This is a genomic window from Zobellia uliginosa (assembly GCF_018860745.1).
Taxonomy (GTDB): Bacteria; Bacteroidota; Bacteroidia; order Flavobacteriales; family Flavobacteriaceae; genus Zobellia; species Zobellia uliginosa_B.
This window is the reverse complement of the sequence record NZ_JAHKPY010000008.1, coordinates 57,672-115,342: the sequence shown is the minus strand read 5'-3', so window position 1 is coordinate 115,342 and position 57,671 is coordinate 57,672. Positions and strand designations below refer to the sequence as shown.

46 protein-coding genes and 5 tRNA genes (2 of these 51 cut by a window edge) are annotated in these 57,671 nt (G+C 37.1%); 16 read left to right on the top strand and 35 right to left on the bottom strand.

All coding sequences use genetic code 11. The features are described 5' to 3' along the window. The 4 genes from KO521_RS11335 to KO521_RS11320 all read right to left on the bottom strand — a co-directional run. Nucleotides 1–3,376, bottom strand: the 5' portion of a protein-coding gene (locus KO521_RS11335) for a beta strand repeat-containing protein (protein ID WP_252730049.1). It extends 1,088 nt beyond the left edge of the window; only the first 3,376 of its 4,464 coding nucleotides appear in the window; it begins with the start codon at nucleotides 3,374–3,376; its stop codon lies off the left edge, out of view. Between the two features lie 319 nt (nucleotides 3,377–3,695). Beyond that, the gene (locus KO521_RS11330) at nucleotides 3,696–5,633 is read right to left on the bottom strand and encodes an OmpA family protein (RefSeq protein WP_215940032.1); all 1,938 of its coding nucleotides are present in this window, start codon (nucleotides 5,631–5,633) and stop codon (nucleotides 3,696–3,698) included. A 10-nt stretch (nucleotides 5,634–5,643) separates the two neighbouring features. Beyond that, nucleotides 5,644–6,603 carry a PorP/SprF family type IX secretion system membrane protein gene (locus KO521_RS11325; protein WP_215940041.1) on the bottom strand — a complete coding sequence of 320 codons (960 nt, stop codon included), beginning with the start codon at nucleotides 6,601–6,603 and terminating at the stop codon, nucleotides 5,644–5,646. Nucleotides 6,604–6,619: 16 nt separating this feature from the next. Next, a complete protein-coding gene (locus KO521_RS11320; RefSeq protein WP_252730046.1) occupies nucleotides 6,620–10,414 on the bottom strand; it encodes a gliding motility-associated C-terminal domain-containing protein in 3,795 nt (1,264 codons plus the stop codon). Nucleotides 10,415–10,813: 399 nt separating this feature from the next. On the opposite strand from KO521_RS11320, the gene KO521_RS11315 reads away from it, so the two are divergent. Next, nucleotides 10,814–12,403 carry a peptide chain release factor 3 gene (locus KO521_RS11315; RefSeq protein WP_215940031.1) on the top strand — a complete coding sequence of 530 codons (1,590 nt, stop codon included), beginning with the start codon at nucleotides 10,814–10,816 and terminating at the stop codon, nucleotides 12,401–12,403. Between the two features lie 59 nt (nucleotides 12,404–12,462). Here KO521_RS11315 and KO521_RS11310 read toward each other — a convergent pair whose 3' ends face one another. From KO521_RS11310 to KO521_RS11195, 25 genes are all read right to left on the bottom strand, one after another. After that, entirely contained in the window at nucleotides 12,463–12,774 is a 312-nt protein-coding gene (locus KO521_RS11310; protein WP_215940030.1) for a DUF3467 domain-containing protein, read from the bottom strand. Between the two features lie 58 nt (nucleotides 12,775–12,832). After that, a complete protein-coding gene (rpoC, locus tag KO521_RS11305) occupies nucleotides 12,833–17,131 on the bottom strand; it encodes a DNA-directed RNA polymerase subunit beta' (protein ID WP_215940029.1) in 4,299 nt (1,432 codons plus the stop codon). 55 nt (nucleotides 17,132–17,186) lie between these two features. Continuing rightward, nucleotides 17,187–20,996: a DNA-directed RNA polymerase subunit beta gene (gene rpoB / locus KO521_RS11300; RefSeq protein ID WP_215940028.1), complete on the bottom strand. Its 3,810-nt coding sequence runs from the start codon at nucleotides 20,994–20,996 to the stop codon at nucleotides 17,187–17,189. A gap of 144 nt (nucleotides 20,997–21,140) precedes the next feature. After that, nucleotides 21,141–21,518: a 50S ribosomal protein L7/L12 gene (rplL, locus tag KO521_RS11295; protein WP_215940027.1), complete on the bottom strand. Its 378-nt coding sequence runs from the start codon at nucleotides 21,516–21,518 to the stop codon at nucleotides 21,141–21,143. A gap of 53 nt (nucleotides 21,519–21,571) precedes the next feature. Then, a complete protein-coding gene (rplJ, locus tag KO521_RS11290) occupies nucleotides 21,572–22,087 on the bottom strand; it encodes a 50S ribosomal protein L10 (protein ID WP_215940026.1) in 516 nt (171 codons plus the stop codon). A 28-nt stretch (nucleotides 22,088–22,115) separates the two neighbouring features. After that, nucleotides 22,116–22,805 (bottom strand): 50S ribosomal protein L1, encoded by a 690-nt coding sequence (gene rplA, locus KO521_RS11285; protein ID WP_215940025.1) that lies wholly within the window; start codon nucleotides 22,803–22,805, stop codon nucleotides 22,116–22,118. A 20-nt stretch (nucleotides 22,806–22,825) separates the two neighbouring features. Continuing rightward, complete coding sequence (gene rplK, locus KO521_RS11280; protein WP_215940024.1) at nucleotides 22,826–23,263, bottom strand: 50S ribosomal protein L11; 438 nt, start codon at nucleotides 23,261–23,263, stop codon at nucleotides 22,826–22,828. A gap of 67 nt (nucleotides 23,264–23,330) precedes the next feature. After that, nucleotides 23,331–23,882 carry a transcription termination/antitermination protein NusG gene (nusG, locus tag KO521_RS11275; RefSeq protein WP_215940023.1) on the bottom strand — a complete coding sequence of 184 codons (552 nt, stop codon included), beginning with the start codon at nucleotides 23,880–23,882 and terminating at the stop codon, nucleotides 23,331–23,333. A gap of 9 nt (nucleotides 23,883–23,891) precedes the next feature. Next, complete coding sequence (gene secE, locus KO521_RS11270; protein ID WP_194526328.1) at nucleotides 23,892–24,080, bottom strand: preprotein translocase subunit SecE; 189 nt, start codon at nucleotides 24,078–24,080, stop codon at nucleotides 23,892–23,894. Between the two features lie 21 nt (nucleotides 24,081–24,101). Further along, a tRNA-Trp gene (locus tag KO521_RS11265) sits at nucleotides 24,102–24,174 on the bottom strand. A 72-nt stretch (nucleotides 24,175–24,246) separates the two neighbouring features. Further along, entirely contained in the window at nucleotides 24,247–25,434 is a 1,188-nt protein-coding gene (tuf, locus tag KO521_RS11260; protein ID WP_215940022.1) for an elongation factor Tu, read from the bottom strand. Nucleotides 25,435–25,489: 55 nt separating this feature from the next. After that, nucleotides 25,490–25,561 (bottom strand) — tRNA-Thr (locus tag KO521_RS11255). A 67-nt stretch (nucleotides 25,562–25,628) separates the two neighbouring features. Further along, nucleotides 25,629–25,701: transfer RNA gene (locus tag KO521_RS11250), tRNA-Gly, on the bottom strand. Between the two features lie 50 nt (nucleotides 25,702–25,751). After that, a tRNA-Tyr gene (locus tag KO521_RS11245) sits at nucleotides 25,752–25,833 on the bottom strand. A gap of 25 nt (nucleotides 25,834–25,858) precedes the next feature. Further along, nucleotides 25,859–25,932 (bottom strand) — tRNA-Thr (locus KO521_RS11240). A gap of 101 nt (nucleotides 25,933–26,033) precedes the next feature. Continuing rightward, nucleotides 26,034–26,336 (bottom strand): ribosome hibernation-promoting factor, HPF/YfiA family, encoded by a 303-nt coding sequence (hpf, locus tag KO521_RS11235; protein ID WP_215940021.1) that lies wholly within the window; start codon nucleotides 26,334–26,336, stop codon nucleotides 26,034–26,036. A gap of 40 nt (nucleotides 26,337–26,376) precedes the next feature. Next, nucleotides 26,377–27,267, bottom strand: a complete 891-nt coding sequence (locus KO521_RS11230) for a tyrosine-type recombinase/integrase (RefSeq protein ID WP_215940020.1) — start codon at nucleotides 27,265–27,267, stop codon at nucleotides 26,377–26,379. 148 nt (nucleotides 27,268–27,415) lie between these two features. Then, the gene (gene rpsU, locus KO521_RS11225) at nucleotides 27,416–27,610 is read right to left on the bottom strand and encodes a 30S ribosomal protein S21 (RefSeq protein WP_215940019.1); all 195 of its coding nucleotides are present in this window, start codon (nucleotides 27,608–27,610) and stop codon (nucleotides 27,416–27,418) included. A 135-nt stretch (nucleotides 27,611–27,745) separates the two neighbouring features. After that, complete coding sequence (locus KO521_RS11220; protein WP_215940018.1) at nucleotides 27,746–28,915, bottom strand: acyl-CoA dehydrogenase family protein; 1,170 nt, start codon at nucleotides 28,913–28,915, stop codon at nucleotides 27,746–27,748. A gap of 11 nt (nucleotides 28,916–28,926) precedes the next feature. Further along, on the bottom strand, nucleotides 28,927–29,823 hold the full coding sequence (locus KO521_RS11215) for a ComEA family DNA-binding protein (RefSeq protein WP_215940017.1): 897 nt from the start codon (nucleotides 29,821–29,823) through the stop codon (nucleotides 28,927–28,929). A 19-nt stretch (nucleotides 29,824–29,842) separates the two neighbouring features. Next, a complete protein-coding gene (locus tag KO521_RS11210) occupies nucleotides 29,843–31,915 on the bottom strand; it encodes an amino acid carrier protein (RefSeq protein ID WP_215940016.1) in 2,073 nt (690 codons plus the stop codon). A gap of 110 nt (nucleotides 31,916–32,025) precedes the next feature. Continuing rightward, nucleotides 32,026–33,039 carry a potassium channel family protein gene (locus tag KO521_RS11205; protein ID WP_215940015.1) on the bottom strand — a complete coding sequence of 338 codons (1,014 nt, stop codon included), beginning with the start codon at nucleotides 33,037–33,039 and terminating at the stop codon, nucleotides 32,026–32,028. Continuing rightward, complete coding sequence (locus KO521_RS20450; protein WP_252730044.1) at nucleotides 33,036–33,263, bottom strand: PspC domain-containing protein; 228 nt, start codon at nucleotides 33,261–33,263, stop codon at nucleotides 33,036–33,038. The genes KO521_RS11205 and KO521_RS20450 overlap by 4 nt, the downstream gene beginning before the upstream one ends. 79 nt (nucleotides 33,264–33,342) lie before the next feature. Further along, the gene (locus tag KO521_RS11200) at nucleotides 33,343–34,617 is read right to left on the bottom strand and encodes a DUF2851 family protein (protein WP_215940014.1); all 1,275 of its coding nucleotides are present in this window, start codon (nucleotides 34,615–34,617) and stop codon (nucleotides 33,343–33,345) included. A gap of 148 nt (nucleotides 34,618–34,765) precedes the next feature. Continuing rightward, complete coding sequence (locus KO521_RS11195; protein WP_252730042.1) at nucleotides 34,766–35,077, bottom strand: rhodanese-like domain-containing protein; 312 nt, start codon at nucleotides 35,075–35,077, stop codon at nucleotides 34,766–34,768. Nucleotides 35,078–35,237: 160 nt separating this feature from the next. On the opposite strand from KO521_RS11195, the gene KO521_RS11190 reads away from it, so the two are divergent. The 11 genes from KO521_RS11190 to KO521_RS11140 all read left to right on the top strand — a co-directional run bounded on the left by KO521_RS11190 (nucleotide 35,238) and on the right by KO521_RS11140 (nucleotide 44,395). Then, a complete protein-coding gene (locus KO521_RS11190; protein WP_215940013.1) occupies nucleotides 35,238–35,687 on the top strand; it encodes a MarR family winged helix-turn-helix transcriptional regulator in 450 nt (149 codons plus the stop codon). Between the two features lie 34 nt (nucleotides 35,688–35,721). Further along, the gene (locus KO521_RS11185) at nucleotides 35,722–36,303 is read left to right on the top strand and encodes a YceI family protein (RefSeq protein WP_215940012.1); all 582 of its coding nucleotides are present in this window, start codon (nucleotides 35,722–35,724) and stop codon (nucleotides 36,301–36,303) included. Nucleotides 36,304–36,544: 241 nt separating this feature from the next. After that, a complete protein-coding gene (locus tag KO521_RS11180; protein ID WP_215940011.1) occupies nucleotides 36,545–37,942 on the top strand; it encodes an anthranilate synthase component I family protein in 1,398 nt (465 codons plus the stop codon). A gap of 2 nt (nucleotides 37,943–37,944) precedes the next feature. Beyond that, entirely contained in the window at nucleotides 37,945–38,508 is a 564-nt protein-coding gene (locus KO521_RS11175; RefSeq protein WP_215940038.1) for an anthranilate synthase component II, read from the top strand. A gap of 57 nt (nucleotides 38,509–38,565) precedes the next feature. Further along, the gene (gene trpD / locus KO521_RS11170) at nucleotides 38,566–39,561 is read left to right on the top strand and encodes an anthranilate phosphoribosyltransferase (RefSeq protein ID WP_215940010.1); all 996 of its coding nucleotides are present in this window, start codon (nucleotides 38,566–38,568) and stop codon (nucleotides 39,559–39,561) included. A gap of 19 nt (nucleotides 39,562–39,580) precedes the next feature. Beyond that, on the top strand, nucleotides 39,581–40,363 hold the full coding sequence (gene trpC, locus KO521_RS11165; RefSeq protein WP_215940009.1) for an indole-3-glycerol phosphate synthase TrpC: 783 nt from the start codon (nucleotides 39,581–39,583) through the stop codon (nucleotides 40,361–40,363). A gap of 103 nt (nucleotides 40,364–40,466) precedes the next feature. Next, complete coding sequence (locus KO521_RS11160) at nucleotides 40,467–41,069, top strand: phosphoribosylanthranilate isomerase (protein WP_252730040.1); 603 nt, start codon at nucleotides 40,467–40,469, stop codon at nucleotides 41,067–41,069. Nucleotides 41,070–41,082: 13 nt separating this feature from the next. Then, nucleotides 41,083–42,267, top strand: a complete 1,185-nt coding sequence (gene trpB, locus KO521_RS11155) for a tryptophan synthase subunit beta (RefSeq protein WP_155597531.1) — start codon at nucleotides 41,083–41,085, stop codon at nucleotides 42,265–42,267. 91 nt (nucleotides 42,268–42,358) lie between these two features. Next, complete coding sequence (gene trpA / locus KO521_RS11150; RefSeq protein ID WP_215940008.1) at nucleotides 42,359–43,123, top strand: tryptophan synthase subunit alpha; 765 nt, start codon at nucleotides 42,359–42,361, stop codon at nucleotides 43,121–43,123. Between the two features lie 25 nt (nucleotides 43,124–43,148). Continuing rightward, nucleotides 43,149–43,376 (top strand): hypothetical protein, encoded by a 228-nt coding sequence (locus KO521_RS11145; protein ID WP_215940007.1) that lies wholly within the window; start codon nucleotides 43,149–43,151, stop codon nucleotides 43,374–43,376. A 47-nt stretch (nucleotides 43,377–43,423) separates the two neighbouring features. After that, nucleotides 43,424–44,395 (top strand): carboxypeptidase-like regulatory domain-containing protein, encoded by a 972-nt coding sequence (locus KO521_RS11140; RefSeq protein ID WP_215940006.1) that lies wholly within the window; start codon nucleotides 43,424–43,426, stop codon nucleotides 44,393–44,395. A gap of 62 nt (nucleotides 44,396–44,457) precedes the next feature. On the opposite strand, the gene KO521_RS11135 is transcribed toward KO521_RS11140, so the two are convergent. From KO521_RS11135 to KO521_RS11125, 3 genes are all read right to left on the bottom strand, one after another. Beyond that, complete coding sequence (locus KO521_RS11135; protein ID WP_215940005.1) at nucleotides 44,458–47,004, bottom strand: phosphoenolpyruvate carboxylase; 2,547 nt, start codon at nucleotides 47,002–47,004, stop codon at nucleotides 44,458–44,460. 406 nt (nucleotides 47,005–47,410) lie between these two features. Beyond that, nucleotides 47,411–48,076, bottom strand: a complete 666-nt coding sequence (locus KO521_RS11130) for a uracil-DNA glycosylase family protein (RefSeq protein ID WP_215940004.1) — start codon at nucleotides 48,074–48,076, stop codon at nucleotides 47,411–47,413. A 14-nt stretch (nucleotides 48,077–48,090) separates the two neighbouring features. Next, nucleotides 48,091–51,543 carry a pyruvate carboxylase gene (locus tag KO521_RS11125; RefSeq protein ID WP_215940003.1) on the bottom strand — a complete coding sequence of 1,151 codons (3,453 nt, stop codon included), beginning with the start codon at nucleotides 51,541–51,543 and terminating at the stop codon, nucleotides 48,091–48,093. Between the two features lie 191 nt (nucleotides 51,544–51,734). Here KO521_RS11125 and KO521_RS11120 point away from each other — a divergent pair, with 191 nt between their 5' ends. After that, the gene (locus KO521_RS11120; protein ID WP_215940002.1) at nucleotides 51,735–51,863 is read left to right on the top strand and encodes a 30S ribosomal protein THX; all 129 of its coding nucleotides are present in this window, start codon (nucleotides 51,735–51,737) and stop codon (nucleotides 51,861–51,863) included. A gap of 4 nt (nucleotides 51,864–51,867) precedes the next feature. On the opposite strand, the gene yaaA is transcribed toward KO521_RS11120, so the two are convergent. From yaaA to KO521_RS11105, 3 genes are all read right to left on the bottom strand, one after another. Continuing rightward, entirely contained in the window at nucleotides 51,868–52,629 is a 762-nt protein-coding gene (gene yaaA / locus KO521_RS11115; protein ID WP_215940001.1) for a peroxide stress protein YaaA, read from the bottom strand. Nucleotides 52,630–52,736: 107 nt separating this feature from the next. Beyond that, nucleotides 52,737–53,762, bottom strand: a complete 1,026-nt coding sequence (locus tag KO521_RS11110; RefSeq protein WP_215940000.1) for an RluA family pseudouridine synthase — start codon at nucleotides 53,760–53,762, stop codon at nucleotides 52,737–52,739. Between the two features lie 3 nt (nucleotides 53,763–53,765). Next, nucleotides 53,766–54,353, bottom strand: coding sequence for a PASTA domain-containing protein (locus tag KO521_RS11105; RefSeq protein ID WP_215939999.1), 588 nt, complete (start codon nucleotides 54,351–54,353; stop codon nucleotides 53,766–53,768). Nucleotides 54,354–54,447: 94 nt separating this feature from the next. Between KO521_RS11105 and KO521_RS11100 the strand changes: the two genes are divergently transcribed. From KO521_RS11100 to KO521_RS11090, 3 genes are all read left to right on the top strand, one after another. Next, on the top strand, nucleotides 54,448–55,431 hold the full coding sequence (locus tag KO521_RS11100; protein ID WP_215939998.1) for a D-alanine--D-alanine ligase: 984 nt from the start codon (nucleotides 54,448–54,450) through the stop codon (nucleotides 55,429–55,431). 35 nt (nucleotides 55,432–55,466) lie between these two features. Further along, on the top strand, nucleotides 55,467–55,919 hold the full coding sequence (gene coaD / locus KO521_RS11095) for a pantetheine-phosphate adenylyltransferase (RefSeq protein WP_215939997.1): 453 nt from the start codon (nucleotides 55,467–55,469) through the stop codon (nucleotides 55,917–55,919). 211 nt (nucleotides 55,920–56,130) lie between these two features. Beyond that, on the top strand, nucleotides 56,131–57,671 hold the 5' portion of the coding sequence (locus KO521_RS11090) for a PAS domain-containing sensor histidine kinase (protein ID WP_215939996.1). It continues 307 nt past the right edge of the window; 1,541 of the gene's 1,848 nt are visible here — the first part of the coding sequence; it begins with the start codon at nucleotides 56,131–56,133; its stop codon lies beyond the right edge, outside the window.

Below are 57,671 nucleotides of genomic sequence, written 5' to 3'. Positions count from 1 at the left end.
CATTATTATTGGCACGAATAGCTATTTCACGAATTATGATGTTGGTACCATTAAGTTTCAAAACATCTCCCGTGGCACTATATAATTCAATTTCAGGGCGATTAAAGGTTGGTAAGCTTGTATTTGAAGTACCAACTCCTATGCCTCCTGAACCTACAGCACCAGAATTTGTATTGCCTGTATAGGCCGTTTGAGTACGACCATCTATAACAGTAGTAGTACCAGTAACTACAGGTAGGTTATTTGGATTTGAGGTCGTGATGTTAAAATAGCCGTTCGTAAAATTCACATCTGCCGTTCTGCCCAATGGGTCCCCAGTAGAGGGTATCATAAATATTGAAGTATCTTCACCTGCAGCAGGATCGAATAAGCTATTCGCTTCTATATCTAAACCTATCTCTCCTATTTCATTTGAGTTTTTGATGAATTGTGCCAATGAACCCTGGCCTGTTTCATTGGTGTTTACAATAGTATTGAAGTTAAATCCAAAATTAATACCTACAACACCGTTACCTGATACCTCAACATTGGATATACTTTGAGCATTGCTAAAAACACCAAGAGATACATCTTGCCCTGCAGTAGGATCGGTACCTCCTACCTCATTTACAACATCTACCAGATTACCCGAACTAATCTCTGTTCTATACGTTTGAACAGGGTAACATGAAGAACAATTAGCTCCGTTATCTCTTGTAGACCTAACGGTTGAGCTTACAACTTTTACAAAATAATCTCCATCTGCCATACCTCCAAAGGAATAATTTCCATTAGCTGCTGTATTTTTTCTTTGAATAAAATTACCTGAGGAGTCAAAAAGCTCAACAATAGCACCAGAAATACCCGCTCCTCCGGAAGTTAACTGATTTCGTCCCGGTCCACCGGGATAATTTATATCCTCAAAAACACGGCCTGCAATTAGATTAGATGGTACTTTAAGAACTACAGCTGCGGAAATGACAAAATCTTGACCCACATCTACATTTGCTGTTACCTCACTATCTGCAGGTTGAATAAATGATGAAATATCATAGGTGTCTAAATCAACACCGTAGGTAGATGCATTATTATAAACTGGAGGACCAACAGTATTATCGTAAATAGTAGAATTATATGAATTATTGCCTGTTTGCCCACCATCTCCTGTAAGTACAAAGTTCTGATTACGTTGGTTTGTAATAGATAATTCTTCAGGGTTTGTTGAACCTGAACTGGAGCCGTCAAGATCAGGATCACCCTCCCATGATAAAAAAGAAGCTTTTGCCCCAGTACCGGAAATTGCATAAAATGAATCCAAAGTAAATGAATTTCCGTCATTACTAAGTCCATCAAAACCTTGATACAAATTAATGTTTACTGCAGGTAGAGAGCGATCCTCATAAAAAACCATTAATGCCCATCCTCCTAGAACCGTATTGGTACTACAATATTCTCCGGTATTATTTATAGTAAGTCCACTAAAATCAAAAACATTACTGGACAGATTAGCCACTCCTTGAACTATTGTAGTTACATCACTTACATATCCAAAAAAGTTTCTGTTTCCCAAAGAGGTTTGGTACAAAAGGTTAGCAGAAACACTTTGACCTTCAAAAGTTACATCTGCATCACGTACGGTACTGGAATGAGACCAATATAAGTAAGCCCTTTCTACCGATGCCGACGCTGGGACCGGCGAAATTAAACTATTGGATGATGATGTAGTAATAGCACACGGATTACCCCCGTTCGGACTTGTCCGAAGTGTACCTCCTGTAGTAGAATAATCATAATACCCATCAAATTCTTGAAACAGGGTTAAAGGATCATTTGCTAAAATCTGTGAGTTAATAGTACCTTTTCCTGAATCGTTATAATTCACAACAGCATATTGAGCAGTTGCTCCTGTAAATTCAATATCAAAATCTTCTGCAAATTCCGGCACCCCATCATTTGCTATGGGTACAGAAATAGTCTGAATATTATTCAGTTCTCCCGTAAAAGTTAAAGTACCGGATGTTGCTGTATAATCACTTCCCGCAAGTGCCAATCCGTCAACGGTCTGAAAGTCTACCGTAAAAGGTGCTTCAACAAAACCGAAGAAAAATATATTTCTGCCATGGGCAGCTCGCGTAGACCTTACCGTAAACACGGCATTCCCTACATCCTCATCAATAGTAATATCTTCAATTACAATAATAGGACCATCGGGAAAACAATTGATTTCTGCCTCCCAACCGGCACCGGTATTACTTCCATTGGAAATAAACCTAAAAGTTAAACAACCGGATGCTGCCGATGAATTTATTGAAGTTGGCACATTAGCACTATCATATTGACCTATTAATGCAGCTCCAGTAGAATTTCCATCATAGACATACAAAAGGTCACCAGAAACAATTTCAAAGCTTGTGAAATTAACATTTAAATAGGTGTCTGCCGTATCAGGACATATTGTATATGTTATATCTTGATTATTACTGTAATTAGAAAGTCCACCTGGATCAAAGAAAGTATCACTGCACGTGGTAGCACTACCCCCATCCGTCATAATCAGAGCGTCATCATCTATAATCGTTCCTGTAGCGGTATCACTAATATCTACTTGGGGATCAGATACCAAAGTAAATTCTAAAGAGAAATTCTCAGGATTCTCTATGGCTCCATCATTTAGAATAGGAATCGTTACGGTTTCCGTATCTCCTGCTACACCACTAAAATTTAGAATACCAGATGTTGAGCTATAATCATTCCCATCTATAGCTGATCCATTTACTGTTTGGTAATTAACCGTGAAGGGAGCAGTAGCATTTGTACCTGTATGCCGAACAGTAAAAACAGCGCTACCTTCATCTTCATCTACTGTTACATCATCTACTTCTATGACAGGAATTGGTGAAGGGAATGTTGCTGTTATTTGAAAATTATCTATAAGCGCATAATCATTGTTATTCCAATTATTTCCGGATTTTGCAAATCTTACAGTTGTGGTTGCTGAAATAAATGCTGAAATATCTTGACTAAATATTCCGGAATTATTGTTACCGCTAATCGTAGCTATCGTTGTGTATGATGCTCCGCCATTATTAGAAACCTGTATACCTAAAGCCCTACCATTGGTAAGACTTATGGCCTGCCAGTTAAAGCTTAGTGCAGCTGTTGATGCACCATTTAAATTAACGGACCTACGTATAGTTTCACCGTAAATCCAGTATAACTCCATTCGGTTGCTACTTATTCTTATATATTGACTGGCTGGACCATTGTCCGTGTCCCCAGTCTCTATCCAATTAGTAGAAAAGTTTGAACTACCATTGTTATTAGAATAAGATACACTACTAAAACTATCAAGATACGTTTCCTGAGCGACCAACTGAAAAGTAAACAGCAGCGTCAAAAAAAAACAAAAAAATTTAACGGGAACATTTAGCATTTATATAGCTATGAATGATTCAAAATATATGTTAACCATATTAACGGGCATATCAACTAAGCTAAGATATTCTCATAAAGGTTATTGTGTAAATTATTGTTGTGTACTGGTCGTTTATTGATATAACCAATGAAATAACCATTGTATACACTCATAATTAAACCATAAATCGCCACACATATTGTATCTCACCTGTTTCTCTTGTCCCTGTTTATATACAGTAATAACAAAAAAAGGCAGCTATTAAAATAGCTGCCTTTTCATGACTTATGTATTATGTATTTTATTCGAGAATTATAAACTCTGAGCGTCTGTTCAACTCATGATCTTTATCAGAACATTTAACGCCATTTGAACAATTGTTTATCAATTTTGTTTCACCAAAACCTTCTCCACTCAAACGTTCTTTGGCTATACCTTTTTTCACCATGTAGTTTACAGTAGATTCCGCTCTCTTTTGAGAAAGCCATAAATTATATGAATCCTTACCTCTACTGTCTGTATGGGAGTTCACTTTAATTTTTAAACTTGGATATTTTTCCATGGCCGCGATTACTTTTTCAACCTCAATTTCAGAATCTTTACGGATATTATACTTGTTAAAATTAAAGTAGATGGTACTTAACTGTAATAACTTAGCTAAATCATCTCCAAATCCAGCTGTTATAGAGCTTCTTTCTAAGTAAAAGTCAATTACTTTAGGCTCACCATCAGATTTTCCTAGATACTCCTCAGAAGGTACATAACCTTCTGTCATGGCTCTGACAAAGTTGCCTTGGTTACAATCTACCAATAAATTGTACTTACCATCGGCATCCGTAATAGCTGACATAATTTCCTCGTTATTCTCATCTATTACTTTTACAGAAGCTCCAATTAAAGGTTCATTAGAAATTTTATCTCTTACAATACCAGAAATAGCTTGCTCGCAGTCTATAAGCAAAGGCTTAGTCTCCAAGACAGCATAAATATCATCCGCTCCTCTTCCTTCCGATCGATTAGATGCAAAGTATCCTTTTCTTGTTTCTTCGTTGAAAATAAAAGTGAAATCATCCATTCTACCATTAACAGGTTCCCCCACGTTCATTACGTTCCCATCTAATCTACTATTATCAACTTTAGTAGCAAAAATATCGAGACCTCCAAGACCAGGATGCCCGTCAGATGAGAAATAAAGAATATCCTTACTAGTAACAAAAGGAAAGGTCTCCCTTGCTTCGGTATTAATCACCGGCCCCAAGTTTTCGGGTGTCCCGTATGTTTCATCATCATTTATGGCAACTCTAAAAATATCGGATTCTCCTAAAGTACCAGGCATATCCGAAGCAAAATATAACATTTTCCCATCTGCACTTAATGTTGGATGTGCTACGGAATAATCATTACTGTTAAAGGGTAGTTCCTGTATTTCGGACCATATACCTTCTACCATTCTTGCTTTGAATATCTTAAGACGAATAACTCCTGATTCATCCTTTACGTACTTACCTTCCTTAAAATTATTTCGAGTAAAATATAGTGTGTTACCATCTTTACTAACGGTAGATGTAGACTCGTGTAATCTTGTATTTACATGATCACCAAACTTAATAACCGTACCTTGTGAAACACTATCTGCATTGACCTTGTACAGATCCAAAAAATCTTTTGAATTCCACGTGTGGCGGTAACGGGCAAAATTACCAGTATCCCTATCTGATGAAAAAATGAGACCTTCCTTATAAAAAGATGGAGCAAATTCTGAATACGGAGAATTATACTGAAACGGTGATACATTGTATCTGCCTGAATTTCTCTTAATATCGTTTAAATAGTCTTCTTCATCTTTATAAGCTGTAGCTCTGGCATCATCAGAAGTGGCTTCTAAAAATTTAGCCATAACTATCTTTGAAGCCTCATAATCCTCTAAAGTCTTTAATGTCTGAGCATATCTAAAATAATATTCAGGACCAATTTCATCTGGATACTCATCTACTAATCTTTTATAGGTATTGGCAGCATCTTCATAATCTGCATTATAATAGTACGAGTTACCTAATTTCTTAAGAAGATCTGCAGAAGCATATCCCCTATCCAACACTTTTTTGTAGATGTCGATAGCCGGACTAAAAGAATATTCGTCATATTTTTCATTGGCTTTGGTAATCAACTTTTCTTGGGCAAAACCACTTACACCCATCAAAAAGACCAAAACAAATAGAATGTGTATTTTTTTTATCATAAGGCAAGGTTTAGAAGAAACGAGGAGAAACTAGTTTTTCGAATGATTTTACCAATTCCCATCTTAGAAAAATTTCAAAAGAACCGCTATTGTATTGTGTACTACCAAAATCGGTTGTCTCTTTATCATAGGCCAATCCTAACATAATCTGGTCACTTATCTGAAACCCGGCTAAACCACTAACGGCAGCATCCCATCGGTAAGCAGCTCCGAAAGAAAACTTATCGGCAAACAAAAAATTAGCTGATACGTCTACTTGAAGCGGCGCTCCGCCAACCACCTTGGTCAAAAGAGCCGGCTTAAACTTGAAATTATCGTTCAAATCAAATACATAACCTGTAATTAAATAAAAATTGACACGATCTTTAGCTAAAAAATCTATTTCATTCGCATCCGAATCTGCAGTATCAAAATGTTCTACTTCCAATAAATTAGGAGCGGAAAGACCTGCATAAAATTTATTCGTATGATAGTACATTCCTAAGCCTACATTTGGTGCAAACCTATTTTCAATATTGTCAGTACCTACAGCTTCTTCAAAACCAGGTCTCTGCCTCAATTGTTCATAATCTAAATTAAGAATATTACCTCCAAGCTTTAATCCAAAAGATAGTTTTCCTTTTAGGGACACATCTATAGAATAAGATATCAATCCATCTATATACGTTTCTTGTATAGTACCCTCACCAATTTTATCATTTACAACAGACAACCCATAACCTACTTTACTATTTCGTATAGGAGAATGCAAGTTGATTGTAAAGGTCTCTGGCGAACCATCCAGGCCTACCCATTGAGATCTATAAAGGCCTGCAATACTTAGCTGTCCCCTAGAACCTGCATAAGCAGGGTTGACGCTCATAGTGTTAAACATATACTGAGTGTATTGGGCATCTTGTTGGGCGGAAGCCGTTTGGCAATAGACTAACACCAAAAATAGGGCCGCTAGAAACTTGTTCTTTATAATCATACCTACTTTATATTGATTATTTGCTAATGTAAATGTAACCACTGTCATTTATATTCTCACCGTTTACTGTAGTGTATTCAAATATATAAAAATACACACCGGCAGGTAAATAGTCTTGACCAGATATAGTAGAACGTCCTTTTGATCTACCGTCAAAAACATTATTCTGATTGTTATAGTCTTTACCTTCATAAACCGATACTCCCCATCTGTTGAATATCTGAAGACTATTATTCAATGCCTTATCTACATTTTCAATCCATAAGAATTCATTCTTGCCATCACCATTTGGTGTTACCATTTGCATTACTACAATCTCTGTTTCTTCTTCTGGATCAAGATATGAAGGAATACCATCATTGTCACGATCATCATCTGTTGGATCACCGTTACCATTACCATCTTCATCAATAGTATTTATTCCATCACCGTCATCATCTACATCACGATAGTTTACATCTTCGGTACCATCCGTATCAGGTAAATCCGTTGCAGGGTCGTTAATTTCATCATGAACATTAAAACCATCACTTACATTAGAACCTTCATACCCATCAAGAAGACCGTCATTATCAGTATCTTCTACCGTAGGCAACTGGTCTGGCTCTCCATCAAAGTTGAAGTCATTTCCTTCATTATTATCAGGTACTAGGTCATTATCACTATCTGAATCTAAATAATCCGGCTCATCTGTTCCATCTGTATTTACAGGTGTAAAACCATCAGGATAAGCAGAGTTAACACCATTATTTTCAATAGTTGTTGCTTCATCATCTTGATTTGGAAGTACAAAACCATCAGTTGTTTGAGCTTCTACGTTATCTGGAATACCATCGTTATCCGCATCAATATCTAAATGATTAGGAAAACCATCGCCATCTGTATCTAATGGGTCTGTTAACGGGTTATTATCTCCATCTGTGTTAGGATCTTCAACCGTATCCAATATACCATCATTATCATCATCTAAATCTACCATATCCGGTACACCGTCACCATCGGTATCAGTTGTAGGAATGTTATCCGTAGGATCTAAGTAGTTAGGAATGCCATTCCCGTTACTATCATCATTGGCAGGATTACCATCTTGATCCACATCTTCATCAAAGGTAGAAATTCCATCACCATCATCATCTAAATCACGATAGTTTACATCTTCCGTTCCATCGGTATCCGGTAAGTCATTTGCAGGGTCATCAATCTCATCATTAACATCAAAACCATCATTTACATCACTACCTTCATAACCATCATCTAATCCATCTCCATCCGTATCCACTCCTGTGTAAACTTGATCTGGAATACCATCAAAATTAAAATCATTCCCTTCATTATTATCTGGAGCATTATCATCATCACTGTCGCCATCAATATAATCAGGATTATCCACAGGGCTATTATCTGTATTAACAGGAGTTAAACCATCAGGATATGCAGAATTCAAACCGTCATTAGCTATACTTGTTGCTTCATCATCTTCATTTGGAGCAATATAGCCATCTGTAGTCTGAGCCTCTACGTTATCTGGAATACCGTCATCATCAGAATCAATATCCAAATGATTAGGAATACCATCCTCATCCGTATCCAAAGGATTAGTCAAAGGATTATCATCACCATCCGTATTAGGATCTTCTACAGCATCTAAAATACCATCGTTATCATCATCTAAGTCAGTTACATCAGGTACTCCGTCTCCGTCAGTATCTTTTGTAGTGTCTTCATCAAAATCAAGATAATCTGGTGTACCATCTTCATCCGTATCATCATTGGTTGGGTCACCATCTTCATCTACATCTTCATTTGGCGTATCAATACCATCACCGTCATCATCTAAATCACGATAATTTACATCTTCTGTACCATCTGTATCCGGTAAATCATTTGCAGGATCATCTATTTCATCATTAACATCAAAACCATCATTGATATCACTTCCTTCATAACCATCATCAAGTCCGTCGCCATCTGCATCCGTTCCTAAGTAAGTTTGATCAGGAGTTCCATCAAAGTTGAAATCATTACCTTCATTATTATCAGGAACGTCATCATTATCACTATCTGCATCAAGATAATCTTCAACATCACTATCATCTGTATTAACAGGAGTTAATCCATCAGGATATGCCGAGTTTAAACCATCATTTGCTATACTAGTTGCCTCATCGTCATCGTTGGGTGCAATATAACCATCCGTTGTCTGCGCTTCAACATTATCCGGGATACCATCATCATCAGAATCAATATCTAAATGATTTGGAATACCATCCTCATCTAAATCATAAGGGTCTGTAAGTGGATCGTTATCACCATCAATATTAGGATCTTCAACCGTATCCAAAATACCATCGTTATCATCATCTAAATCAGTGGCATCCGGCACACCGTCACCATCTGTATCTGGTGTAACATCTAGGGTTGGGTCTAAATAATCTGGAATTCCATCTCCATCCGTATCATCATTAGTTGGATCTCCATCTTCATCTATATCTTCATTTGGCGTATCAATACCATCACCATCATCGTCTAAATCACGATAATTTACATCTTCGGTACCATCTGTATCAGGTAAATCATTTGCCGGATCATCGATCTCATCGTTTACATCAAAACCATCATTAACATCACTTCCTTCGTAACCATCATCAAGTCCGTCACCATCCGTATCTATACCAGTGTAAGTTTGATCAGGAGTACCATCAAAGTTGAAATCATTTCCTTCATTATTGTCTGGTACAGAATCGTTATCACTATCAAGGTCTATATAATCTGGCGTATCCGTACCATCCGTATTAACAGGGGTTAATCCATCTGGGTAAGCCGTATTTAGACCATCGTTAGCTGTACTTGTTGCTTCATCGTCATCATTGGGCGCAATATATCCATCTGTAGTCTGAGCTTCAACATTATCCGGGATACCATCATCATCAGAATCAATATCCAAGTGATTAGGAATACCGTCATTATCTGTATCCAAAGGATTGGTCATAGGGTCATTATCACCATCTGTATTTGGATCTTCAACAGCATCTAATATCCCATCGTTATCATCATCTAAATCTGTAGTATCCGGTACACCATCACCATCCGTATCAGAGTTCATGCATTTGATTGGTGTAATACTTAAATGAATTCCATTAATAGGAGCATCGGAAGTAGTATAAAACTGAACTTCATCCACTATATCCTGAGATTCCCAAGTAAAGCGACTATCAGCATTTATATCTTGATCCGTTGTATTTTCAACAAAATAATCATTGCCTTCGTTCCCAGAAACAACACCTTCTGGCAATGCATTTGGTTGAGTATACGTGATATTATCCAAGGCGATAATACCATCTCTATGATTTGCATCCACTCTAATCGAATGTTCTGCAAGAATTTTCACAGGGACTGTTCCTGAAAAAGAAAAAGTAGTAGGAAGTCTATTATGGACCTCAAAAGAGCCGTCAGAACTTTTTGTATTTGCACCGGTAACAGAAACCAAAACGCTACCTGCTGGAAGACCCCATCTTGAACTTATATCAACATTTTCAGCGGAAAGACTACCATCGGTAACTCCATTTTCAAAACCAAAATCATCACCGAAAATTTCTATAGTAGCCAATTCCATACAGTCATCCGTATTGGTCATGTTGACTTCTAACTCGTTTTCGTTTTCAAACTTTGGGTCATCTTTGCCACTAAGTATATTAATGCTACTTTCATTAGCGTACAGGGAAGAACCAAAACCAACAACCGCTATGGCGAAGGTATAAGTAGCGGCTTTTACCGCTTTGTTCTTAAAATTTAGTAGAGTAATCTTTTCCATACATGTTTAGCTTTTATTAAACTAATCACCATGGCCGTAGGTCTAAAAACGTAAAAGTAAGAAGTTGGGGGCTTCAATTATGGATGCAAGATATATTTAATATTTCGTTAACCAAATTCTTTTGATTCTATAAATTATGATTTCCCCTTTAAAAACAGATATATTCGGCAAAGGGCAGAAACCAAACCATTTCAACGAGTTAACATATCGCCAAAAATAGATAAAAAACTATTAGTGATTTCATTAAATCGAATATATTGGTAGTTTATCGACACGCTACAATCCCATCAAATAAAGATTAATTCAGCAATTAATACACTTATAACGGGACTTTGTTATTAACCTAGTTTCAGATTTAGATAAACTATAATTTAGTGTATTTTTGCACAAATTTTCTTCATGAGTTTTAAAGATGAGATTCAACGGCGTAGGACTTTTGGAATAATTTCCCATCCAGATGCAGGCAAGACCACATTAACAGAAAAACTTCTGTTATTTGGTGGTGCAATCCAGGAAGCAGGCGCGGTAAAAAATAATAAAATAAAGAAAACCGCCACAAGTGACTTTATGGAAATAGAGCGCCAACGTGGTATTTCTGTAGCTACTTCCGTACTTGCCTTTATATATAAGGACAAGAAAATAAATATTCTTGATACGCCAGGACATAAGGATTTTGCAGAGGATACGTTCAGAACTCTTACCGCTGTGGATAGTGTAATTGTAGTGGTAGATGTAGCTAAAGGTGTAGAAGAGCAAACTGAAAAATTGGTTCAGGTGTGCCGAATGCGAAACATACCTATTATTGTATTCATTAATAAATTGGATAGAGAAGGGCGAGATGCTTTTGACCTTTTAGATGATTTGGAACAAAAGCTTGGGCTATCTGTTACGCCATTAAGCTTCCCTATTGGTATGGGGTACGATTTTAAAGGTATCTATAACATTTACGAAAAGAATATCAACCTTTTTAGTGGCGATAGTAAAAAGAATATTGAGGAAACTATAGCTTTTGATTCAATTGAAAGCCCAGAATTAGAGAAAATTATTGGTAATAATGCTGCTGAAGAACTACGTGAGAATTTAGAATTGGTAAGAGGGGTATATCCAGATTTTAATAAGGAGAGCTATTTAAAAGGAACTCAACAACCTGTATTTTTTGGTTCTGCTCTAAATAATTTTGGTGTTCGCGAGTTATTGGATTGCTTTATAGAGATTGCCCCATCACCTAGACCTAAAAATGCCGAAGAGAGACTTGTATCCGCAAATGAAAAGGAAATGTCCGGATTTGTATTTAAAATACATGCCAATATGGACCCAAAGCACCGAGACCGATTAGCTTTTATTAAAATTGTATCGGGTACTTTTGAGCGTAATAAGCCTTACTTACATGTTAGAAATGGCAAAAAACTAAAATTTTCAAGTCCCAATGCATTTTTTGCCGAGAAAAAGGAGATAGTGGATATATCCTACCCGGGTGATATCGTAGGACTTCATGATACAGGTAATTTTAAAATTGGTGACACGTTAACAGAAGGTGAAGAGCTTCATTACAAAGGTATACCCAGCTTCTCTCCCGAACATTTTAGGTACATTAACAATGCCGACCCAATGAAGTCCAAACAGCTTTATAAAGGTATTGATCAATTAATGGATGAAGGCGTTGCCCAGTTGTTCACCCTTGAAATGAATGGAAGAAAGGTCATTGGTACGGTTGGCGCGCTTCAGTTTGAAGTTATTCAATATCGTCTTGAACATGAATATGGAGCCAAATGTACGTATGAAAACTTCCCTGTATTTAAAGCCTGCTGGGTTGAACCATCCGACCCTAAGAACGAAGAATTTAAAGAATTCAAAAGAGTAAAGCAGAAGTTTTTGGCCAAAGACAAGAGAAATCAATTAGTCTTTTTAGCTGATTCGCAATTCTCGTTACAAATGACTCAACAAAAATATCCCAGTGTAAAACTTCATTTTGTTTCTGAGTTTGACTAAATTTTAATGTATTAAATAAAAAAATGCCCTTTGTAGAAACAAAGGGCATTTTTTTATTATTAAGCCTCTCCCGTTGGACCGAAATTCATTGGTATTGGAGGTTGCTCATAATCTTTAATGGTTCCATGTGCCGCCTCAAAACGCTTTACATTATCATTTAGCGCTTTTAAAAATTTCTTGGCGTGCTGTGGCGTTAAAACTATTCTACTCTTAACCTTCGCTTTTGGAGCACCTGGCATCATACTAATGAAATCAACAACGAATTCCGAAACAGAATGGTTGATAATTGCTAAATTAGAATAAATACCTTCAGCCGTCTTTTCATCAAGCTCAATATTAATCTGTTTTTGGTTTTGTTCTTTTTCGCTCATATATAGAAAAAAAAATAAACCCTCAATATAAAATATTGAGGGTTTGAATTATTTGAGATTAAAATTTCAAGGCTTCTTTACGCGCCATGATTTCATCATACTCTTCTTTTGAACCTACAATGATATTTCCATAGTCTCGCATACCTGTTCCTGCTGGAATCTTATGACCAACAATAACATTCTCCTTCAAGCCCTCTAATGTATCTACCTTACCGCTTACCGCTGCTTCGTTCAATACTTTAGTCGTTTCTTGGAAAGATGCCGCAGATATAAACGATTTGGTCTGTAAAGACGCACGTGTAATACCTTGCAATATAGGTGTAGCCGTAGCTGCTACCGCATCCTCTGCAATAACTAGATTCTTATCAGAACGTTTTAAAACAGAGTTCTCATCTCTTAATTCACGAGCCGTAATAATCTGACCAGCTTTAAGATTTTCAGAATCACCTACTTCTACAACAACCTTCTTACCGAAGATTTCATCGTTTTCCGTAATGAAATCGTCCTTATGAATCAATTGATTCTCTAAGAAAATAGTGTTACCTGGATCCTGAATACGAACCTTACGCATCATCTGTCTTACAACTACTTCAAAGTGCTTATCATTAATCTTCACACCCTGCAAACGGTATACTTCTTGAACTTCGTTCACTAAGTACTGCTGTACGGCAGACGGGCCTTTGATTTTAAGAATATCTTCTGGAGTTATAGAACCATCCGACAATGGCATCCCTGCACGAACATAATCATTTTCCTGAACCAAAATCTGATTAGAAAGCTTCACCAAGTATTTCTTGATTTCACCTAATTTAGATTCTATAATTATTTCACGGTTACCTCTTTTTATCTTTCCAAAAGAAACAACACCATCTATCTCAGAAACAACTGCCGGGTTAGAAGGGTTACGTGCTTCAAAAAGTTCAGTTACTCTTGGAAGACCTCCCGTAATATCACCTGCCTTAGCAGATTTACGTGGAATTTTCACAAGGGTCTTTCCTTCTTTAATCTTTTCACCATCATCTACCATGATGTGTGATCCAACAGGAAGGTTGTATGAACGTAATGTTTCACCTTTACTATCTTGTATCAAAAGAGTAGGAATCAACTTTTTATTACGAGATTCTGAAATCACTTTTTCTTGGAAACCGGTTTGCTCATCAATTTCAACCTGATAAGTAACACCTTGTTCTATATTTTCGTAAGCGATTTTCCCTGGAAATTCAGAAACAATTACACCGTTATATGGATCCCACGAACAAATAACATCTTCCTTTGCAATCGTTGCTCCGTTTTCAATGAACAACTGAGAACCGTAAGGTATATTATTAGTACTTAATGTAATACCTGTTTTCTTATCTACAACCTTAACTTCAGATGTTCTTGAAATAACAATAGTTGCAGGGTTACCTTCCTTATCTATGGATTGAACAGTTCTTAAATCTTCAATTTCCGCTACACCACTAAATTTAGCGATTAACTTGTTATCTTCAGAAATGTTACCTGCAATACCACCTACGTGGAAAGTACGCAAAGTAAGCTGTGTACCTGGCTCACCAATTGATTGTGCCGCAACAACACCAACAGCTTCACCTCTTTGTACCATTTTATTTGTAGAAAGGTTTCTACCATAACATTGAGCACAAATTCCTTTAGGAGCTTCACATGTCAACGCTGAACGTACTTCGACTTTCTCAACAGGAGATTCTTCAATTCGTTTAGCATCAATCTCCATTATTTCCTGACCTGCAGAAAGTAATTGCTCTTCAGTCAACGGATCAAATACATCATGTAAAGAAACTCTACCTAATATACGTGCTCCTAGAGACTCAACAACTTCTTCATTCTTTTTCAATGCAGAAACTTCTACACCTCTTAGAGTTTCACAATCTGTAATGTTAATGATAACATCTTGAGAAACATCTACCAAACGACGTGTTAAGTACCCTGCATCTGCCGTTTTAAGGGCAGTATCTGCAAGACCTTTACGAGCACCGTGAGTAGAAATAAAATACTCAAGGATAGAAAGACCTTCTTTAAAGTTCGATAAAATCGGGTTTTCAATAATCTCACCACCACCGGCAGTAGATTTTTTAGGCTTAGCCATCAAACCACGCATACCTGTTAACTGGCGAATCTGTTCTTTAGAACCCCTTGCACCAGAATCAAGCATCATATATACCGAGTTGAATCCTTGCTGATCCTCACGAATACGTTTCATTGCCAATTCTGTCAATTCAGCATTCGTAGAAGTCCAAACATCAATAACCTGATTGTAACGTTCATTATTGGTAATAAGCCCCATGTTATAGTTGCTCATAATACCATCTACCTGACCATTAGCATCAGCAATCATTTCATGCTTCTCTGGCGGTATAATAATATCACCTAAGCTAAAGGATAATCCACCTTTGAAGGCAAAATCATATCCCATAGTCTTAATTCTATCTAGGAAATCAGCCGTAGCCGGAATACTTGTAACCGCTAAAATATCACCAATAATATTTCTTAAAGCTTTCTTATTTAGAACTTGGTTAATATAACCAGCTTCTACAGGTACATTATTATTGAACAATACACGACCCACGGTAGTAGGAATAATTTGGTTTACCAAATCACCTTCTTCGTTAAAGTCTTTTGCGCGTACTTTAATACCCGCATTCAAATCAACCTGTCCTTCATTGAACGCTATCTCAACCTCTTCGGCAGAGTAAAAAGTCAATCCTTCACCTTTAACAGGCACTTCAGGTGTTGACTTACGTTCCTTGGTCATATAATAGAGACCCAGAACCATATCCTGCGATGGTACCGTAATAGGTGAACCATTGGCAGGGTTCAATATGTTTTGTGAAGCCAACATTAATAATTGTGCTTCCAAAATAGCCTCTGGACCTAATGGTAAGTGAACCGCCATCTGATCACCGTCAAAATCCGCGTTAAATGCTGTACACGCTAATGGGTGAAGACGTATTGCTTTACCTTCAATAAGTTTTGGCTGAAACGCTTGGATACCTAAACGGTGTAATGTTGGGGCACGGTTCAACAGAACTGGGTGACCTTTCAATACGTTTTCAAGAATATCCCAAACAACAGGCTCTTTTTTATCTATAATCTTCTTGGCCGACTTCACAGTCTTAACAATCCCTCTTTCAATCAATTTTCTGATAACGAAAGGTTTGTATAGCTCAGCAGCCATATCTTTTGGAAGACCACATTCATACAAATGAAGTTCAGGTCCAACAACGATTACCGAACGTGCAGAGTAATCAACACGCTTACCTAGTAAGTTTTGACGGAAACGACCTTGCTTACCTTTTAAGGAATCTGAAAGTGATTTTAAGGGTCTGTTAGATTCAGTTTTAACAGCTGAAGCTTTTCTAGTGTTATCAAAAAGAGAATCTACCGCTTCTTGAAGCATACGTTTCTCATTTCTAAGAATTACCTCAGGAGCTTTTATTTCTACCAACCTTTTTAAACGGTTGTTACGTATAATTACCCTTCTATACAAATCATTTAAATCTGAAGTAGCGAAACGACCACCATCTAGTGGTACCAATGGACGCAATTCTGGTGGAATAACCGGAATTACTTTCATAATCATCCACTCAGGTCTGTTTTCTCTATTTTCTTGAGATTCACGAAGCGCTTCAACAACTTGAAGTCTTTTTAACGCCTCTGTTTTTCTTTGTTTAGAAGTCTCAGTATTTGCTTTGTGGCGCAACTGGTACGAAAGCTCTTTTAAGTCGATACGAGCTAAAAGGTCTATAAGACACTCAGCTCCCATTTTAGCAATAAACTTATTAGGGTCCGAATCTTCTAAATATTGATTTTCAATTGGAATAGATTCTAAAATAGTCAAGTACTCTTCTTCGGTCAAGAAATCCATTTTATTGATTTCTTCACCTTCGGCTCCTTTAGCAATACCTGGTTGAATTACTACATAACGCTCGTAGTAAATAATCATATCCAATTTCTTGGAAGGTAATCCCAATAGGTATCCTATTTTATTCGGTAACGAACGGAAGTACCAGATATGAGCCACGGGAACCACTAAGTTAATGTGCCCTACTCTATCTCTACGTACTTTCTTCTCCGTAACCTCAACACCACAACGATCACAAACAATACCACGGTAACGTATTCTTTTATACTTACCACAAGCACATTCATAATCCTTTACAGGACCGAATATACGCTCGCAAAAAAGACCGTCACGCTCAGGTTTGTGCGTTCTGTAGTTGATAGTTTCAGGCTTGAGAACCTCTCCTCTTGACTCTGCCAAAATTGCTTCTGGCGAGGCCAATCCGATAGAAATTTTATCAAACCTTTTTATTGGATTATTATCTTTTATTCTAGCCATAATCTAATGGTGATACTAATTAAAATGTGTGTTCTTCAATCGCTACAATCGGATTCTATTCTTCCAAACGGATATCTAAGCCCAAACCTTTAAGTTCGTGCATCAATACGTTGAAAGATTCCGGTAAACCGGGTTCTGGCATGGTCTCGCCCTTAACTATTGACTCATATGTCTTAGCTCTTCCGATAACATCATCCGATTTAACGGTCAATATTTCACGTAAGGTTGCCGAAGCACCATATGCTTCAAGAGCCCAAACTTCCATCTCTCCAAAACGCTGACCACCAAACTGTGCTTTACCACCTAATGGTTGTTGAGTAATTAAAGAGTAAGGTCCTATAGAACGTGCGTGCATTTTATCATCTACCATGTGTCCAAGTTTCAGCATGTAAATCACACCAACTGTTGCTGGTTGATCAAAACGCTTACCTGTTCCACCATCATGAAGATAAGTATGTCCAAATCTTGGAATACCGGCTTCATCCGTATATTCATTGATTTGCTCTAATGTTGCACCATCAAAGATAGGTGTCGCATATTTTTTGCCCAACTTAAGACCAGCCCAACCTAATACGGTTTCGTAAATCTGACCAATGTTCATACGAGATGGTACACCCAATGGATTCAATACGATATCAACTGGTGTTCCGTCTGCCAAGAAAGGCATATCTTCCTGACGAACGATACGGGAAACGATACCTTTGTTACCATGACGACCCGCCATTTTATCACCTACTTTAAGTTTACGTTTTTTAGCTACATAAACTTTAGCCAACTTCATAATACCAGCTGGTAACTCATCACCAACAGAAATCGTAAACTTGTCTCTTCTCAAGTTTCCTTGAAGGTCATTCAGCTTAATCTTATAGTTGTGAAGTAAATCGGCAACAGATTCGTTTGTATCCTTATCCATTGTCCAGCTACCACCTACCAAGTGAGCAAAATCATCAACGGAGTTTAACATTTTAAGTGTGTACTTCTTACCTTTTGGTAATACTTCTTCACCTAAATCGTTCAATACACCTTGAGATGTTTTACCGTTGATCAAAGTAAAAAGTTTCTCGATCAAGACGTCTTTCAACTCTTGAAATTTCACTTCGTACTCTAATTCCAACTTATTAAGCTCTTCCTTGTCTTCAGAACGCTTACGCTTATCTTTTACAGAACGAGAAAACAATTTCTTATCTATAACAACACCACGTAATGATGGAGATGCCTTTAAAGACGCATCTTTTACATCACCAGCTTTGTCACCAAAAATAGCTCTTAGTAATTTTTCTTCAGGAGTTGGATCAGACTCTCCTTTTGGAGTAATCTTACCGATCAAGATATCACCAGGTTTAACTTCAGCACCGATACGAATCATACCGTTTTCATCCAAATCCTTAGTAGCTTCTTCGGAAACGTTGGGAATATCGTGAGTCAATTCTTCAGCTCCCAATTTAGTATCTCTAACTTCCAAAGAATATTCATCTACGTGAATAGATGTAAAAATATCCTCACGAACTACTTTTTCGGAAATAACGATTGCATCCTCAAAATTATATCCTTTCCAAGGCATAAATGCAACGGTAAGATTACGGCCCAATGCCAACTCACCTTTTTCCGTAGCGTATCCTTCACAAAGAACCTGACCTTTTTTAACTTTATCACCTCTTCTTACAATTGGTTTTAAGTTAATACTGGTACCTTGGTTGGTTTTTCTAAACTTAACCAAGTTGTATGATTTAGAATCTTCTTCAAAACTTACCAAACGCTCTGCATCAGTTCGATCATACTTTACAGTAATCATCTTTGCATCTACATACTCAATAGTACCATCACCTTCTGCATTTATCAATACTCTTGAATCAGAAGCTACTTGACGTTCAAGACCTGTCCCAACAATTGGGGATTGAGGTCTCAATAATGGTACCGCTTGGCGCATCATGTTAGAACCCATCAATGCACGGTTAGCATCATCATGCTCCAAGAAAGGAATAAGTGATGCGGAAATAGATGCAATTTGATTAGGTGCAACATCGGTATAGTTAATTTCACTTGGATCTACAACCGGGAAATCTCCTTCTTCACGAGCAATAACTTTTTCAGAAGCAATTTGCCCGTCTTCGTTCAATGGAATGTTCGCTTGTGCAATTTTCATTCCTTCTTCTTCCTCTGCACTCAAGTAAACGAATTCTTTTGTATTTACTTTTGCCTCATCAACCTTACGGTATGGTGTTTCCAAGAAGCCCATTGGGTTGACTTTAGAGAACACTGCCAGTGAAGATATCAAACCAATGTTTGGACCTTCAGGAGTTTCAATAGGACAAAGTCTACCGTAGTGTGTATAGTGAACATCACGAACCTCAAAACCTGCTCGCTCTCTTGACAGACCACCTGGTCCTAATGCCGATAATCTACGTTTGTGCGTAATCTCTGCTAATGGATTCGTTTGATCCATGAACTGAGATAACTGGTTTGTACCAAAGAATGAATTAATAACAGAAGACAAAGTCTTTGCATTAATCAAATCAATAGGCGTAAAAACTTCGTTATCACGAACGTTCATACGTTCACGAATAGTTCTTGCCATACGAGCAAGACCTACACCGAACTGAGATGACAATTGCTCACCAACTGTACGAACACGACGGTTAGATAAGTGATCAATATCATCAATCTCTGCTTTTGAGTTAATTAACTCAATTAAATATTTTATAATAGTTATGATATCCTCCTTGGTCAAGACTTGCTTGTCCATTCCAATATCCAACTGTAACTTTTTGTTCATTCTATAACGACCAACCTCACCTAAGTTGTAACGTTGATCAGAGAAGAATAATTTATCTATGATACCACGTGCTGTTTCCTCATCTGGCGGCTCAGCATTACGTAATTGTCTGTAGATATGCTCAACAGCTTCTTTTTCTGAGTTTGTTGGATCTTTCTGTAACGTATTGTGAATAATAGAATAATCGGATTGTGCAGTACTCTCTTTATGAAGAAGTATCGTCTTTACATCAGCTTCTAATATTTCTGCGATATGGTCTTTTTCTAAAACGGTATCACGATCAATTACGATTTCGTTTCTTTCGATAGAAACAACCTCACCCGTATCTTCATCAACGAAATCCTCATGCCAAGTATTCAAAACCCTAGCAGCTAATTTACGCCCCAATACCTTTTTAAGACCTGCATTTGAAACTTTAACCTCTTCAGAAAGATCAAAAATCTCTAGAATATCTTTATCTCTTTCAAAACCTATGGCTCTGAAAAGAGTGGTTACAGGCAATTTCTTTTTACGGTCAATGTACGCATACATTACACCGTTAATATCTGTTGCAAATTCTATCCAGGAACCTTTAAAAGGTATTACCCTCGCAGAGTATAATTTAGTACCGTTAGCATGAAATGACTGACCAAAGAATACACCTGGAGAACGGTGTAACTGAGAAACTACAACCCTTTCAGCCCCATTGATAACAAAAGTACCACTTGGCGTCATGTAAGGTATAGTACCCAAATACACATCTTGCACGATAGTTTCAAAATCTTCGTGCTCAGGATCGGTACAGTATAATTTTAATCGTGCCTTTAACGGAACACTATAGGTAAGACCTCGCTCTATACATTCTTGTATAGAATATCTTGGCGGATCTATGAAGTAATCTAAAAATTCAAGTACGAACTGGTTTCTGGTGTCCGTAATAGGGAAGTTTTCCATGAAGGTATTGTACAACCCTTCATTGCCTCTTTCATCAGATTTAGTTTCTAACTGGAAAAAGTCTTGAAACGATTTAATCTGAATGTCCAAGAAATCCGGATACTCCGGCGTGTTCTTAGCGGATGCAAAATTTATTCTCTCAGTCTGTTGTGTGAACATCTATGGACAGTATTTTGAACGTGAATACTAAATATGGGTCGTATACTTCATCATATACGTGGGTCTTACTTGTATAAAAAGGCTTAGGTCTAGCTCCGCCTGGGGCGAAGAAAGACCTAAACCAAATTCTTATGGTTGCTGATACTATTTAAGCTCAACTTCTGCTCCTGCTTCTTCCAAAGATTTTTTGATTCCTTCAGCTTCGTCTTTAGAGATACCTTCTTTAACAGCTTTTGGTGCGCTATCAACGATATCCTTTGCATCTTTCAATCCAAGACCAGTTAATTCTTTTACCAATTTAACTACAGCTAGTTTAGAACCACCTGCTGCGGTTAAGACAACATCGAATTCTGATTTTTCTTCAGCGGCTTCACCAGCTTCACCAGCGCCACCAGCGGCAACAGCTACTGCAGCAGCTGCAGGCTCGATACCATACTCATCTTTTAATATATCTGCTAACTCGTTTACCTCTTTTACGGTTAAGTTAACCAATTGTTCTGCGAAATCTTTTAAATCTGCCATTTTTACTATCGTTTAATAAATTTTTAAAATATACTTAGTTTACTAGTGCGTTCTTATCTTTCTGATAATGTCTTAAGGATACCTGCCAGTTTACCACCACCAGATTTAAGTCCAGAAATAACATTTTTAGCAGGAGATTGTAACAATCCAATAACCTCACCAATCATTTCTTCTTTAGACTTAATACTTACCAGTGCATCCAAATTCTCATCACCAATATATACTGACTCCTCTACGAAGGCTCCTTTTAACAAAGGCTTATCAGATTTTTTTCTAAAAGTCTTAATAAGTTTTGCTGGAACGTTACCTACTTCTGAGAACATCAACGAAGTATTGCCCTTAAGCACTCCGGGAAGTTCACCGAATTCCTTATCGGAAGCCTCCATTGCCTTTTCAAGCAATGTGTTCTTAACTACTGCAAGCTTAACATCCGCTTTGAAACAAGCTCTTCTTAAATCTGAAGTTTGCACTGCATTCAAACCTGATATATCTGCTAAATAAATAGTAGAGTTCTCGGCCAACTGTGAAGTCAAATCCTGTATTACGTTTGCTTTTTCTTCTCTTGTCATACTGTAAATTTTGAACTACCCAGTTCGATTAAACTGTCTTTGGATCCAACTGAACACTTGGGCTCATGGTACTTGACATGAAAATACTTTTCATATAAACACCCTTTGCAGCAGCAGGTTTCATTTTCACTAAAGTTTCTAACAATTCTCTAGCGTTTTCTTCCAATTTGTCTGCAGAGAAAGAAGCTTTCCCAACAGCCGCATGAACGATACCTGTTTTATCTACTTTAAAGTCGATTTTACCAGCCTTTACATCAGATACCGCCTTAGCAACATCCATAGTAACTGTTCCTGTTTTTGGATTGGGCATAAGACCTCTTGGACCTAATACTCTACCTAAAGGACCTAATTTACCCATTACGCTTGGCATAGTGATGATTACATCAACATCTGTCCAACCGCCTTTGATTTTAGTCAAATACTCGTCCAATCCAACAAAATCAGCACCGGCTTCTGTAGCCTCCGCTTCTTTATCTGGTGTTACCAAGGCCAAAACTTTAACATCTTTACCTGTACCATGAGGAAGTGTTACTACCCCACGAACCATTTGGTTTGCTTTTCTTGGATCTACACCCAAACGCACTGCCAAATCAACAGATGCATCAAATTTTGTATTGGTAATCTCTTTTACCAAAGCAGCACCTTCCCCAACAGAATAAAGTTTGTCTTTATCTATTTTAGAATGGGCGTCTTTTTGTTTCTTAGTTAATTTTGCCATTTCAAATTGCTTTTAAGATTTTAGAAAGGTCGCTTACCTGCAACTTTAAGACCCATAGACCTAGCTGTTCCAGCTATCATGCTCATCGCAGATTCTACTGTAAATGCATTAAGATCTACCATTTTGTCCTCGGCAATTGTTTTAACTTGGTCCCAAGTAACATTACCAGATTTTACACGATTAGGCTCACCTGATCCTTTTTTAATCTTAGCCGCTTCCAATAGCTGAACTGCCGCCGGTGGTGTTTTAACGACGAAGTCGAAAGACTTGTCCTTATATACGGTGATAACAACAGGCAATACCTTACCTTGTTTGTCCTGCGTACGAGCGTTAAACTGCTTACAGAACTCCATGATGTTAACACCGGCAGCACCTAAGGCGGGTCCAACCGGTGGCGACGGATTCGCTGCACCTCCCCTAACTTGTAGTTTAACTACTTTACCTATTTCTTTTGCCATTGTTTAAAATTAAATTTAAGTCGTATCAATTTGGAAGCAACACAACTTTAAATATGTAACACTTAACTTATACTTTTTCTACTTGCATGTAACTGAGTTCCAATGGTGTTTTTCTTCCGAAAATCTTAACCATAACTTCCAGCTTACGCTTTTCTTCGTTGATTTTCTCAACAGTTCCGTTAAACCCGTTAAACGGACCATCAATAACCTTAACCGTTTCACCATGCGTGAAAGGAATAGCTACTGTATCTGTATTAACAGCCAACTCATCAACCTTACCTAACATTCTATTCACTTCGGTCTTTCTCAATGGAACAGGATCACCTCCTTTTGTCTCCCCTAAGAAACCAATTACATTCGTTATTGAACGAATGATGTGAATCATCTCACCACCAAGGTTGGCTTTTATCATTATATAACCAGGAAAATACACTCTCTCCTTGTTAACTTTTTTTCCGTTTCGAATTTGAATCACCTTTTCTGTTGGAACAAGAACATCTTCCAAGTAATCAGAAAAACCATGGCGCTCTACCTCACTTTCAATATAGCCTTTGATTTTATTCTCTTGTCCACTAACAGCTCTCACTACATACCATTTCTTTTCCAATACCTCTGACATAGCGAACGACTAGTTTAAGATGTTATCGAAATATAAACGAACCAATTTGCTGAATGCACTATCCACACCCCAAGTGGCCAGAGCGAACAAAATAGAGAATACCGCTACCACTACCATTAGGTTAGATGATTCGGCTCTTGAGGGCAAAGTAACATTGTTACGAAGCTCCTCTATAGATTCTTTTATATACGTTAACATAATGATTCTTACTTAAATTCGCACGGGAGGAGAGACTCGAACTCCCGACACCTGGTTTTGGAGACCAGTGCTCTACCAACTGAGCTACACCCGTTTATAATTGCATTTAAAGGTGTCCCACTAAAGCAGAACACCCTTAACTACATTATTCCTATATAATAATAAATTAATCTATAATCTTAGTAACCTGACCGGCACCAACAGTTCTACCACCTTCACGGATTGCAAAACGTAAACCTATGCTTAATGCGATAGGCTGAATAAGCTCAACCGTAATAGTAAGGTTATCACCAGGCATCACCATCTCTACACCAGATGGAAGAGAAATATTACCAGTTACATCTGTAGTTCTTACATAGAACTGAGGACGATAGTTATTATGGAATGGCGTATGACGACCACCTTCTTCTTTCTTAAGAACATATACCTCAGCTTCGAATTTAGAGTGAGGAGTTACAGAACCTGGCTTACAGATTACCATACCTCTGCTGATCTGTGCTTTTTCAATACCTCTTAACAAGATACCTACATTATCTCCAGCTTCACCTCTATCCAAAATCTTACGGAACATTTCAACACCAGTTACGGTAGAAGTCAATTTCTCAGCTCCCATTCCAATGATCTCAACAGGATCACCTGTGTTTGCAACACCAGTTTCAATACGACCAGTTGCAACCGTACCACGACCTGTAATTGTAAATACATCCTCAACCGGCATTAAGAAATCCTTATCAACATCCCTAGCTGGCAATTCGATCCACTCATCAACAGCAGCCATCAATTCCATAACGGTATCTACCCACTTTTGCTCACCGTTAAGTGCACCTAAGGCAGAACCAGAAATTACAGGACCGTTATCACCATCGTACTCATAAAAAGAAAGCAATTCTCTTACTTCCATCTCAACAAGTTCCAACAGCTCCTCATCATCAACCATGTCAACTTTGTTCAAGAAAACAACGATTCTTGGAATACCAACCTGACGACCTAAAAGGATGTGCTCACGAGTTTGTGGCATAGGACCATCAGTAGCAGCAACAACAAGAATAGCACCGTCCATCTGAGCAGCACCAGTAACCATGTTCTTTACGTAATCCGCGTGACCAGGACAGTCAACGTGAGCGTAGTGACGATTAGCCGTTTGGTATTCAACGTGAGAAGTGTTAATAGTAATACCTCTCTCTTTTTCCTCAGGAGCGTTGTCAATTGAGTCAAAGCTTCTAAGCTCAGACAAACCTGCATTTGCCAATACCGTAGTAATAGCAGCAGTCAATGTTGTTTTACCGTGATCTACGTGTCCAATAGTACCTATATTTAAGTGCGGTTTGGAACGATCAAAAGTTTCCTTTGCCATTTTTAATGAATTTTAATCTTAGTTATATATTAGTGTACAAATAATGCCTTCATTGAGCCAACGACGGGAATTGAACCCGTGACCTCTTCCTTACCAAGGAAACGCTCTACCCCTGAGCTACGTCGGCTTATTAGGTTCAAGGTTCAAGGTTTAACGCTGTAGATTAAAAATCCTAACATTACCTTGGCTATTAGAGCGGGAGACCGGGTTCGAACCGGCGACATTCAGCTTGGAAGGCTGACGCTCTACCAACTGAGCTACTCCCGCAATTATAATAAATCAATATTTCAATACCCTAAAAAGGGTTTTTAAAAAAGTGGGGAGAGCAGGATTCGAACCTGCGAAGACGTAGTCAGCAGATTTACAGTCTGCCCTCGTTGGCCGCTTGAGTATCTCCCCAATCCAATTTTTAAAGAACTTTTAGAGCCGATGGAGGGACTCGAACCCACGACCTGCTGATTACAAATCAGCTGCTCTAGCCAGCTGAGCTACATCGGCCTTTCTACCCCGTTTCCGGCATAAAAAAGTCCGCTATTTCTAACGGACTGCAAATGTATACGTTTTTTTGTTTATTCAAAACAAAATTCGAAAAAAATTTATCATGCCTGAACACGAGATTTTTCCTTATGTTTTATTAGCTTCCTTTCCAGTGAGTTACAAGCCGCATCTACTGCTTCCTCAAATTTCTTACACTGCTTTTTTATCATGAATTTATCTCCGGGTATATTCAATTTGATTTCTACAATTTTATTTTCCTTTGAACTGGTGTTTTCAACCTTCATATAGACATCTGCACTAATTACCTTGTCATAGAAGGTTTCTAACTTGTCCAATCTATTCTGTAAAAAGTCGATAAGCGTTCTATCCGCATTAAAATTGACTGACTGCGCATTTACTTTCATAGGTTATAGTTTTTATATTAATCAATGTGAAATGGCTCAACTACTGTTTTCCTCTTGGGTGAGCACTAGCGTGCACCTTTTTTAACTCGGCAATACTATTGTGCGTATACACTTGTGTAGATGCCAAACTTGCATGACCCAATAGCTCTTTTACAGAATTCATATCAGCTCCTTTGTTCAAGAGATGGGTTGCAAAGGTATGCCTTAGGATATGAGGACTCTTTTTAACCTTAGACGACACCTTACTAAAATACTTATTTATTAGTCGATAAACAAGATTTTCATATAATTTATTACCCGACTTCAACAAAAATACGTACTCTTCATCGGTTATATTATCCAGCATTTTCCTTTCCGTCAGGTAAACCTTAAAGGGTCTTGCAACAGAAGGCAATAATGGCACCATGCGTTCTTTATTTCTTTTGCCCAACACCTTCAAAAGTTGTTGTGAAAAATCCACATCTACAATTTTTAAATTAATAAGTTCTGCTCTACGCATTCCGGTTGTATACAGCAACTCTATTATTAGTTTATCTCGAACTCCTTCAAAATCATTATCGAATTCAATCTGAGAAAGCACATTTTCCATTTCTATTTCAGAAAAAGGAACTTCAATTTTTTTAGAAGTTTTTAAGGCTTTATGTTTTGCTAAAGGGTTTATTTCTATTGCGCCTATATTTTGAAGAAATTTATAGTAAGCTTTTAAAGAGGCGATCTTTCTATTAATAGACCTATTAGACATACCTGAGTCCACCAAATAAACCACCCAGCTTCTTACAAGTCCATACGCTATGGCGTCTATACTTTTACAGTCATGGTTCTGGTTGCAAAAGTCACTAAAGGCCTCTAGATCCTTTTTATACGCCGTTACCGTATGAACAGAATACTTCCTTTCTAAAGCCAAATATGATATAAAGGATTCCAAAGACATAATACTAAGTTAGTGAAGTTGGCTATAACGAGCAGATGTAACAACGTGAAGATAAGTTAAGGATTGTAATTTGACTCTTAAATGTACGACCAAAAAAAAATCCCATCATTAGATGGGATTTTTTTATTTGTACACTAAACAAGCTTTACTAGATTTCTTCTTTATCTCTTAAACCTTGAATGTATTCTGCTTTCTGTATCTGCGCTCTGCGCTCAACGGAAGGTTTTGAAAATTGTTGACGCTTACGCAATCTGCGCATCGTACCCGTTTTATCGAATTTACGCTTGAAACGTTTCAAAGCCCGATCGATGTTTTCTCCTTCTTTTACTGGTATAATTAACATTGGCTACAACCTCCTTTCTTAATGATTAAAGCGGCAAAGATATAAACAAATTTACAATTGGGCACTACAATTTTCTAATTATACTATAAAATAGCTAACAAAGAAAAAATATTTGCTCTTAAAAATTTTTATAAACTATCCCTTTGGCATTCTGTACTCTTTTTTATCTATGACAATTTTTGCAATTATTTCCTTCAGAATTTCAGAAGTTCCACCCCCTATAGGCCCCAAACGACTATCCCTAAACATACGAGCCATAGGATAATCTTCTATATAACCGTAACCGCCTAAAAACTGTAGACAGTCATACGCGACCTTATCGGCCATTTCGGTAGACTTTAATTTAGAAATGGTTGCTTCACGAACTACATATTCTCCCCTGCCCATTTTATATGCTACTCCGTAATTATATTGCTTACATATATCCATATCTGCATGCAAGTCAACCAGTTTATGACGTAATGCCTGATATTGATTTATAGATTTACCGAATGTTTCCCTTTCAGACATGTATTGCAACGCATACTCCAAAGCATACTCTGCTCTTGCATGGGCGTTAATACCCATAACCAAACGCTCCAAAGCAAAGGCTTCCATTATAAAAGTGAAACCTTTTCCCTCCTCACCCATTAAATTACCAACAGGAACCTTTACATTATCAAAAGCAAGTTCTGCAGTATCCGATGCTCGCCAACCTAATTTATTCAACTTGTTAGAAGAAACTCCTTCTTTATCCAAATCAACTATAAAGATACTTATACCTTTATTTCCTGCAGACGGATTTGTCTTAGCAGCAAGAATACAGTAATCTCCATACACTCCATTAGTAATAAAAGTCTTAGAGCCGTTAATTATATAATGATCACCTTCTCTTACAGCCGTTGTTCGCATACCCGCAACATCACTACCCCCAAAAGGTTCTGTAACACCAAGGCAACCTATTTTTTTGCCATTTACACTAGGCGTTAAATATGCTTTTTTCTGCTCATCATTCGCATTCTTATTCAAATGGGTCATTGCCAAATACTCATGTGCCCACATAGCAGCGGCAAAACCGCCGGAATTTATTCTTTGAAGTTCTTCCAAAAATATTACGGTATAGAAAAGGTCCAAGCCTAAACCACCATAAGTTTCTGGAGTTGCAAGGCCAAAATACCCCATCTCACCAAACTTTTCCCATATGAACGATTCAATGGTTCCCGAAGCTTCCCATTTTTCTATATGAGGTACAACTTCTTTCTTTAAAAAATCCCGGAGACTCTCTCTAAATAATTGATGTTCTTCCGTAAAGTACATGCTTTGCATTCCAATTAAATTTATAGGATCAAATATAACTTAATTCTATCAATCTTCTCCACTGGAAAATTTTCTATTTTTGATAATTCATCAAAAGAAAGTATGGTTCCGTTGTCACTTCTGTAATTTACTATGCTCTCAGAGACATGTTTTTGAAGATATACTAATTTTGAAAGTTTTTTAGCTGATGCAGTGTTAATGTTAATTTTCTCGATTATTGGCTTTTTAATCACTTGAAACCTCTTTAAAGTGCGTACTACAACCTCTGGTTCTAAACCATACACATCATACAATTGATCATTGACCAAAAACCCTCCTAACCTATCTCTAAATTTTATAATTCTAGCCGATAACTTCTCTCCTATTCCATTAATTTCACGTAGATCTTCTGCCATTGCCAAATTTATATCAGAAATAGCACTACTTGAATCGCTCGTTTGAGCAGATTGCCTTTTTTCTTTACTTGACGTTGCGTAGGATGACGTAGATTTTGTTTTACCCTTTGTCCATTCAGGAAACTTAAAATATGGAGAAATAGCTTGAAGTAATGAATCGGAAATTAGTGTGACTTTTTGAAAGTCTTCAGCAGAATTGGCAAATTTCCCTTCTTTTCTAAAATGATGCAGTCTATCTATTTCCTCTAAAGACATACCTAATGTATACCCTTTATAGTCTGTAATAAAATTAGGATTGAAAGGATAAATCTTAACAGCGTCTTTTTTTTGTGCCCTGGCCTTAAGACTGTCTATTTGAAGTTGAAGTTGTACATCCTCTTGAAAACTATCATTACTGTCTACAGGTTCCGAATAGCGGAAAGCAAAGTATGCTACTTGTAGTCCTACAATTATAAACAACAAATAAAAAACCCCACTTCGTTCCTGTTTATTGAATCTAAAGTGGGATTTAAAATTTTTCATCCGCTATATAAAAGGCAAATTATTCCTTAGCGGTTACTTGTTTTTGAAAAAGCTCATTAGCCTTTAATTTCTTCCAGTACACCCCTAAATCGCGTTTAACTTCACCAGACATTATATAAAGACCTATAATATTCGGGAAGGACATGGCCAGAATCATCATATCTGAAAAATCCAATACCGCACCTAAACTTACAGAAGCGCCTATAACTACAAATACCAAGAAAAGCATTTTATAGATCATCTCTGATTTTTTACTTTTTCCAAAAAGGTAAGTCCATGCACGCATACCGTAATAAGACCATGAAATCATAGTAGAAAAAGCGAAAAGAAATACCGCTAAAGCCAACACGTAAGGGAACCATGAAATCTGGCTACCAAAAGCATCTGACGTTAATTGCGCTCCCGCCATACCCTCTACCTCATGCATACCTGTAAAAATAAGTACAAGTGCAGTAAGTGTACAAACAACTACCGTATCAAGAAAAGGCTCAAGAAGCGCTACAAAACCCTCTGAAGGAGGATGATTAGTTTTTGCGGTACTATGTGCTATGGCAGCAGAACCAACACCTGCTTCATTGGAGAAAGCTGCTCTTTGAAAGCCAATTACCAAAACACCAATTATTCCCCCTTTAAGAGCTGATGGACTAAAAGCTCCATCAAATATTGCCGTAAATGCAGGTCCAATATTTTGTATGTTCATTATAATTACGGCCAAAGCCGCAATAATATAAATTGAGGCCATGATAGGAACAACCCTACCGGTTACCTTTGCAATACTATTTATCCCTCCTATAATCACAACACCTACAAGGATAGCCGTAACTACACCAAACCAAAATCCATGACCTACCAATGCCGGAAACTGACCCGCTAATTGCTCAAAAGATTGGTTGGCCTGAAACATATTACCACCACCAAAGGAAGCTCCAATGGCCAAAACAGCAAATAACCCAGCTAGGACCTTACCGAAACCTTTCATATTACGCTTTTCCAGTCCATATCTTAAATAGTTCATCGGACCTCCAAAAACTCTTCCATCAGGTAATATATCTCTATATTTCACACCCAATGTACATTCTACAAACTTGGAAGACATTCCTAACAAACCACAGACAATCATCCAAAAGGTAGCACCTGCACCACCTAATGATACCGCAACCGCAACACCGGCAATATTCCCCAAACCAACAGTTCCTGAAACTGCTGTAGCCAACGCCTGAAAATGGGTAACCTGACCAGGTGCATCCGGATCATCATATTTACCTTTAGCAAGATCTATGGAATGCCTAAATCCTTTAATATTAATAAAGCCCATTCTAATTGTAAAGAATGTTGCTCCTAACACCAACCAGATTACAATAAATGAAATACCATTGGTTATAGGATCTCCATTAGGATGCGTCATTACTAAAGGCTCATCATACTTAATTTCAGCCAAATAGTGTGCCCCTTGTTCTATAACGTGTTTAGCATTTTCGGAATTGTAAATTACTTTTCCTTCTGCTACCAAGTACTTTAACTCACCCGTAGCGGTTGCAGAAACCGTAAGATCTTCCTCGTCATTGCTAGATATAATTGCAATATTTTCTCCTTTTTTAACTTTAGCACCTTCTGGCTTAAGCCATTTTTTAAGTACAAATCTATTTTGAATATCGTTTGTCCATCCCGGGGTGCCTATCAATTTTACATCCGCATAAACAACAGGATCGTATATTCCTATGGCAGCAAATGGATCCCAGAAAAGTATAGAACCCAGCGCTCCTACCGCAGGCGTCATGGTACCGTTAAAAACCTCAGCTATTGCCCCTGTCTCTACTTCAAATACTTTTGTTTGAGAATTACCTGCTGCATCCGTAACTAAAACAGTATATGGCACACCTTCCACTAGTCCGCTTGCTCTTTTTGAAGATAATGGAGTAGATTGATTGCTCCATTTATAAATATAAGGAGGGGTTCCTCCTGTAACATCTACCTCAACTACACCATCATTAATTTGCGATGATGGATTGTAAACTTTGCCTTTTACAACAAGTTCCTGAGAAAAGGCTACTACACTAAGTAGTAAGAAAAACGATAAGGTAAATTTCTTCATATGTATCTTTGTGGGTTCAGTATTGTATCAAGGGTTTAACACAATTTCGGCAATATCTTAAAAAATAGTAACACAATCAAATAATAATGTTCAATTAACGTAGGTTAGTACTAGCCTATCTGAAACATTTCGTTCAATTTTCTTATCTGTTCTGGTCTACCTAAAACAATTACCTTGCTTTTAGGTTGTAATTGCAAATCTGCTTCAGGGTTGATAATGTAATTTCCATTTGGCTCTATATAACCAATTATAGTACATCCGGTTCTCTTTCTGAGGTCTAGGTCCCTTAGAGAATTACATTCAACCTGATCTTTAAAATCCTCAATTGCAACTTCTTCCAAATTAGTCGTATGTTCACCCTCAACGCCCAACTTATCCATAAAAGTAATAAGGTCTGGCATGACAATTAACGAAGCCATGTGATCTCCTCCAATTTTATCGGGCATGATAACCTTATTTGCTCCGGCCAAAAGCAATTTTTTCTGGGAGTTGACCAATGAAGCTCTAGTAACTATAAATAAATCTTTATTTAGTTGTCTTGCTGAAAGCACCACAAATAAATTTGCTGCATCATCTGGAAGCGCCGTTATCAAATAGCGTGCTCGGTTAAGTCCAGCTTCATGTAAAATCTCATCTTCATTGGCATCGCCCTCTACGAACAAAAAATCCTCGTCGTACTTTTCAATTACCTCTTTATCCCTCTCTATTACTACAAAGGGTTTATCATATGCTTTTAGTCTCTCTACTGCTTGCATACCATTTCTACCAAAACCACAAACAATAACATGATTGGTTAAGTTGTCAATTTTATTTTTCACTTTTTTCTTTTTTAGTTCTTGTAGTGAATTTCTACTCAAAATATATTCGGTAATGACTGAGATTGCAAATGCAAAAATGAAAATACTAAGTATAATCAATACCACTGTGAATAATTTCTCTTGGGTATCCATTGGCCCTACTTCGGAAAAACCAACAGTGGTAACGGTAATTATGGTCATGTAAAGTGCGTCCACCCAGGTAAGATCAGATAAGAAGCGATACCCAAAAACGCCAATTAACAACACACTGAACATTAACGTCAGCGCGATATTCATTCTAGATTGAAAGAATTGTGTTACTCTCATAAATCAAATACAGAAGTACGCTTAGTATACACCAAGTCCTTAATACGCAACCAAAAGGCCAAAAATAAATATAGTGCAAAACCAAAACCTAGAGTTACGAAAGCTAGGTAAATAAACGATGTTCTGACCACCCTAGCCCGTATCCCTAATCTTTCGGCTATTCTACGACATACCTCAAAACCTCGTTTTTGAAAATAATAAAGTAATTTATAGAAGATATTCATAACAAAGTTTTGAAACTAACTAGTGGTAAAGTCTATCAAAGTACTTTTTCCAAAATACTCAAAATCAAATTTAACCATTTCAGCTTAATAAATTAGTGCCAATTGCACATTGTAAACATTTGTTTTGCGTACAGTAAAAATTATACAATTGCAATAATGACTGACTTTCTTGAGCATTTGAAGCAGAAAGACCATGAACTTTAAAATTACGGATGACTGTGTTTTCCTCTCTTTTAATATTTGATATGATATTACTTATGTGCTCATTGCATTCCTTACCTTGATATTTGGCATAACAAAATTGCAGTGGTAGAATTACATTTACGATTAAGAGATCTATAAATTTTGATGTTAGCTTCTTACTACTCTTTTTTGATTCTTTACCAAAGGTATAATGGGTATACCAGTATGTACTAGCCGAAACCTTAAATAGTAGGTACATCTCATCTAGACTTGATGCTGAAATTACTTTTTGAAATAGAGACGAATGCAAAGCGTATAAATTAGCCAATTGCGATAAACGGATAGTTGGAAAATTAGGGGGTCTAAGTTTAAAGAATTGAGGTTTAAGAACACTTTCATTTTTTAAACCGTATTTTTTCTTCTGATACGCAAATTCTTTTTTCAATTGAATATAATGCTCATCTAAAACCTCATTTTCTTCCAGTAAATGTGCCATACCAAACAGCAGACTCTCCATCTGAAATATATTTTCCCGCTGCTTCCTAAAAACAGGGAATTCCATAGCAGCCCCGAGGCTTAAAAAAGACGCTCCGTTTATTTTCAGTCCAAAAGTTTTTAAAAGCATGGTAAATAGTACCTGCTCCCAATCGTTATTTGATTTTTTTAAAAGCTCAAAGATAAAATCCGCTTTGTCCTCTAGTCGTTCAAAGTACAATCGCTCTAACCAGCTGTTAACTAAAAAACCATCAACTTCTTTAAGGTCTTTTTCGCAATTGATAAAACCGACGTCTTTCTTTTCAAACAACTTTTGATAGGATTGCAGTAGCTGCAACGAAATGTACTTACACAGTTCTAGAGTAGGTATAGTACTATTATCGTTTCTAAAAACTTCAACATCATCTTCCCAAACCACATGCAATATTACATTATTATAGTTGTCATCTTCTTCGTGATGATGCGCATACCAATCCGAAGATTTTAAATGCATCTCAACATTACCTGCCCATAATTGACCCTCAATATCTATTTTAGCGTTAAAGAAATCAGGGCCTGCTAAATGGTTATGAGTCCCAAAATCCAAAAGAAGCAAACGTTCTCCTTTAGTAGTTATTAAATCTGTAAGCTTCAATTTTTTATACTTCCAAATAAAATGGAGAAGGTCTTCGCGCATAGCAAATGGTTTATTTTTGGAATGTACAATTTAGACACAAAAAACGCAAAAACTAAAAAAGTCTTTATTGAACACCTATTATAGTACCCATTAAAGACTTCATTGTAATTTTGCTAAGAGATAATCCTAACAGTTGTCAAGGAAACAACTACTCCCCTTCTACGGCACCGTTCCAATTCATGAAACCACCCTCAAGGTTATATGCATTTTCAATACCAACACTGTTCATAATAGCACACGCCTGACCACTTCGGTTACCGCTGCGGCAATACACATAGTAGTTCTTGGTTTTATCAAGTTTTTCTATCTCGTTCAAGAAATCTTGTCCAAGGTAAAAATCTATATTTGTAGAATTAGGAATATACCCTTCTTCTATTTCTTCTGGAGTTCTAACATCTAAGACAAACGCATTGTCATCTTTAGCCAACTGCTCTTCCCACTCTTCTTGTGATAAATTCATAATATTATTTTTTATCGCTACTGCGCATATCAATTAAAATTCAAAATTACGGATTTTGGCTCAAAAGCTTTTCCTAATTATTTAACAAAATTTTACCTTCATAATATTTTACCACACCAAACATTCATTATACATTTGTATATACAATAGTTGTAGCGACATGAATGTTGAGAATATTTTAAAGACCGATAAAAAAATCCCTCTAAAGAGTAAGACGCTAATTCACTTTTTATTGGTAAACAACGCGGTCAACGCGGCCTTGAACGCTGCTTTAAAACCTCATGGGGTATCCTTACAACAGTTCAATGTATTGCGCATACTGAGGGGACAAAATGAAAAACCTGCCAGTCTTGCTACATTAAATGAACGTATGGTAACTAAAATGAGTAATACCACCCGTTTGGTGGACAAACTATTATTAAAAGAATATGTAGAAAGAAAGGTTTGCCCTTCGAACCGTCGAAAGATAGAAATACGTATAACTAAAAAGGGATTATCCATTTTAAAAAAAATGGATGAATCTATGTCCAAAGCTGAAGACCAATTACTTCAGAATCTATCAGATCAAGAAATGGAACAACTAAATATATTGTTCGATAAATTTAAATAGAAACACTAATATCAATTAATTTTAAACACCAATTATGAAAAAAGGAGTATTAAGTTTAGCATTCGCTATGATTTTTGGAGTAGCAACAGTAACTGCAACTGAACCAGTGTCTGAAGAAAAAAAAGAAGTAAAGACAGAAACAAGCACTATCACCTGGAAAGCTTATAAAGTAACAGGGTCACATTACGGTACTGTAGATCTTAAATCAGGTTCTTTGGTTTTTGATGGCGATAAATTAACAGGCGGAGAATTTGAAGCTGATATGACTACTTTGGAAGCAACTGACCTTGAAGGAGAATCCAAAGGAAAATTGGAAGGCCACTTAAAGTCTGATGATTTCTTTGGAACCGAAAAGCACACTGCCGCTAAATTGGTTTTCACCAAAGTTGAGCCTACAGGAAAAAATTCTTACGAAGTAACGGGAGACCTTACTATTAAAGGTGTTTCCAAACCTGTAACTTTTGATGTATCTGTATATGGTAGCAAAGCAACTGCTACCGTAAAAGTAGACAGAACTGCTTATGACATTAAATATGGTTCCGGTAGTTTCTTTGACAACTTAGGCGACAAAGCTATTTATGATGAGTTTGACTTAGTGGTTGACCTAGAATTCTAATTAGGTAAAACTATAAAATTTAAGCCCTGCATTTCACATGATTGCGGGGTTTTGTTTTTTTCAAACAAATGGGTTTGTGGTTTTAAAAATGATTTCTATATTTGAACCAATGAACAGAAATAATACAAATACTTGGTGGTGGAACAACTCTCGACAGATATCGTGAGCTAAGCATCATTGTAGTAAAACTATATAAAGGCTTGTCATCACGACAAGCCTTTTGCATTTGAATACTATCAACATGAAGTACAAATTAAAATCTTTCCACAAAAAAATCCTGGCCGATACCATTACGCCGGTAAGCGTTTATCTAAAAATTAGAGACCGCTTCCCTAACAGTATCTTGCTTGAAAGTAGCGACTACCACGCCAACGACAATAGTTTTTCATATATCTGTTGCAATCCTATTGCTTCGATAAAAATTGAGAACGAAACGATTATTGAGCGGTTTCCTGATCAGACTTCGCTAGAAACAGAAATTAATGAAGGTACGGACGTGGTAAATGTCCTGCACGAGTTCAGCAAAAAGTTTGAAGCCGACGAAAGCGATTTTAAATTCATTAATAACGGTATTTTTGGCTATATGGCCTATGATGCTGTGCGCTACTATGAAGATGTAGAACTCACTAAAAAAGACAATTCCATTTCCATTCCCGATATTTACTATGCGGTCTACCAAAACATTATTGCGATAGACCACCATAAGAACGAGGCTTATATTTTTGCACATTGTTTCAACACTGATGAAAACACCTCTGATATAGCACATATTTTAAACGTTCGTACCTTTGCCTCCTATAATTTTTCTTTGGACGCAGAAACCACTTCAAATCTTGAAGATGAAGAGTATAGAGAACATGTACGCTTAGCTAAAAAACACTGCCAACGTGGCGATGTTTTTCAATTGGTACTTTCTCGCAGGTTTTCTCAAGGTTTTAAAGGAGATGAATTTAACGTATACCGAGCGCTTCGTTCGGTAAACCCTTCTCCATATTTATTTTACTTTGATTATGGTGATTTCAAAATATTCGGAAGTTCACCGGAAGCTCAGCTTATTGTAAAAGATGGCAACGCAGAAATCCACCCCATTGCAGGAACCTTCAAACGTACAGGTAACGATGAGAAAGACGCCGTCCTGGCCAAAGAACTCACGGAAGATAACAAAGAGAACAGCGAACATGTAATGCTTGTTGATTTGGCCCGAAACGATTTAAGCCGGAACGGAAGTATGGTAGAGGTTACCAATTACAGAGAAGTACAGTTCTTTTCCCATGTTATTCATTTGGTTTCAAAGGTAGTTGGCAAAAAGAAAAAAGACATTCCTACCATGAAAGTGGTAGCAGATACTTTTCCTGCAGGCACCTTAAGCGGCGCACCCAAACATATGGCTATGCAACTTATAGAAAAATATGAAAAAACCGGTAGAGGGTATTATGGTGGCGCCATCGGTTTTATGGATTTTGACGGTAATTTCAACCATGCCATTATGATCCGTACATTTTTAAGCAAGAACCACCAGTTACATTACCAGGCTGGTGCAGGTATTGTAGCCGCATCGGACCCTGAAGACGAATTACAAGAAACATATAACAAATTGGGCGCACTGACCAAAGCTTTGAAAATTGCCGAAACTATATAATGATGAAAAAGATTTTAGTAATAGACAACTACGATAGTTTCACTTATAATTTAGTTCATTATTTAGAGGACTTAGATTGTCAGGTTATTGTAAAACGTAACGATCAATTAACTTTGGAAGAGGTTGATGATTTCGATAAAATTGTGCTTTCCCCAGGTCCTGGAATTCCTGATGAAGCTGGCCTTCTAAAAGAAATTATAGCCAAATATGCTCCTACAAAAAGTATTTTTGGGGTTTGTTTAGGGCAACAGGCCATTTGTGAGGTTTTTGGCGGTTCGCTAATCAACCTAGAAGACGTTTATCACGGTATTGCTACTGAAATTACACTAACGAAAGACGATCCGAATTTTAAAGGGTTGAATAAAAATTTACTGGTTGGGCGCTACCACTCTTGGGTTGTGGACCCCAATTTGCCAGAAAGCCTAGTAGCCACTTCGGTTGATGATAACGGCCAGATTATGTCGCTGCGTCATAAGGTCTATGACGTTTCCGCAGTTCAGTTTCATCCAGAATCGGTTTTAACACCGGACGGTAAAAAGATTCTTGCCAACTGGTTAGAAAGCTAAACCTGAAAACTGTAAAGAATATAATAAGTAGTACTTGATAGTAGTAAGAACAGTGTCATGAAAGAAATATTAAACAAGCTCATCAATCACGATATCCTCGAAAAAGAGGAAGCTAAAAAAGTGTTGGTGAATATTGCAAAAGGAGATTATAATACGAGTCAGATTGCGGCTTTCTTAACCGTTTATATGATGCGTAGCATTGCCATAGAGGAACTAGAAGGTTTTCGTGATGCACTATTGGAATTATGTCTTGCCATAGATTTATCCGAATACGACCCTATCGACCTTTGCGGAACAGGTGGTGACGGAAAAGATACATTTAACATCTCTACCCTAGCATCTTTTGTAACCGCTGGCGCGGGAGTACATGTTACTAAACATGGCAACTACGGCGTTTCCTCAAAATGCGGAAGTAGTAACGTAATGGAATTTTTAGGAATTAAGTTCAGTAATGAAGCTGACTTCTTAAAAAAATGCATTGATGAGGCAGGTATTTGTGTTTTACACGCTCCTTTGTTTCACCCTGCCATGAAAAATGTAGGCCCCATTAGAAGAGAACTAGCGGTGAAAACATTTTTCAATATGTTAGGCCCAATGGTAAACCCTGCTTTTCCAAAGAACCAAATGGTGGGTGTTTTTAATTTGGAACTCGCCAGAATGTACGGATATCTGTATCAGAATACGGATAAGAAATTTACCGTTTTACATGCTCTAGATGGTTATGATGAAATATCGTTAACAGGTAATACAAAAACTATTTCCAACAATTCTGAAAGCATGTTGAAGCCAGAAGATTTTGGTGTTCAGAAAATAACCCAGTCACAAATTGTAGGGGGTGATACTATTGAAGATTCCGCGCAAATATTCTTAAACGTATTACAAGGCCGCGGTACCGAAGCACAGAACAATGTAGTTTGTGCCAATGCCGGTATTGCCATTGCAACCGTAAAAAACCTTTCCCCAATACAAGGTTTCGAGCAAGCCAAAGAGTCTTTATTTACCGGTAAAGGTTTAATAGCTTTGAAGAAATTACAAGAATTGAGTAAAAACTAAAAGTGTCATCTAAGAGCGCATGAATATTTTAGATAAAATAGTAGCCGATAAACGCAAAGAAGTGAACTTAAAGAAGTCACTTATTCCCGTTTTACAACTAGAAAACTCGGTTTTGTTCTCACGCAAAACGGTTTCTTTGAGCAACGCACTTCGTAATAGTACTAGTGGCATCATAGCCGAGCATAAACGTCGCTCCCCATCAAAATCTGAAATCAATCAGAGCCTGAACGTACAAGATGTAGCCACAGGATATGAAAATGCGGGAGTTTGCGGAATGTCCGTTTTAACCGATTCAAAATATTTTGGAGGTTCTTTAGATGATTTACTGTTGGCACGCGCAGCAGTACAAATGCCGTTGTTGCGCAAAGAGTTTATTATAGACGAATATCAGCTTCTTGAAGCCAAAGCCCATGGTGCGGATGTAATTCTTTTAATAGCCGCTATTTTATCAAAAGAAGAAATAAAGACGTTTTCAGAACTTGCTAAAAGTCTTGATTTAGATGTATTATTAGAAGTTCACAATGAGGCTGAATTACATAAAAGCATTATGCCCAGCCTAGACATGCTAGGGGTAAACAATAGAAATCTTAAAACTTTTGAGGTTAGCTTAGAGACCAGTAAATCACTTTCTGAACTAATTCCAAATGAATTTGTAAAGGTTTCTGAAAGTGGTATCAGCTCCATAGAGGCAATTAAGGATTTAAAGCCTTACGGCTACCAAGGTTTTTTAATTGGTGAGAATTTTATGAAGACCGACAATCCTGGTAAAAACGCCAAGAAATTTATAAATCAATTGTCGTAATTGCGACGCATTAGCAATGACTAAAATGGACTATCATTACACGACCAAAAAAGAAGGGCCTTCCACTATAAAAAGTGCTCCGATTAAACTGAAGGTGTGTGGTATGAAAAAAAATACGGCAGAAATTGCAGGCCTAAAACCAGATTATTTAGGTTTTATCTTTTGGGATAAATCCAAAAGACACTTTTCAGGTCCAATGAAACCCATTCCACACACTATCAAGAAGGTTGGTGTATTCGTAAATGCCAGTATTGAAACCGTCATTGCGCGTATTCAAGATTATGATTTGTTGCTAGTGCAATTACATGGCTCTGAAAGCCCTGAATATTGTGCTGAGCTTAAGCAAAAGGCAAAACAGGTAGAAATCATCAAAGTTTTCTCAATCAAAAATGATTTTGATTTTGAGGCACTAAAGCCTTACGAATCTGTTTGTGATTATTATCTTTTTGATACCAAAGGAAAACTACCAGGTGGAAATGGTTATTCTTTTGATTGGGGTGTTCTAAAAGATTACCCGTCTGCCAAACCTTATTTCTTAAGTGGAGGTATTGGTTTAGATGAAGTAGATTCATTAAAAGAATTTATGACACGGTCAGAAGCAAAATACTGTCATGCTATTGATGTAAACAGTAAGTTCGAAATAGAACCGGGTTTAAAGAATGTTGAGAAAGTAAAAGAATTTAAGAAAGCACTAAGTATTAAGTAAAATACGAATGACTATGAAAACGTATCAAGCGGACGAAAAAGGATATTACGGAGAGTTCGGAGGGGCATTTATCCCAGAGATGCTGTACCCCAATACCGAGGAACTTAGGCAGAACTATATTCGCATTATGCAAGAACCTTCTTTTAAAGAAGAGTTTGACCAGTTGCTGAAAGACTACGTAGGCCGCCCTACTCCACTCTATTTTGCGGATCGACTTTCTAAAAAATACAATACTAAAATATACCTGAAACGCGAAGACCTTTGCCATACAGGAGCTCACAAAGTAAACAATACCATAGGGCAGATTCTTATGGCCAAAAAATTGGGCAAGAACAGAATCATCGCAGAAACCGGTGCTGGCCAGCATGGTGTTGCTACCGCTACTGTTTGTGCGCTTATGGGTATTGAGTGTATCGTTTACATGGGAGAAATAGATATTGCCAGACAAGCACCCAACGTTGCTCGTATGAAAATGTTAGGTGCAGAAGTTAGACCGGCACTTTCTGGGAGCAGAACATTAAAAGATGCCACTAACGAGGCTATTCGCGATTGGATCAATAACCCTGTAGACACGCATTACATTATTGGTAGCGTTGTTGGGCCACACCCCTATCCTGATATGGTGGCGCGGTTTCAATCTGTTATTTCCGAGGAGATCAAATGGCAGTTAAAAGAAAAAGAAGGTCGCGAAAACCCTGATTATGTAGTGGCTTGCGTTGGTGGAGGAAGTAATGCCGCTGGTGCCTATTATCACTATTTAGATAATCCTGACGTGGGTATTATAGCCGTAGAAGCTGCTGGAAAAGGAATAGATACTGGTGAAAGTGCTGCAACATCAGCTCTAGGAAAAGTGGGTATCATTCATGGTAGTAAAACCTTATTAATGCAGACGGGTGACGGACAAATTACAGAGCCGTATTCTATTTCTGCAGGATTGGATTATCCTGGTGTTGGTCCTATGCATGCCAATTTATTTACTTCTGGAAGGGGTGAATTTATATCTATTACAGATGATGATGCCATGAATGCAGGTTTACTCTTATCTAAAATGGAAGGTATTATTCCTGCTATAGAATCTTCGCATGCACTTGCAATTCTTGAGTGCCGAAAATTCAAGCCTGAGGACATTGTGGTCATCAACCTATCTGGTCGTGGTGATAAAGACCTCAACAATTATATTGAATATTTTAATCTATAAAATATATGGGGGAAGTTTCATGAATATGATAACATATGTTCTTGACTATCTTACTCCATCCTATTAAAAAAGGAAAAACAGATTTGAAACTATGGCAAATAGAATCAACACAAAACTGAAAGAAGATGGAAAATTGCTTTCCATATATTTTACTGCAGGATACCCAAAATTGGCTGATACCGTAGAAATTATTCAACAGTTAGAGAAAAACGGAGTAGATATGATTGAAATTGGCCTTCCGTTCAGTGATCCACTGGCAGATGGCCCAACCATTCAACAAAGTTCTACAGCAGCCCTTAAAAACGGAATGACAACCGAAATTCTTTTCAATCAATTGAAAGATATTAGAAAATCAGTTTCCATTCCACTTATTATCATGGGGTATTTTAATCCTATGTTTCAATACGGGGTTGAAGCGTTTTGCAAAAAGTGCCAAGAAATTGGCATAGACGGACTTATTATACCCGATTTACCTGTAGATGTTTATCATGAAGAATATCAGGAGATGTTCGAAAAATACGGACTCATTAATGTATTCTTGATTACACCGCAGACTTCTGATGAACGTATTCGTTTTATTGATTCAGTCTCAAACGGATTTATCTATATGGTAAGTTCGGCAAGTGTTACAGGAGCACAGTCTGGATTTGGTGATGAGCAGCAAACTTACTTTCACCGAATTGCAGATATGAAGCTAGATAATCCTCAAATAGTCGGTTTTGGAATAAGCAACTCCGAGACTTTTGAGCAAGCCACAAAATCTGCAAAGGGTGCCATTATCGGCTCTGCCTTTATCAAACATTTAAATGGTCATGGTGTAGACGGAATTTCAGCGTTTACAAAAACTATTAGATGATAGGCTTCAATTAAAATACACGTTAATGAAAGACCTTATTAACAACTGGAAGATTGTAATACTGCTCTGCCTCACTATTGGCCTTGCTCCCTTTTTTCCTGAGCCTCATATTTGGGGTAAGGTTAAATGGATAATGGGCGGCGCGATAAATATGCAACTCAAAGATTGGTTTGATGTCCTATTACACGGTTTTCCTTTTATTTTATTACTTCGGCTTTTAATACTGAAAATGAGTAAATCCCGTTCTCAATAAAGTACACGCCTTTAATGGCAATTTCTCCGTACATAATTGTTTACGCCATGAAACGATACATATTTGTTCTTTTCTTTCTCGCCGCCTGCTACGGCAATGCGCAAGAAATCAAAATTATAGATACTAAAGATAGTTCCCCCATTTCTTTTGCCACGATATCATTTGGCGATGGGTTAGGCACTTTTGCTGATGAACAAGGCCTTTTCATTTTTTCTCAAAAGAAATATCCGGATATAGATACACTTTATATTTCCGCACTTGGATATAGAGAAAAAATGGTAACTATAGCTAATGAGATTCATGCAGCAACCAATATTGTTTCTCTAGTCCCTGAAGTTTCACAACTTGGAGAAGTCATAGTTTCAGCTCCTAAACAAGGAAAATTTAAATTCAGAAAACAGAAGGCACAAACCCATAAGGACATTTTTGCATGTTGGTTACCTACTGTAGAGAGTGAAGTAGCCGTACTCTTTAATAGATATGAAAATAACGTATCGCAAATTTCTAAATTGTACCTCCCCGTCAATGCAGAGTCCGAATATAAATCTAAAGGTAAAGGGAAATTCGCTACTATTTTTAGAGCTCAATTCTACGAAAACAATAATGGAACTCCAGGAGCCGGTATTCCCTACGAGAATGTAGTTTTTGCTTTGGATGAAAAAGCCGATAAGGTTTTTGAGCTGGATTTACTATCCAAATCTATTTTCATACCCGAGTCTGGCATTTTTGTTTCTATCCAAGTTTTAGGATATGCCAATACTAACGGAAAACTAGTTGAGACCAAAAAATACCGAGAAATAAAGACTGCCCGAGGTATTCAAAAAATATCTACTTCATTCCGACCATTATTACCATTCGTAAAAGGTGAAGCCAATCAAAGGACATTTGTACGCCGCATATTTTTTAACGATAAAAAATGGCAAGTTTTTGACCGCAACTATAATCCCAACTCAAAATTACTTCAAACCGGACATCGCAATTACGGTATGGGTGCCGAGTTTAAGGTTTATGAGGATTGAAAAGTAAATCCACTTTACCCTAAAACAAAAAAGCCCTTACTTTAAAAGTAAGGGCTTCATTTTTATGCTGAGTTTCTACTGGCATTAATATTACCGTAGAGCGAGCGAGTGACGATTTTTTCATACTCGTCTTTAAACCCTTTGTCTTGTCCTATTTTCTGCAATGCAAACTGCTGAATAACCAATAACGGAAGAACAATATTCTCACGTATTCTGATTGACTCACGAGAAATAGCTTCATTTTCCATCAAAATTTTACTTCCTGAAATCAGAAGTAACATTTTCTTAGACAATAGATATTCTTCATGAAGAATATTCCAAAAAGCACCATACTCTTCATCCTTCTGCATATAGCTCGTAAGCTCAAAATAACATTTAGAAAGAGACATCATACTATTGCTCATTAAAGCTTTAAAGAAAGGAACTTCTTTATACAGTTTTTTAAGCTCTGACAGTCTGCCTTCATCCTTAATAGTTTGAATAGCTGTCCCCAACCCAAAGTAACCAGGAACATTTTGTTTCAACTGACTCCATGAACCTACAAATGATATAGCTCTTAAATCAGAAAGCTCTAACTTTTTCTTATTACCTCTCTTACCCGGTCTACTGCCAATATTTGCTTTTTGATAGTATTTTAAAGTACTTCTGTTTTCTAGGTACGGCATAAACTTATCATGCTGCTTAAGCGCATCATATTTGCTAAAACTCAACTCAGAAAGTTGTTCTATTAGTTTTCTATGCTCTTTAGAAATCACATTCTCTTTACCAAAAAGGTTATTTGAAAGTCCCGCAGTCAATAATTGCTCACTGTTGTGAATAAATTGCTCGCTGGTACCATACGTACTTGTAATGGTTTGTCCTTGGATGGTTAACTGAATTTCATGATTGGCAACAGTCTTAGTCTGTGCAGCATAAAAACGATGTGTTTTACCACCACCACGTGCCGGTGGGCCACCACGTCCGTCAAAGAAAATAGCGTTGAATCCATTTTTATCACAGACTTTTGACAGTGTTTCCTTAGTCTTGAAAATAGCCCAGTTGGCTTTTAAATAACCACCATCCTTGGTTCCATCGGAAAAACCGAGCATAATGGTCTGATTTTTATTTCTTCTTTCTAAATGTGCATTGTATTCAGGTAGATCAAACAGCGTTTGCATAGTTTTCTCTGCACCATCCATTCCGATCATAGTTTCGAATAAAGGCACTATGTCAAAACTGATTTCTTCTTTCTTCCAACCACACCATCTGAACAATCCAAAAACGAATAATACTGAAAATATATCCTCAGAATTACTAATAATATAACGATTACAACCGTCTTCACCATTAGCATCCTGAATACCTTTTAATTGTTTTATATTAGTTATGGTATCCTTAATTATATCCTCAGAATAATCAGCTGCATTAACTGTTATATCTTTATTTATAAGAATATCAATCAGTTCATCCTGCGAAAGCTCATTGATATCTTCCTTAATCAACTTATTCTTTTTCAGAATAGTTTCAACTGCCAACAAATGCTTGCTGTGATCCTGTCTAACATCTAACGTAGCAAAATGGGTCTTGAAAATTTTAACCTTATCAATAAATTTTTCTAAATCCTTTAAATAAAGGCTATGATATTTATTGACCAATAACTCTTTTGTATCCAGTAGTGGTTGTAAAATATCATCATATCCTACTGTTTTCTTAGAATCGAACATAGCAGCATACAAGTTCCTTCTAAGCTTTTGCAAGGGTTCTTGAACATCTTTAAAGGTTAACTTCTCTTGAATGATTTTTAAATCATTGTAGTAGCACTTCATTAAGGTAACACGAAGTTCATCTGAAACATCTTTAGTAATATCTGCAGTTACAAAAGGGTTACCATCACGATCTCCTCCAGGCCAAAAGCCTAATTTCATGATATTATGATTCTCAAAATCTGCTTTGTTGATATTCTCTTTAATATAAGAGTAAAGATCACCCACCGCATTGTAATATACATGGCGCAGAAAATAAATAATATTCTTTGCCTCATCTAATGGTGTAGGTTTTTTAGAGTTAATCAAAGAGGTAAGACCTAATTGCTGTAGTGCAATATCAATATCATCTATCTTATCCTCTAATATAAGAGAACGTAATTTTTCAATTATATCTAATATCGCTGGGGTATAGAACTGGGTAGGATGCGCAGTAAGTACCAAACGTGCGCTAAAAGTGGATAGCTTTTTGGATACCTTGTCCCAACTTTTGTTTTTATCAACTAACTGAAAGTAATCCTTTATAGATAGTGAACTTGTGTGCTCCTGTAGCTTAGGAAAAGCAGCATCCTCAACACTATCATACAAAACCACCTGTCTTTCTACATATTGGATGATTTTGAACATAAAATCGATTTGATCCTTCTCTGATTTTATTTCCACGTAATTCTGAAAAAACCCTTCTAGAATTTCTTGAGGGTTAAGACCAGAACTTAAGCCTTTTTGGCATTGATCCAACAATAATGGAATAAGCATACCCACATTCTCAATATCCCGATAGGGCAAATTTAAGAACAGACTATTGTAAACATTAAACTTATTGTTGACCGATGTTTTAAACTCAACCAATCTTTCTGAATGCGGCATAGGTTATATTAAAATTTAAAGACAATTATATATCGATTTCGATTCGTAAATATCGGTAATAATCCACGACTATTACCACTCCAATACGTCTTATAACAAAAATACAGTGCTACACCACAAAAACAACACCCTTGACAACAATAATTACCCAGAAGTAGAACAAGGCAGTACCTTTACCATGTAATTAATACCGAATCAAAATTTTTCATTTTCATATAGTGTTCTCGTAAAAGAGTCTTGTCGTAACCGATGAGACTCTTTTTAGTTTATGACTATTTCATTGGTGTTTTTTTAATGGGAAATAAGATAGATATCTTAGGAAGTAAACTACCTCAAGGCAAGCCCATTAAGAATTAAAAGAAATACACTTGGATTTCGAGGCAAGCCTTAGATCATTTAATCTTGATTATCGAGTAAAAAAATCGCGGTACTGCATAACCCGAAAATCCAATGTGTTGAAATTGACATCTGCAGCTTTCATCCGTTTATAAGAGTCCAAACTGCCCACCGCCCTATTTGCCGCTCCTGATGGCGCTGTTAGAGAAACGGTTCGTATGATACGTTTTGATTCAGGAAGTTGTAGTTCGTACACACGTGGCACTTGGTCAGAAATCGTTTTCAATTTTATTCCTGTAGATTTCAAAAGTTGCCTAAAAAAATATTCCGGCCCGTTTTTACTAACGCCACCCATAAAAAGTACAGTCTGTATATTCGGATATTGCTCTAAATAAAATAATAAATCTCTTAAGCGTACATTTTTCATTCCCAAATCCGATGCATCTACTTTAATACGTTCGGCACTGTCAACTATATCGCAGACCCCTATTTTATTGGATAATAAAAAAATCTTACGTTGTTCAATGGCCAAATTGGTGTTTTCATACACTAATCCCAGCTCAAATATCCGATCCAGTATGGGCCAGAGCATACCATTTCTACTGCCATAGCAAAAGTCTACATCGTCTTCCTTTAGCTCTCCCGTTGTAAACCTTGGAGGAGGAAGCGTGCCAACAATAAGTTTTTCCGCCTCCTCAAAAACAAACGGTTCATACGGGTGCGTGTGTAAGAACATAAATATAAGTATCCCTATTTTAAGGTAAGAACCAAATCTTCTGAATTTACCAAAGAACCACCTTGCAATTGTATCTTTCCTACTATCCCTTCTGCCGTAGCCGTTACTGTAGTTTCCATTTTCATGGCTTCTATTACGAACAAAGGTTGGTTTCGTTTTACCTCTTGACCGGCTTTTACTAGTACACTAGAGAGTAAACCTTGCAATGGTGCACCTATTTGTTTTGGGTCAGTAGAATCTGCTTTAACATTTTCTTGTTTATCAACTTTTACAGAAGTGTCCTTAATTAAAACATTCCTAAGTTGTCCGTTGATTTTAAAGAATATACTAACGTTTCCTACTTCATCCGGCTCCCCTTTTATCATCAACGAAATAAGAACATTTTTCCCGCCTTCTAGCTCTACCATAATTTCTTCGCCCACATCCATTCCGTAAAAGAAGTTCTTGGTTGGTATGTTCACCACGTTGCCATATTTAACGTGATTGTTATAAGCATCTGTAAATACCTTAGGGTACAGTTTATAGGATAAGAAATCTGTCATTTCAAGATTTCTTCCCATTCCTTTTTTGAACTTTCTTTTGAAGGATTTAAACTCCTTATCAAAATCTATAGATTCTAGATGTGCGTTGGGCCTATTCGTATAAGGCTTTTCATCTTTTAGCACAATCTTTTGTAATTTCTTAGGAAAGCCTCCGACCGGTTGTCCTAAATCTCCCCTAAAAAAGCTTTTTACGGATTCTGGAAAAGAAATATCTTCACCTCTTTCCATTACATCGGCCACTGTCAGATTATTACTTATCATATATTGCGCCATATCACCAACCACCTTCGAGCTTGGCGTAACCTTTACAATATCTCCAAACATTTGGTTGACCTCAGCATACATTTTGGTCACCTCCGTAAACTTGGTTTCAAGTCCTAAGGCAATGGCTTGCCCTTTTAAGTTGGAATATTGACCCCCGGGAATTTCATGGTGATACACATCTCCCGTTCCCGATTTTAGACCGGACTCAAACGTATAATAATAGTTTCTGACCGATTCCCAATAATCTGAATACTCCGCTAACTTGTCCGTATTCATTTGATTTTCCCTTTCATTAAAACGAAGCATCTCTAACGCCGAATTAAAATTAGGTTGTGACGTCAATCCTGAAAGTCCCCCTAAAGCTACATCTACAACATCCACCCCAGCCTCAACTGCTTTTAAATAGGTAGCGGTCTGCACCGAAGAAGTATCATGTGTATGCAAATGGATAGGAATATTTATCTCCGACTTTAATGCTGAAATCAGTTCAAAAGCAGCATTCGGTTTTAAAAGTCCCGCCATGTCTTTTACGCCCAGAATATGGGCTCCGGCATTCTCAATATCTTTCGCTAGTTGAATGTAGTATTTGAGGTCGTATTTGGTTTTAGAAGAGTTTAGGATATCACCTGTATAACAAATTGAACCTTCTGCAAGACCCCCAGTTCGATTACGAACGTGCTCAATACATGGAGCCAGGGATTTCATCCAGTTTAGGGAATCAAAAATCCTAAAAACATCCACACCCGTATTCCAGGATTCTTCTACAAATTTCTCAATCAGGTTGTCGGGATAAGCGGTATATCCAACTCCGTTGGATCCACGGATAAGCATTTGCAACAATACATTGGGCATTGCTTTACGCAACAACGCCAGACGTTCCCATGGGTTTTCGTGTAAAAATCGCAAACAAACATCAAAAGTGGCACCACCCCATACTTCCATAGAAAATATTTCAGGATGGTTCTTGGCATACCCCTCTGCAACCTTCAACATATCTACCGTTCGCATCCGGGTAGCCAGTAAACTTTGATGGGCATCACGCATGGTGGTGTCCGTAAAATGCACTTTTTTCTCTGCTTTTAACCATTGGGCAAATTTCTCGGGGCCCAGTTCGGTCAATATATCCTTAGTTCCTTTAGGGTAACTTTCCATCTTTGAAAAAGATGGCACTTTAGGTTTTGTGAATTTACGGTTGGGATCGTAATTTTTAACGTCAGGATTACCATTAACAATGGTTTCCCCTATAAATGTAATAAGTTTATTGGCTCTGTTCCTAGGTTCTACGAACTCAAAGAGTTTGGGTTCATTTTTAATAAAGTTTACCGTTACCTTGCCTTCGCGAAAAGTATCGTGTTTTAAGATATTATCCAAAAATGCCATATTGGTATTCACCCCACGAATACGGAACTCCGCCAGAGCACGCCTCATTTTTCTGCAACAACCATCCAATGTACGACTATGTGCGGAAACCTTTACCAACATGGAATCAAAAAATGGAGAAATAACCACGCCTTGATAGATACTGCCCGCATCTAAACGAATACCAAAGCCAGAGGCACTCCTATAGGTAGTTACAACACCATAATCTGGTTTAAAATCATTTGAAGGGTCCTCTGTAGTTACGCGACACTGTAGTGCTATCCCGGTCACCTGAACAGACTCTTGATTCTGTATTTTAATTTGGGTATCAGACAATTTGTATCCCCCAGCAATGAACAACTGTGCCTTTATCAAATCAATATTGGTAATCATTTCGGTAACCGTATGTTCTACCTGAACACGAGGGTTTACTTCAATGAAATAAATGCTTCCATCATCGTCTACAAGAAACTCAACAGTACCAATATTATTGTAGTTTACTGCTTTACATATGGCGATAGCATACGCATACAAACTATCTTTAGTCTTTTGAGGAAGTCCAAAAGAAGGCGCAAATTCGATTACCTTCTGATACCTTCTCTGCACCGAACAATCTCGTTCATACAAGTGAACCATATTACCATGGGTATCGGCAACAATCTGTACTTCTATATGTTTTGGATTCTCTACAAACTTTTCCAAGAAAACTGTATCATCCCCAAAAGCATTCAACGATTCCCTTTTTGCTTCAGGAAAGCCTTTTTCAAGTTCTTCTTGGGTTCTGATAACGCGCATTCCACGACCACCCCCGCCAGAAGCGGCTTTTAACATTAACGGATAGCCAATTCTATTCGCTTCGGAAATAGCCGTTTTTACATTATTTAAATCTTTGTCACTACTTTGAATTATAGGAATGTTATTTGCGACCGCCACTTCTTTAGCGGTAATTTTATCGCCCAAGGCTTTCAACACAGAAACCTTAGGTCCTACGAATACAATACCGTTATCCTCACATTTTTGAGCGAACTGGGCATTTTCAGATAAAAATCCGTACCCAGGGTGAATGGCATCTACATTATTCTCCTTTGCCACTTTTATAATAGCATCAATATCCAAGTATGGTTTTAGCGGTTCGTTGTCCTCGCCAATTTGGTACGATTCATCTGCTTTATAACGGTGTAGCGAATAACGATCTTCGTAAGTATAAATACCAACAGTACGCACTCCTATCTCAACACAGGCTCTAAAAATACGTATAGCAATTTCACCTCTATTCGCTACTAAAACCTTTTCTATCTTCATTTATGTGTTGTTTAAATTCGTTTTTTAAACCGATTCAAACAAACTTAACTTTTTTGACTTAGTATAGCAATATGATATCCTTATTAATTAAATGAATTTTGTATTGTTTTTGAAGTAGTACAAGTGATTTTTAAACACTTAATTAGAAATTTTCATTCAAATACCTTATCTTAAAACAAAGAAGCAATGATATGGGAAGAGGAGATAAAAAATCTAGACGGGGTAAAATAGCAAATCGCTCATTTGGGGCAAGGCGTCCAAGAAAAATCAAGAAACGCCCTACCGTAGAAGATAAAATAGGTCTTAAAAAAAAGAAGTAGGTAATTATCTAATGAAAACGGGCTCGTTTTCTTTTACCGTATGTGCCTCACTATATTCATACTCATCGTAATTAAAGGCTTTTAGGTCTTCTAGTGTTTGTACATCCTTATCTATAATATAGCGTACCATAGAACCACGGGCTTTTTTAGCGTAGAAACTGATAATTTTTAATTTATCATTCTTCCAGTCTTTAAAGACAGGTGAAATTATTGGCACCTTTAAATTCTTTTTATCTATTGCGCTAAAATACTCATTGCTAGCAAGATTAATAAAAAGCTCATCATCTTTCATTTCTGAATTTAACTCATCCGTCAAGGTCTTTTTCCAGAACTCATAAAGATTCTTTTTCCTACCCACTTTTAAATGTGTGCCCATTTCCAAACGATAGGGCTGCATTAAATCCAAAGGGCGTAAAATACCATAAAGACCTGAAAGGATACGCAGTGATTCTTGTAACTTTTCTACCTTACGAGAAGGCATGGTGTAAGCATCCAACCCTTGGTACACATCTCCGTTAAAAGCATAAATGGCAGGACGTGAATTCTTGAGTGTAAAAGGTACCTCAAAATCTTGATTTCTCTGCCAATTTAACTGCGCCAAATTATCCGAAATTCCCATTAGTTCAGATAGCTCTTTTGGTTTTTTCTTAGCCAAAATCCTATTTAGCTTCAAAGCTTCTTCCAAAAATTGAGGCTGTGTTTCCTTAAATCTAGGATATTCCTTATCAAAATCTAACGATTTTGCTGGTGATATAACAATCTTCATAGTAGTATCTGTTTTCAAAAACTTGGAGTAAAAATACTGATGATAATCAATATAACCTATGGCTTAGGAAAAGACTTATTGATATGGGTATCAATGATTTTTATTGCTTATTTGCTATGTTGCGAGTAATGTCTCCATTTTTCTATGCACTCTACCATATCTTGTGGAATCTCAGAATCAAATCGCATCATTTCCCCTGTTACAGGGTGTACAAATCCCAACGTTTTTGCGTGCAATGCTTGGCGAGGTAAAATCTTAAACGCATTATCTACAAACTGCTTGTATTTCGTAAATGTAGTTCCTTTTAAAATTTTGTCGCCTCCATAACGCTCATCGTTAAAAAGTGTATGTCCAATATATTTCATATGCACCCGTATCTGGTGTGTACGCCCTGTTTCCAACTTACAAGACACCATGGTTACATAACCTAAACGCTCTATTACAGAGTAATGGGTAACAGCTTCTTTACCATCATCCCCATCAGGAAACACCTGCATTTGAAGACGGTTTTTTGGATTTCTGGCAATATTGCCTTCTACAGTTCCTTCATCATCTTGAACATTACCCCAGACCAAGGCCACGTATTCGCGTTCTGAAGTTTTATCAAAAAATTGCTTTGACAAATGAGTCATAGCCGCTTCTGTCTTAGCCACTACCAAAAGCCCTGAAGTATCTTTATCAATTCGATGCACAAGACCTGGACGCTCACTACTATTGTTTGGCAAATCTTTTACATGATATAAAAGTGCATTTATGAGGGTCCCAGAATAATTACCGTGACCTGGATGCACAACCATGCCTGCTGGTTTATTCACTACTAAAAGCACATCATCTTCATAAACAACATCAATAGGAATATCTTCTGGCACCAAAAGAAATTCGTGAGGCGGATGTTCAAACAACACCTTTACCTCATCTCCCGGTTTTACTTTATAGTTTTGCTTTACAATAACGCCGTTAACCCAAATATGACCACTTTTTGCAGATTGTTGAATTTTATTACGGGTGGCATATTCAATGAAGTTCATTAAGAATTTATCTACTCTTAATGGTTCTTGTCCCTTAGAAGCTATGACACGATGGTGCTCAAAAAGCTCATCATCGTTCAGCTCTTGATTTTCTGGTGTTTGCATGTATTATTCTGAATCTGCTTGAACCCTTGCTTGCTCGGTAATCTTACCGTTGCCACAAACCAACTCTATTTTAGAAGTTTTAGGTAGTTTGTCACCAGGTTTGATCTGCTTGCCCTTATACTTAATATAATACACCATGTCCTTACCCAATTGATCAATATAAGTAACACGTTGTACATCTAGACCAACGGCGCGAAGCATAGATTGTGCATTACGCTGCGTAACTTGTATAATATTAGGAATAGAAACTTTTTTGTACCCAGACGGATTTACGGTAAAATAAATTTTACGGTTCTCTTTTACCTTATTTCCTGCCGGAGGATTTTGCTCAATAATAGAAAACCTAGGATAATCCGGGTTGAAGTTAGCAGAATCCAATACCTCATATCTTAGCTTAGCCTCTTCTACAGACTTGCGCATATCCGGTACGGACATTTTTGAAAAATCAGGAACCTCAACGAACTCACCATGATTTGTGGTTGAACCTAACCAACGTAACGCAAAAAACACGAATAAAATCAAAACCAATATGGCTAGACCTATTTGAATGAAAAATACCTTACTTTTTAAAAAATTGAAAAAATTACGCATCGGGTTCCTTTTAACGCAACAAATATAGTGAACTCGTGTTGCTTTTTTTGTTTAATTTCGGTTTCGTTTTTTACAGTAAATTTTAAACGGTCGTATGAAGAAGAATATTGCCATTATAATGGGTGGTTACAGCAGCGAATACAAAATATCGCTAAAAAGTGGAAATGTAGTACATAATTACATTAACAAAGAAAAGTTCAACACCTACCCTATTCATATTTTTGAGAACAAATGGGTTTTTGTAGATGAGAACGAAAAGGAACATCCTGTTAATAAGAACAATTTTACGGTGAGTCTAAATAACGAAACACTAAACTTTGATTGTGTTTTTAACGCTATTCACGGCTCGCCCGGGGAGGACGGCCTTATGCAAGCTTATTTTGAGCTTATTGGTATTCCACAAACATCTTGTGACTATTACCAATCTGCTCTCACCTTTAATAAGAGAGACCTTTTAAGTGTTTTAAAGCCTTATGGCATTAACTCAGCCCCTTCTTATTATTTAAATCTTGGTGATGAAATAAATGAAGAGGCCATCATAGAAAAAGTTGGTTTACCATGTTTTGTAAAAGCAAATAAGGCCGGAAGTAGTTTTGGTATTTCTAAAGTACATGAAAAAGAACATCTTAAAAGCGCTATTGATAATGCTTATAAAGAAGATGATGAGATTATTATAGAGTCTTTTTTAGATGGTACGGAGGTTTCCGTTGGGGTTATAACCTATAAAGGAGAAACCAAGGTTTTACCAATTACCGAAATAGTTACAGAAAATGACTTTTTTGACTATGAAGCGAAGTACGAAGGAAAATCACAGGAAATTACTCCTGCTCATATTTCAAAAATACAGCAACAGAAGGTTGAAGAACTTGCCAAACGTGCTTATGAGGTTTTAAAGATGAAAGGGTACTCTAGGAGCGAATTTATATTTATAGGTGATGAACCATATATGCTAGAGATGAATACTACCCCAGGACTTACTACGGAGAGTATATTACCACAACAAGCAGAAAAAGCTGGTATTTCGCTTGAAGAATTATTTACAAGCGCTGTAGATGAAGCTTTAGCCAAAAAAAGGTAACTTTATAAGATACGGAATAACCAACTCCAAAATATATGAGACGTGCTATTTTCCCAGGTTCATTTGACCCACTTACTTTAGGTCATTTTGATATTATCCAAAGAGGTATCACCCTTTTTGACGAGATTATTATTGCTATTGGAGTAAATGCCGATAAAAAATATATGTTTTCGTTAGAGCAGCGCATGAATTTCATTGTTGAAGCTTTTAGGCACGAACCAAAAATAAAAGTTCTTACATATGAAGGTCTTACAGTTGATTTCTGCAAGAAGGTTGATGCCGATTTTATTTTGAGAGGACTACGCAATCCTGGTGATTTTGAATTTGAGAAAGCCATAGCTCATACCAATAGAAAATTATCTGAGATAGAAACCGTATTTTTACTCACATCTTCAGGAAAATCCTACATAAGCTCATCAATTGTACGAGATGTAATTCGAAATGGTGGCGACTACACCAGCCTTGTGCCCGATACTGTGCGTACATAACGCATGTAACCTCTAATCTGCGAATATCATATTTTATAGATGCAAATGTTAAATTTAATTTGTAATTTGTAAGTAAATACAACAAAAATTGTTATTTTGCTTTACCAAACATCCTTTAAACCGAGCAACACAACGTGTTTGATGCTATTCACAACAAAGGTTTAGATATAACCTTAAATGCGGTTACTTTAGTCAGAAATTACAACAAACCTTGAACGGAACAAAAACCACATTGAATAACCCCCTTGTAAAACAGCTGCCTACGGCCACTGTCTTCACGAACAAAAAGTTCGAGGTTATTTATGCGTCCGACAAGTTTTTCTCTGACTTTTCCTTTGATACCAACAAGACTTTTGGAAAACCCATAAATGAACTTTTCACGACAATAAGTGAAGACTGGGAGAAAAAACTCTACAACTATCTTTCAGATGAAACTCATGAAGGCAATATAAATTACAGCTTAAATAGCGCGTCTGGCTCTAAATGGTATAAGTGGACCTGTGCCGCATGGCAAAATGAAACGAATGAAACCATTGGTCTCATTATTCACTTTGAAGACATTACAGAAAAGAAACTAAAAGATGAAGAGACAGATCAACTCCAATCTCTATTAGACGCCATGTGCATGATTAGTAAAATCGGAGTTTGGGACTACGATATGATTAACGATAAGCTCGTTTGTTGCGATGTGGTAAGAGAAATATATGGAGTTTCAAAAGATTATGAATTCTCATTTGATAACGCAATCGCTTCTTACAAGGATGGTTATAGCAGGAATACCATATCCATGCAAGTGCACGAGACCATGTCAAAAGGTAAAACGTGGGATGAAAAATTACAGTTTACAACTGCTAAAGGTGAAGAGGTTTGGGTACAAGTAGCTGGGATGCCCACCTACCTAGACGGCAAAATAGTTGGTGTTAAAGGAATTTTACAAAATATAGAAAAGCAAGTCCAAACAGAGAATAAGACCAAAGAAAACGAGCTCTTATTACGCACTCTTATTGACAATTTGCCTTTAAACGTTTTTATAAAGGATACAGAGTCCAGAAAAATTTTAGTGAATAAATCTGAATGTGACTATATGGGAGTAGATAGTCCAGATGACTTATTGGGCAAAAGTGATTTTGACCTTTTCCATGAGGAGATTGCATCAATTTCCAGGGCGGAAGACCTGCATGTAATGGAAACCCTAATTCCTATGCTGGGCAAAGAAACCATTAACATTACCAAAGACGGCAGGCAAGCTACCTTTCTTACTTCCAAAATACCGTTAACAGGAAATAATGGCAAGGCCCAAGGTTTGGTAGGCATAAGCATGGATATTTCAGACCTAAAACAAAAAGAACAAGAATTACGTGATCTTATAAATGTTACCTCTCAACAAAATAAGAAACTGGTAAACTTTGCTCATATTGTCTCCCATAATTTACGTTCCCATACTGCCAATTTCTCAATGTTATTGGACTTTTTAACCAATGAAAAGAACGAAGAAGAAAAGATACAGATTGTAAAAATGCTAACCCAAGCATCTGATAACTTACTAGAAACTTTAGAAAATCTCAATGAGGTAGTAGCGATTAATTCTAACGTAAATTTAGAAAGAAAGCCTATTAGATTAAATCAACGCATAGTTTCGGTAAAACGAAATCTAAAGGAATTCTTGGTCAATAATAACGCTAAAATAGTTAATTCCATATCCGAGCATACAACAGTAAAGGTTATTCCATCCTACATTGATAGTATTTTAAT

What these genes read in the sequence shown, in the direction of transcription:
- KO521_RS11330 (WP_215940032.1), bottom strand. Translation starts at nt 5,633, where the DNA reads ATGATAAAAAAAATACACATTCTATTTGTTTTGGTCTTTTTGATGGGT.
- KO521_RS11325 (WP_215940041.1), bottom strand. Translation starts at nt 6,603, where the DNA reads ATGATTATAAAGAACAAGTTTCTAGCGGCCCTATTTTTGGTGTTAGTC.
- KO521_RS11320 (WP_252730046.1), bottom strand. Translation starts at nt 10,414, where the DNA reads ATGGAAAAGATTACTCTACTAAATTTTAAGAACAAAGCGGTAAAAGCC.
- KO521_RS11315 (WP_215940031.1), top strand. Translation starts at nt 10,814, where the DNA reads ATGAGTTTTAAAGATGAGATTCAACGGCGTAGGACTTTTGGAATAATT.
- KO521_RS11310 (WP_215940030.1), bottom strand. Translation starts at nt 12,774, where the DNA reads ATGAGCGAAAAAGAACAAAACCAAAAACAGATTAATATTGAGCTTGAT.
- rpoC (WP_215940029.1), bottom strand. Translation starts at nt 17,131, where the DNA reads ATGGCTAGAATAAAAGATAATAATCCAATAAAAAGGTTTGATAAAATT.
- rpoB (WP_215940028.1), bottom strand. Translation starts at nt 20,996, where the DNA reads ATGTTCACACAACAGACTGAGAGAATAAATTTTGCATCCGCTAAGAAC.
- rplL (WP_215940027.1), bottom strand. Translation starts at nt 21,518, where the DNA reads ATGGCAGATTTAAAAGATTTCGCAGAACAATTGGTTAACTTAACCGTA.
- rplJ (WP_215940026.1), bottom strand. Translation starts at nt 22,087, where the DNA reads ATGACAAGAGAAGAAAAAGCAAACGTAATACAGGATTTGACTTCACAG.
- rplA (WP_215940025.1), bottom strand. Translation starts at nt 22,805, where the DNA reads ATGGCAAAATTAACTAAGAAACAAAAAGACGCCCATTCTAAAATAGAT.
- rplK (WP_215940024.1), bottom strand. Translation starts at nt 23,263, where the DNA reads ATGGCAAAAGAAATAGGTAAAGTAGTTAAACTACAAGTTAGGGGAGGT.
- nusG (WP_215940023.1), bottom strand. Translation starts at nt 23,882, where the DNA reads ATGTCAGAGGTATTGGAAAAGAAATGGTATGTAGTGAGAGCTGTTAGT.
- secE (WP_194526328.1), bottom strand. Translation starts at nt 24,080, where the DNA reads ATGTTAACGTATATAAAAGAATCTATAGAGGAGCTTCGTAACAATGTT.
- tuf (WP_215940022.1), bottom strand. Translation starts at nt 25,434, where the DNA reads ATGGCAAAGGAAACTTTTGATCGTTCCAAACCGCACTTAAATATAGGT.
- hpf (WP_215940021.1), bottom strand. Translation starts at nt 26,336, where the DNA reads ATGAAAGTAAATGCGCAGTCAGTCAATTTTAATGCGGATAGAACGCTT.
- KO521_RS11230 (WP_215940020.1), bottom strand. Translation starts at nt 27,267, where the DNA reads ATGTCTTTGGAATCCTTTATATCATATTTGGCTTTAGAAAGGAAGTAT.
- rpsU (WP_215940019.1), bottom strand. Translation starts at nt 27,610, where the DNA reads ATGTTAATTATACCAGTAAAAGAAGGAGAAAACATCGATCGGGCTTTG.
- KO521_RS11220 (WP_215940018.1), bottom strand. Translation starts at nt 28,915, where the DNA reads ATGCAAAGCATGTACTTTACGGAAGAACATCAATTATTTAGAGAGAGT.
- KO521_RS11215 (WP_215940017.1), bottom strand. Translation starts at nt 29,823, where the DNA reads ATGAAAAATTTTAAATCCCACTTTAGATTCAATAAACAGGAACGAAGT.
- KO521_RS11210 (WP_215940016.1), bottom strand. Translation starts at nt 31,915, where the DNA reads ATGAAGAAATTTACCTTATCGTTTTTCTTACTACTTAGTGTAGTAGCC.
- KO521_RS11205 (WP_215940015.1), bottom strand. Translation starts at nt 33,039, where the DNA reads ATGAGAGTAACACAATTCTTTCAATCTAGAATGAATATCGCGCTGACG.
- KO521_RS20450 (WP_252730044.1), bottom strand. Translation starts at nt 33,263, where the DNA reads ATGAATATCTTCTATAAATTACTTTATTATTTTCAAAAACGAGGTTTT.
- KO521_RS11200 (WP_215940014.1), bottom strand. Translation starts at nt 34,617, where the DNA reads ATGCGCGAAGACCTTCTCCATTTTATTTGGAAGTATAAAAAATTGAAG.
- KO521_RS11195 (WP_252730042.1), bottom strand. Translation starts at nt 35,077, where the DNA reads ATGAATTTATCACAAGAAGAGTGGGAAGAGCAGTTGGCTAAAGATGAC.
- KO521_RS11190 (WP_215940013.1), top strand. Translation starts at nt 35,238, where the DNA reads ATGAATGTTGAGAATATTTTAAAGACCGATAAAAAAATCCCTCTAAAG.
- KO521_RS11185 (WP_215940012.1), top strand. Translation starts at nt 35,722, where the DNA reads ATGAAAAAAGGAGTATTAAGTTTAGCATTCGCTATGATTTTTGGAGTA.
- KO521_RS11180 (WP_215940011.1), top strand. Translation starts at nt 36,545, where the DNA reads ATGAAGTACAAATTAAAATCTTTCCACAAAAAAATCCTGGCCGATACC.
- KO521_RS11175 (WP_215940038.1), top strand. Translation starts at nt 37,945, where the DNA reads ATGAAAAAGATTTTAGTAATAGACAACTACGATAGTTTCACTTATAAT.
- trpD (WP_215940010.1), top strand. Translation starts at nt 38,566, where the DNA reads ATGAAAGAAATATTAAACAAGCTCATCAATCACGATATCCTCGAAAAA.
- trpC (WP_215940009.1), top strand. Translation starts at nt 39,581, where the DNA reads ATGAATATTTTAGATAAAATAGTAGCCGATAAACGCAAAGAAGTGAAC.
- KO521_RS11160 (WP_252730040.1), top strand. Translation starts at nt 40,467, where the DNA reads ATGAAAAAAAATACGGCAGAAATTGCAGGCCTAAAACCAGATTATTTA.
- trpB (WP_155597531.1), top strand. Translation starts at nt 41,083, where the DNA reads ATGAAAACGTATCAAGCGGACGAAAAAGGATATTACGGAGAGTTCGGA.
- trpA (WP_215940008.1), top strand. Translation starts at nt 42,359, where the DNA reads ATGGCAAATAGAATCAACACAAAACTGAAAGAAGATGGAAAATTGCTT.
- KO521_RS11145 (WP_215940007.1), top strand. Translation starts at nt 43,149, where the DNA reads ATGAAAGACCTTATTAACAACTGGAAGATTGTAATACTGCTCTGCCTC.
- KO521_RS11140 (WP_215940006.1), top strand. Translation starts at nt 43,424, where the DNA reads ATGAAACGATACATATTTGTTCTTTTCTTTCTCGCCGCCTGCTACGGC.
- KO521_RS11135 (WP_215940005.1), bottom strand. Translation starts at nt 47,004, where the DNA reads ATGCCGCATTCAGAAAGATTGGTTGAGTTTAAAACATCGGTCAACAAT.
- KO521_RS11130 (WP_215940004.1), bottom strand. Translation starts at nt 48,076, where the DNA reads ATGTTCTTACACACGCACCCGTATGAACCGTTTGTTTTTGAGGAGGCG.
- KO521_RS11125 (WP_215940003.1), bottom strand. Translation starts at nt 51,543, where the DNA reads ATGAAGATAGAAAAGGTTTTAGTAGCGAATAGAGGTGAAATTGCTATA.
- KO521_RS11120 (WP_215940002.1), top strand. Translation starts at nt 51,735, where the DNA reads ATGGGAAGAGGAGATAAAAAATCTAGACGGGGTAAAATAGCAAATCGC.
- yaaA (WP_215940001.1), bottom strand. Translation starts at nt 52,629, where the DNA reads ATGAAGATTGTTATATCACCAGCAAAATCGTTAGATTTTGATAAGGAA.
- KO521_RS11110 (WP_215940000.1), bottom strand. Translation starts at nt 53,762, where the DNA reads ATGCAAACACCAGAAAATCAAGAGCTGAACGATGATGAGCTTTTTGAG.
- KO521_RS11105 (WP_215939999.1), bottom strand. Translation starts at nt 54,353, where the DNA reads ATGCGTAATTTTTTCAATTTTTTAAAAAGTAAGGTATTTTTCATTCAA.
- KO521_RS11100 (WP_215939998.1), top strand. Translation starts at nt 54,448, where the DNA reads ATGAAGAAGAATATTGCCATTATAATGGGTGGTTACAGCAGCGAATAC.
- coaD (WP_215939997.1), top strand. Translation starts at nt 55,467, where the DNA reads ATGAGACGTGCTATTTTCCCAGGTTCATTTGACCCACTTACTTTAGGT.